We start from the raw sequence: 57671 nt of genomic DNA on the forward strand, positions 1-57671 counted from the left end.
AACCATAGACCAGCGTGCCCATCGCAAATACCGGGGAACGGCTGCCATCGGTCAGGTTGCCGCCGTGATATTGACCGGTCGTCAATTCATATTTAACGCCGCCGGGACGTTGCATCACCGGCAGGGACGACGAGGCGATTGTCGAGACGCGGGTACGGCCATTTTCCTCTTTGACGGTCACCGTCAGGTCGCCGGCACTCCCGGTGCTATAGAGGTCGGTGAAACGAAACGGCCCCGGCGGCGCCGTGGTTTGATATATGATGTTGCCATTCTGGGATACCGTCACCTGCGCATTGGCGTTCGCCACACCGGTTATCACCGGGGCAAAACCGCGCTGACTGTCGGGTAACATCGCCTCCTCAGAAGACAGTTTCATACCCCGAAACGGGATGCTGTCAAAAATGTCGCCGCCGGTATAGGTTTCACCCGCCGTGAACTCGCTGCGCAGTGAGGGGACATCACGTTGCAGGTAGGTATTGCTCACCTGCCATTGGGTCTGTGCCGGCGTGGAAAAGCTGGCGGTGGCCTCGTTGCGCTGACGATTGTAACTGTAAGTTTGCGTGCTGCGCAGACGCCACGGCCCCAGATTTAACCCGTCACGAAAAGAAGCAAACAGGTTACGGGAACGTGATCCTCCCCAGTTTCCCTGACGGTCATAACGGCCTTCCGACCCGTTGACCGTGTAGTTCATCAAAAAGGCCGGGATGCCGTTATCCCACAATGACGGATCAACCATCCCGGAATAGTGGGGCTGCATGGCGACCTGCGGGACACTGAGATCCAGACGCAAACGGGCGAAATCCAGTGTGGCGCGGGCGTGCGGGATCTGTTTCGTCAGATCGGTGATGAGGCTGTCGTCCGCTTTACCCTGAAAAGCCGGTAATCCGCGGGTATTGACCCCATACCCTTCCAGTTGTGCGACGGTTAATACCGGCTGGAGATGGCCGTTAACCTGCCTGAATTCAATCTCGCGGCTGTCCACCCGATTCTGGTTCATGTAGACATCCACCAGATAGCGCCCGGGGGCGACATAGCCCGCGTTTTCATACGCCGAAAGATCGACATGACTGCGTTCACCGTCAGCGCCCATCAGGAACGCCGGATTAAAGTATTCCCGCGCTGAGGCGGGTAGGGCCGTTGCCGTCAGTGAACACAGCAGGCATAGGTATACCGGCCGCGGCCGGAAACTGCCCGGTTGACCGGGCGCACGCTGGTTACCCGCCCGCGGTGCAGACGGAAATAAAGTGTTTATTGCCATAGCTCATCTCTGCTTCTAATTTAAGCCTGTGCTGTTGATATTGAGGTCGCTTTGCCGGTATACCGTCCGCCGATGCGGCGGGTTTATAACGGGACGTGGCGATCCTGATTGTCGCCGGGAAAACGCCAGATTAGTGGCCCTTGTCCCCCGGCGGTAAACGAATAGGTTTGTATGCCTTTCGGGGGCACCATCGTCTGGCGGGTGTGGTCATCCGCATGCTGTGTGCCCATTTTCAGGACCGAAAAGGCCAGAAAATAGGGCGTGGGATTTTCCACTCGCAACTGCGTCCCCTGAAGGGAAAATTTCACCTGTTTAGCCACCGTGGCGTTATCCCGGGCGGGGACGCCTTTAGGGCGATAAAACAACCGGATATTCATCTGTAAAGCGACCTGCACCCGCGAGTTCTTGCCGGTCTGGCGCTCAGGCACGCGCGTGTCCGGTACGGCGACGCCGGGGATAGCCCGCAACGAGACCACAAAGGCCGATTCCCGATCCGGCGGTAACTGCCCGCCAAGCTGGCGAATACGGAACGAGAATTTCCCGCCGGCCTCAATCCGCTTTAACGGCGGCAGGACAACAAAAGGGGGAACCAGCCCGGTTTGGGTGTCAAAGCGACCGGTATCGGGGTCCATCGGGCTGACAAATCCCTGTACCAGATAGCCCTGCGCCGTATGGTTGGTCATACTGAGGGTCACCCCGCCGGGGCTGTCTTTAGCGACATACGATAACTGCATCGGGGAGAACGATAACCCCGGATTCTCCGCCGCCTGCGCCTTTAACAGGCCGCCCAGCAGCAGGGCGAAACAGAAGGGGTAAATCATTGATCCCGCGTGTGCTCGCTTGTTCCCGTTACTGACTCTCTTCACTTTCCACCTCTGGATAAAACAAGGGCGAATTTAACCCGCCACGTTGGCGGTAAACAGGTTTGAAGCCCCGCCGTAATCATTAATCATCGACCAGCTCACCGCCTTTTTGCCTGCCTGTCCGGTATAGGTCACACAATCCTGCGGCGCTATCATCGAGGGATAGCGATTCAGATCGAGCGTCTGTCCGTCCAGCGTGAGGCTGTCCAGCGACAGGAAATACGGCGTGGGATTGCACGCCTTAATGCCATCGGGTTGCGACTGAAAGCGCAACTGCCCATACGCCTGTTCCGGCAACATCGGCAGGCCATGCGGTCGCCAGAAAAACTTAATCCGCATTCCCACGCTCATCGACGCCTGATCCCGAGCGTGCTCATTCGCCATCGGATGGGCGGCGGGGATAGCATTCATCTGGACATACCCGAGCGATTCCCGACCCGCCGGAAAGGGGGACCGATTAAACGTCGGCAAAATACGCAGACTGTTCTGACTGTTGGCCTCCAGCCTGAACAGCGGCGGCGTCACCACAAACGCCGGTGCGGTTTTCTCCTGATCGCCTGTGATCCTCACCTGCACCAGCCACGCCTGAGGTGTGGTGTTAACCACCGTCAGCGTCTGTGCCCGCGCCCCTTGGGTAAAAATCACCCGGGTTTTATTCAGGCTGATACCGGCTGCCTGACAGGGTTCTGTGCCGGCCATGCCTAACCCTAGACAGAATAGTAGTGGTGCCAGCCTGTACCGCGTTGTGCGCATCCGACCTGTTTCCACAACGCCTCCTGATACCTGTTACCTGAGCGGTACTCAGTGATAATCAAATTGAAATTGAATGTGCGCGGTCAGTTCGCCGGGGGTGGGGACTGCCGTGCCGGATTCATGTCGCATATCCATCTGGAAGGTGATTTGACCGTCTTTAACGGCGTTACCCGGTGATGCCAAATCCACATAATCGCCATTTTTCAGGTAGCTTCCCAGCCCGCCTTCCGGTGATTGATAGCGCAGGCCAAAACCCACATTTCCCGCCACAGTGGAAACCTTATCCCGAAATAACGTCGGGTGGTTCTCCGGCGTGGGGCCGGCTATTTTAATCGCCGGGGTCCGGCCCGCTCTGGCTGATCCCGCACAGCCTGACAACGCCAGCGTCACAGGCTTGTTGTCCGCTGCTTCGATATGTTCCGCGCTGCGCTGCACTTCGTTAAGCGGTATGGATGAAAACTCGACATAGGATGTTTGTACGTTGAGTTCACAGGTTGGCTGTTCCAGCGTTAATGCCAACGTCAGTTCTGCCGTGTTTGAACTGGCTCCCCCGGGCAGGGGGACGGTACAAAGCAGGCCGGCCAGCGTTGTCCATTTGATAAGAATCCACGGTTTGCACATTACGGTATCTCCCCTTGATAGGATGATGATCCTCCGAGGTCATTAATCACCGTCCAGCTTACTTTGGCCGGGTAATGTGCGCCTTTGAGCGGGAAAGCCAACGCCGAGAACGGGGAAACCATGTTCTCTTTCTGTTGTTTCGTCATCAGTTCCTGTCCGTCCACTTTCAGGGAGGTGAAGGTGATGTAATAGGGTGACGGATTCGTGACCGTTATCCCCTCGGATGTCGGTTTGAAGCGCAGTGAACCAAATCCTTGCTCCGGCGCAACTGGCAGCCCTGACGGGCGATACATCAGCTTGATCGTGTTAGCCAGAGCAACCTGTACGCCCCCGGTGATCTGCTTACCAGAGGGTGTATTGGATTCGGAGCTTAACGGGATGGCTTGCGCGGTAAACCAGAACAGGGATTCCCGGTCGGCGGGCAGTGCCTGGCCGGTTTTGATGATGCGTACTTGATTCTGGCTGCCGGGCTCCATACGAAACAGGGGCGGAGTCACTACAAACGGCGCGGTTTTGCCTCCCTGTGGAGCAGTGCTGACCGTCATTTGCATCAGATAGATGGTCTCCTTACTGCTGTTGCGCACTGAGGCGGTTGTCGCATGGCTATCGGCCGGGTAGACAATGCGGGTGGCATCAATACTCACTCCCTCCGCCTGTGCAGCGGTGACCGCGCCGCCTAACAGACCGGTCACTATCATTGCTGTCATCAATCTTTTCACTGAGTCACCTGAATGTGTCTGGTTTGGTGTTGCATCAGCAAGAATTGGACTTCCCTGTCCAATTCCGCTGCTATGATGCCCCTAGCACTTGATGTCGTATGATTATTTATAAACCACTTGGAATGTTACTGGAGCTATTACCTCTTGAGCAGCCGGTACGCCTGACTTGGAAACCAGAGCCACTTTAAATGCTGCCATGCCTTTGCCTTCGGTTAATGGTTGTGAGAAATCAATTTCTTTATCATCAGTGAGGTTAATCTTATCTCCGCTAGCAATGGCATTACTTTTGTGATACACAGCCACCCCTGCGGTAGCGCCAGGGTTGGCATTAAATATCTTCTTACCTGTATCAATGGTCTGTCCAAAAACATTCATCTCAATTGCAGCAGTAGGCTTGAATTTGTTGCCTGTTGTGGATCCATATTGAGGACCACACTTAACTAGTTTGACCTCTATATTTTTTGCTGATAGGGGGGCAGCAGGTTGCAGGGTTTGAACATCTGCTGCGCCGAATCTCCCCATATCTAATTGGTAGCTACCTTTAGTACCAGTAGCATCACCTTTAACATCGAGCTCACAAGTCGCCGCGCCTATGGTAGCCATCACGTTTACCGTAGCACCACCTGAAGCATGTGCCATCCCCATCCCCATGCTTAAGAGCACTGCGGCTAATACGCTGGTTTTCATCATTTGCTTTTTCATTTCATTAATTCCTTATCTACATCTCGTCGTTAATACATTTTGCCTAAAACAACACCATGACAGATTAAACAACCGGGCCGCTAGCGCGGTGCATTTACTGGTCATTTAGAGTTATTTTGTTTGGTTATTAACTATATGAAATATATGAATATTAATATTCACATTACGAAATCACTTCTGCCTTATGCCATTTTGTTTCAGGATGTCAGCCTGTTGCATAAGAAAAGGAATATCAAATCGCTCAAAAAACGACCTTCAAACAGGTCGTAATATCCGTAACGAAAGAAATAATTTCCTTTTGTAATCAAAAAATTAAGTAAGTTTTTACAAAATAATACAAAAAATCGCTTTTAAGTGATGAAATTTTCCGTATACTGCCCCGGCGGTTGACAATAACCGAACAAAATAACTCTAAATGTTCGGTTTTTTGTCCCATATCAGAAACTGATGTCATTGAAAGCCACACCACTATTTCGAGTAACATTTTCCCCACGTTTACACTTTCTTACCATTACGCAGAAACACGAATCTCCAGCATCGCAAAAGCGTTACATTAATTATTCTTATTGATTTTCAGCATTGAAGGGATTAATCGAGGATTCGTTTTGAGCCATGATCTTCAACTCGATTCCATAATGATGGCAGCTATTCAACATGGCGATGGCGGATTCAAACGACTATCTGAATTCTAATAACTTCGTCAAAAGGGGATATGAACAAGAGTGGTTTTTTTAATTTGTGGTAATAACATAGCTGACAGAAAAATCATAAAAGTGACCGTTCCGTCGGTCACGAAACTCAGCCATCAACGGGTTTATCGATCCCCCGATTGGCGTCGAGTTCAGTTAACATCCAAATTTACCCAATGTCGCTTCCGCAATAGGGATATATTGGTCTGTTAATTTATTGATGCTGTTATTGGTTGCAGGATAACTACAATCAAGGAAAAACCAGTTTATCGGTGTCTCCAATATTGAAGCGATCTGCACCAAATGGGATAAATTAATTCGGTTTATCCCTCTCTCATAACGTGAGAGTTGTTGCTGACTAATGCCTATTTTTTCCGCCAATTTTACCGCGGTCATGCCCAACTCTTTCCTTCTTTTTTGAATACGCTTCCCTACTAATAGATGATCTTGTTTCATTTTCATCCCAGCCTTTAAATTAAAAAAACACCTTTTTTATGGCATCGCCAAAATTATTGTCCCTGATCCTGAGAAAGGTCCTGCCTCTACTCTGCCATTTTTTTGTAAAATTGATTTCACTGTAACGGGTACATTTCCTCCAGCCGGTACAAACACAGCCACACCATCTTCACCTTTGCTATCATTTAATAGCAACTTAGCTTTCAAGCTACCATCGTTTCTCAACGGTACAAATTCCCCATTAAGGCCCGTTGCTATCACGATAATCTTTATGTCTACATTGCAGGTCACATTGATATTTCCCGTTTGGGTTGCACCGTCTAGTTTTGCCTCATCAATGCTGCCGTAATTAAGCTCAACTGAGCCTTCACTGACTTGACAAAAACCTATCGGCGGTGGTGCAACACCACATAAAGAGCCAGGCAATAATCTTCCATGAAAGCCATTTTGATCGGTTTCGTAAAATAGCCCGACACATTCCTGATGAGACCGAATCGCAGGGCCAAAATGTTTTGCCACTCCGGTGATCGGAAAACTGGTATATTTCAATATCTCCGCCTGCACTTGTTTCATTGTCTTAAATCTTTCCACCCGAGTATTAAATATCCTATAGGGCTGCCCTGAATAACCATCAGCAAAATGGCGATGGTTAACCGATATCCAACATGCAGAATAACCATAACAAGGATTTGGCGTAAAATCGTTTTCTTGGTCCCAACGCTCAATGACAAAAGTATAATAGGCATTCGTAGGAACACCTTCGGATTTAGTGATATATGAAAATATTGATGCAGCCGCACTTGATGAAAACAGTGATAAAAATACCAGGCAAACAGAGAATAATTTTTTCATTTAAGCTACCTAATAAAGCTGGGCAAATTAGTCATAATTCAGATTAAATGTCGCAATCGCATGAAATGCGCCTCGCGTAATCGTCTGGTTAGCTAGCGCTATGGGTTCTGCCTGCACATAGGCTTGTAGTGCAATCAAGTTTTCACCCTCTTTTAACGGATAGGCATCTCCCTCTTTATTCAACGGCAACCGTCTGCCTTCTGCCGTTTCTATACCAATGGCAATCCCAGCGGCTTGGCTTCCCGCACTTAATGCTAATAAGCCCGGCAATTGCGTATTTTCTATGCCGCTAAATGTCAGTTTGAACGATTTGCCCACACTCATGTCGCAACCAGATAATCTGAGCAGAAAAGGTTCGCTATGGGTCCTGCCATGCAGATACAAATATTTTTCAGAAATTGTTGCAAAATCGAGCTGGATATCTTCATCACCCGGTTTAATCGTGCAAGGTTCTTTAACCAATGCACCGTGAAAACGCATATTATCCGCAGCCTGTACCCCTTGATGGCCATAAACCGTGGCAGCAATAACCATAAGACCCACCCGCAACACGAATAATTTTAAATATTTCATTGAGTTTCCTTTCACTGGTATTCCGCCAGCAATGTCGCCATCACTTCAAACGCCCCTTCCGGCAACGTGCTTCCTGGTTTTTTCACCGGCACCGCTTGTATTACCGGCTGTTTCTGTGATGTCACCGGAATACGCTCATTAAGGGTGAATGCTTTACCATCCAACGTCAGACGAATGCCTAAATCGGTAATATTGGTTTGCAACGCGGCGGCATCAAATGAGGTTGACGGGCCAATCACTGTCAATCCTAAACTCCAACCTGAGATATTAGGCGCACAGACCAACTGATAATTCACGGGCTGGGTATAATTCACTCCATCCACCTGATGGATGCCAACATTGTGACCAAAATAGACATCAATCATATTGCCGTCATCAATAACGCAAGGAGGCGCTTCAAGCAGTGTGCCGTGAAACCACATATTATCGGCTGCCTGTCCCGGCATCACATTGATGAAACCTAAACAAACCGCCCAGAAAACACGATAGATCAGAGGATTCATTGCATGTCTCCCGTTCACTGGTATTCAACCATCATGGTCGCACCCGCGCCAAAGTCGCCGCCTTTCAATACCGTAGCCATATCTTTTACCGGCACCGCATATAATTCAGGAAAATCAGGATAGTTAAATTTCATCCAGTCATTGACGGGCAATTTTCGTCCGTTATGAATAACAGCGATACCAAGCCCAGTGTGATTGGTTTGCAACACCGCCGGATCAAAACTGGCGGTGTTGCCCGAGATCATCATTTTCATGGCATTAGCCGGCATTTTTTCACATTTCATGCTGTATTTGACCGGTTGCATATAATGAACCCCGTCAATCCGGGTAATCATCACATCGCCAAAATCTACATCGATAGTATTACCATTATTAATCACACAAGGCGGAGGTGCGATAACCACGCCGTAAATATTGACCGGTGTTTTACCCGAAAAATTACCGGCAGGTCTTGCGGCTATATTTCCCCTTGTTGTCAGTAAATCAGCCTGAGCACTCACACTCAATAAACAGCCAATCAGTAATACGCTCCATTTTCTTTGCCTGCGATACCGTTTCTTTATTCGCAGAGAACACCAAGAAAGAGAACACCGAGAATTAGTCATAATTCACCCTGAAATCCACCACCGCGCGATATTGCCCAATCCCTAGCGCTCTCGGCGTCCGTACTGGCGTCACGTAATATTCCAAGCTGTCCTGTCCCGCAGCCACAAAACGTGGGCGTCCCCGCTCTCCCAACCGGATATCATTGTTAGCGGTATCTGTTATCTGTAACCCCAATCCGCTGATACCGCTCACCCGCACCAGATGTGGATAATCGCGATCCGCCGGTGCCACAAAACTGACCGTCACCACCGGCTGTAAATGGTTCCACGTCAGATTGCTGGTCCGCATATCATGTACGGCTCCTTTGGTTCGCAGACAGTCACGAAACTTCAATGTGAACGGTATCGGTGTCCCTTTATCACCTGACCGACGTAAATCACTGTTTGGTGTTACCCCCAAATTCACCTCCTGCCATGCAGAGGTCATGTCCAGTCGACAAGCCGCCTCAGTCAGCCCACCAAACACATGCAGTTCGCCGTGCAAGCCTTCAATATCGGCAGCTCGCTTTTCCACCGCCTGACTCTCTATCACTGGTATCAGCCAGATCGCCAGTGTCAATCCGTAGCCTATCCGCTTGATGTTCATCGTCGTTCCTCCCGGCTTCGCCCGTCACGACGAACGTTGAGCTACCTGACAATGGTTGCCTGAACAACTAAAAATCAATTGCGGCCGGCCGCCATAATCATTGACATATGTCAGCACCGGCGCACTGCCTAATGCCCCGGCACTCCCACTCAGCACCACATTACTTTTGGGCGCGATCATCAATGGCTTAAAGTCCACCACCGTTTTACCCTTAAGCTGGCTTGCTGCATCCACCACGGTGATGTAATAGGGTGTCGGGTTGTTCACCTGATATCGGTCCCCCTGACGCGTCAAAGTCATCTTCTCTTGCCACGGATTATCCAAATCGGTACGGCTGGCAAAAATGGCTTTCGGACGATAGAACAGCTTGATCCGGGTTTGTAGCGCAATCTGCAAGGTATTCGGTTTCTTGCTGCGTGGTGGAATTTCACGCAAATTAAAATAGAACAAGCTTTCCCGATCTTGGGGTAACTGTGCAATTGTTGGCAGTGACTGAATTTTCACCTGGCTCTTAGCGCCCGGTTCCACCCGCTGCACCGGTGGTGTCACCACTAACGGACCATTGATTTTGTTACCCTGCTCATCTTCTATCCATCCCTGCGCCAGATACGGCAACTCTTTGTTCTGGTTGCTGATATCCATACTGGTGGATTTGTCCCCACCGTTAAACACAATCCGGGTACGATCCAGCGCAATCGCCGCCATTGCCTCACTGATCACCGACAGACTTAGGATAGCGATCGTGACTACATTGATTGTTTTCTTCAATTTCATATTCAATGACTCATTCTTAGAATAAAACTATTTATTACCGTCGATTGACTGGCAGAGCAGTAATAACGAAGCCATCTCTTCGACTTTTGGTAATTGATGTGGCAGCTCAATCACACACTGCAACTCCCCATCCCAACGCACATCCAGTTTCTCTGCCGGATTGATCCCGCTTAGATAGACATTCCCACCATCACTGACGATACCGATCTCCCGTTGATCCTTATTCAGCACCGTTGCCCCAAACGGCGGCGAGCTACCATCCGACAAGCGGATCATACCCATCGCTTTTTCACCGGATATCACTTGGAATTTACGATAACCAATCGCCCCTTCCGTCAGTGTTGCTTGTTGTACCGACCGGATTGCCTCCACATTGTCCGGCAGTTTGTTCAAATCAATACTCGCACTGTTGCGGTAATAGTTGTTTACATCAGAGATCACCGCCTTACCGAACATATTGGTATGGGTAATCGCGCCGAAGCCTTTCACCGGTACGCCACCGACACCATCGGTATCCACCATCAAACGGGTGGTCCCGGGCATATTAATGCGATGCAGTGCCGCGCCTTTCGGCGTCACGGTCATCCCCCCCTGAATAGAAAGCGCTCCCGTGGTATAACGTCCATCCTGATAACTCGCACTGGTCGTCAGTTGAGCGCGATCGCCGTAATGGGTTAAATAACCGTTAGCCGCGGCCTTGCCGTCAATACTGGAACCAACCGCTAAACGATAGTTACTGTTTTCATTAATCCGGTCGTAATAACCTACCGTGTGGGAATTACCTTCCCGGTTGGCCATTGCGTTATAACTGATCGTTCCTGAATTACCCCACGGCAGGGATAATGTCATATACATCCCGTCGTCATTTTTACCTTCATATTTATTACGGTAAGCAGACAGATTCAGGTTAATGTTCTTATAACTGCCAATATCAAAATAACGTGATATCGATAAGTTATAGCGATCGTTATTCGAACGGTTCCAATAAGTCTGGTGGCTGTAATTCAAGTAGATACTGGTACCAATATGTGTGAACTGCTTATTCAACATAATGGTGTAAAGTTCTTTATTACTCTCCGCATCACCATCGTGATAACGGCGATCCAGATACTGGCTCATACTCATAAAGTCACGTTCCGAGAAACGGTAACCGGCAAAAGTCACCTGGCTGTCATACTCCTCAAAACGCTTGGAATAACTGAGACGATAAGAGCCACCAGTCAATGTTTGGTCCTCATCCGGTAAATGGGCGCGGGATTCAGTGACATCAAAGGAAAGTGCGCCAAAGACCATCAGATCACGCCCAATCCCCAATGACAACGCGTTATAATTCCCGGCCCCCAATATCCCACCGTACAGCGACCAACCATTGTTTATTCCCCAAGAAAACTCACCAAGACCAAAGCCCGATCCCTCACTGTGATGTTTCCAGTTAGTCGGCTTACCCGCGGCCAGTTTGTACTGTACCCGGCCCGGACGGGTTAAATAGGGAATATTCGCGGTATCGATCTGAAACTCCTGTAAACCGCCATCCTGCTCCTCTACCCGCACATCCAGTTTGCCGCTCACTGCATCATTGATGTCCTGAATACGGAATGGACCTGGCGCAACTTGGGTCTCATACAACACCCGTCCCTGCTGACGAATCGTCACTCTGGCATTGGTTTTCGCTACCCCCGTCACCTCTGGCGCATAGCCTCGCAGGTTCGGCGGCAACATATTGTCATCTGTCACCAGACTCAAACCGGTAAAACGGAAGCTGTCAAAGATATCTGAATTAAGGTAATCCTCACCCAACGTTAGCTTAGCCTGCCAATGTGGTATTGCCCGGTACAAGTAATAACGGCTCCAATCCCAGTTTTTCTCTGTGCTCCCTGCCCGCCCCGTGACGTGGTTATACTGTGATTGCCAGTCTGCCCGTAGCCGCCACGCCCCCAAATTTATCCCGGTCGTACCATTAGCACTGACATTCTGATTTTCACTTCCCTTTGCCGGCTTAGCGATCTGAGCATTGACGTTATAATCAAACATCATTCCGAAAATCCCCTCATCCCAACGTGACGGCGGGTCCCAGTCTGGTGAGTTATATTCGAGATAAGCCTGAGGCATACTCAGGTATAGCGTGTCACTGCTCAGATCACCGCGCGCTGTCATGCCAGGCAGCGTTTTAATCTCCAGACACTGATTATTGTTCCACCAGGTCATCTTTGATTCCCATTCCGCCCGCAGCCCCAACTGCTTCACCAGCTCAGGCGACAAACACGCCACACTCCCCTTCGGATCATCCGGTGGTACCATAAAAGTCACCGGCATCTCCGGCAGCTCGCTGTTATTCAGACGTACCGCCATCTGATAATCCCCCGGCATGATATAACCGGCGCGGGAAAATTCTTTTAAATCAATCCGAGCCCGATCCTGAACATCCAACACATCCGTATTAAATTCAATTTCCTCTTCCGCATACACCGCATGAGTACCCATTAAAGCAAGCAATACCAAAACAATAAGAAGTTTCAGGACACACCGAACCGAGACCACCCTGTCATATTCAGTGGTCAAACCCAAAAACAAAGCCATAACATTCCCAGATCGATGATTAGTGATAATCCAGCCTGAACCGAACCGTGGTTCGATACTGCCCCGCTTGCAATAACTGGTGATTACTCACTAATCGCATTGCGTAATTAAGGGTCATCTGCCCTGCCTGTAACCCCTCCACCGGTAGAGGAGTTCCCGGATATGCCTGATTGCCGTACATGTCTGTAATTTGTAATGCCACTCCTTGAGCCACACCCGATAACCGGAAATTGTTCCCATCCGGTATGCCATCAAACATCACCTGAAAGTGACGCCAATCGGGTTTACCCAAAGTGGCAGAAGTCAGTACACAGTTAATCAAACGGATAGAAAAAGGACGCACGGGTCCCTGTCCATCATGTATCATCCGGCTTACCGGGATCATGGCTAACTCAATCGTCTGGTCACGACTACCTGCGTCAATCGCACAGGCCGTATCAATGATGGTGCCTTGCATGCTAACGCGACCATATCCTTGCGTTCCTTGTGGAACAGCCGTTTCAGCTTCAATAACACAGGAAAACATTAACAGGCAGGGCACTACAACAACGGCAGCATATCGGCTCATGACTTCTCTCCAGCTAAACTTATCCAAAACTTTTGATTAGGAAACGCCCGCCTCCTTGTCAGCGTTTCCGTGCATGAAAAGACTTATTGGTAAGTCAGCTGGAAGTTGGCAATGCCGGTGAAATTACCCGGAACAACGGCATCAGGTGAAGTATCACCTTGAAGATAGGCAGCAAAATGCAGATCATTATCACCATCATGCAGAGCGACAGCTGGTGAAGGGGTACCTAGTTTGATTTTGTTACCGCCCGCATCAGTGATCGCAATACCCGCACCTTTAGCAACGCCTTCGATACCTAGCAAACCATCACCGCCGACGATGCTAGATTTAGCCCCAACAAACGTCGTGGTGACTGTACTTATCGTTTCAGTCGTACAGTTATCTAAAGAAATTTTGAAGGGCGTGGAAGAAGAGCGGCCACCGTTTTGCAAAGATGCGCTAGAAATAGAGCCCAGTGGAACTACCTGATCAACCGTTTCTGGGGTGATAGAACAAGGTGCATCAGTAATAGACCCGGTAAAAGTCACCGTTCCGTGACCTTGGCTAGGATTCGCTGCATTTACCGAACCCGCAGCCAAAGCCACACCTAACCCCAGGGCCATAACCAATTTATTCAATCTCATGTGAACTAATTCCTTGAATTTAAGGATAAAATACCCATAACCATAAAAAAATAACCGTGCAGGATTCCAGCTCCATACACCTGATATTCAGCGCAAAATAGTTTAAAAATCTCGGATTAATATTTTCTAAACCAAACAAAATGCACCAAACTGTTTTTTTCAGTCAAAAACACTAAGAGTGCATAATATTTCGGAGTTAACATTCTAAAAAAGACATTAATTTGAATTTATAATCTAATTAATCAATTAGTATTTGATTGAATTCAGATGAACCCACTAATTTTTTACAATAATTTGATGGCAAAATATGAAAAATAGTAAAAAATAATGAAAAAAATCCATATATTATAAATAGTTAAATATTAGTAATTTGGCATTACACAAAATTTGACTTAGTCGGTCGTTTTATAGGAACATATTTACAGTTTGGTGCATTCTGTTTAGTTTCTTTTTATTGTTAAATAATTTTCAAATATATAATTACAAAGCTTACAAGCTGATATTTTCTATTAAAAAAGGGCTATTTATAACTATCTAAAAACGGTATTTATAAATTTTTGCCAAAATAAATAGCGTTATCAGCCAATAATTTTATAAAAGTTCTATTAATTGATATATTCCGGTAGATTAATATTATTTTTCTACCTATAACTATCCGCCCCAATTGCACAGGAATTATTTTCATGAAGAAACGTAAGTTTTTAACCCGATATGAAATTAATGCGATTTTAGAAAAAGCGCGTCAAGGATGTCATGCTGAGCGAGATTATTGCATGCTACTAATGTGTTTCATCCATGGATTTAGAGTGAGCGAGTTATGCAATCTCACGTTATCCGATCTTGATCTTAACTCAGAACTTATTCATGTCAGACGATTAAAAGGGGGATTATCAACAACACACCCACTAATACCAGAAGAAATTAAAGCTTTAAATCAATGGCTTAATATTAGAAAGAGTTGGCGAGAATCAGATTCAGAGTGGGTCTTTTTATCACAAAAATCAGGGGCTATTTCACGCCAGCAAGTTTATGGTTTATTAAAGCGTTATGGCAAACAAGCATTAGTCAATATTTCACCTCATCCACATATGCTAAGACATGCCTGCGGTTATGCTCTCGCTGATTTAGGAAGAGATACACGCCTTATTCAAGATTATCTTGGCCATCGAAATATATCCCATACTGTTATTTACACCGCAAGCAATGTAAAACGATTTTTCAAAATATGGGAGGCTCCTGCAAAAGGACTCGATTAATTTCAATATCTATTTTCTATGTAAGACATGTAGTATGAGAAACTATTTCTCTCGGAAACAAAAAAATCATCCAATCATCCAATCGTCCGATTATAAAAATCCTTATCCATATACTGATGAGGGTTTTTATACGAAAAAATAATTATTCACATCATAAGATACTACCTATTATTTCTTATAATTACTTTTAAATTAAATTCAATAGAAATAAATAGCTTGCATTTACAAATAAAAATATATTTTTAATGGATATTTTTGGAGCAATAACCCATCATAAGCAGCACAATAAGATGAACAATCCCATTGAAAATAAAAATGAAAATAACAAGGCACCGATAACACAAGACAAAACAGTACATATCATCGGTTTTTGCTAAAGTATGAGCGATTGCAAGAGGAATTTCCTCAAAGAATATACCCTATGGATTTCAAGATGCATCGCGACGGCAAGGGAACGAATCCCCGGGAGCATAGATAACGATGTGACCGGGGTGAGTGAGTGCAGCCAACAAAGAGGCAACTTGAAAGATGACGGGTATAATATATATTTATTAAAATTGAACAATAATATTGTAATTGAAAAATCGCTAAATATATAAATAAACTTTAGCTGATATCCAAGACTTAAATCGGCCTGCATAATAAAACCAAACAAGCATATAAAAGTAAAATTTTCTTGGATTTTTTTACCGCACTTATTTCCTTAATCCATGCGATAAAATACTAACAATTCATAATACTTTCTTATTAATCTGAATGGTTTTACAATAAAAACATCTGTATATCATCATGATATAACTTCAAGCAATATCATTCAGATGGCTACACTGAATCAATTGAACCAATGCATAAACAAACTCCTCACCAATTTTGGTTAAGGATTGCCTGAATTAGGACAGTGATTAATCTTCAATATTTGATTAACGGTATGTAAATAATATGCGTTTTTTATGTTAATAACAAAGGCTCTGAATATATCGATCCCCCTCACGATCTTAAACTATACTTATAGTAGATACAGTTCATGCACAAAGAGATTGCCTCCAAACAGAATTCAGTAGAGAGCAAGCTGGTTAGGCCAGATTATCTGTTGTAAAAGCTATTATGGATATTAGCCACTAGAATTGATGAGATGACCAAAGATTTTCGTATAGCAGCTAAACATATCTGGTATTCCGACAATACTAACCAGAAAAATTCAACAAAATATTGACAATAGATAGCACACATGGAAAGAATCATCTCGAAACCATTAGGAGATTAGTGATGAATGAAAAATTCTATCAATTAAAAATAACACTTACAGACTCAAAACCCGCTATTTGGCGACGATTTGTTGTTCCTGCTTCTATCTCATTCGACAGATTGCACGATGTGATACAGATCGTGATGGGATGGCAGGATAGTCATCTACATGAATTTCGTATTGGCAAACTACGACTAACGGAAATGCCAGAAAGCCCGTCTGATAGTAAGGAAGAAGATTTATATCGCCTAATTGATCTGATTAAACAAAAAGGGCGATCTTTTACTTATCTCTATGATTTTGGCGATGGTTGGGAACACGAAATTATTTTAGAAAACAGTCAATATCCTGCAAATGACCTCCCGCTTCCTTTTTATTGTCTGGATGGCGCCCGCGCTTGCCCCTTTGAGGATACCGGCGGGATTGATGGTTATGAAAATTTAATAGCAATACTGAATGATCCTGACCATGAGGAATATACAGAAATGCGACAATGGATAAGTGAATTACTTGAGTTAGATGAAGATGAAGATTTCGACTTCGAACAATTTCCCATTAGCAATATTAATGCTTTTCTAGCGCTCTATTATCGCTGGTCACGAGATCGTTATCATCTCTTGTGGGATTGGGAATGAATTTAACCATGGGATAAATCTATCATCATTGGGAAAAATTTCAGGTGAGTCATCTATGACGAACATCGAGGCTTGATTTGAATTAATTTTTCCCATGGAAATTAGAAGATACTTAACTCGGTATCGAGTGCAGTTTCTGCGGGTGTTTTCAGATTAGCCCTATTAAGCTACACTGGTATTTAATACCATTATCATCACTCATCTTATATTAAACAAAGTAACTATCACATTAGGTATTACTATTGCCGACCATTCTTATTAATTAACAGGAAATACAAACCGTATGTAAAACCGAGAAATTATTAAAACAACGATTAAATAGACAATGCCATTAATCATCATAAGAGATTGTAATAAAAATATTTTTTAATTAAAGATTAATACTGTGAATTCGAAATGGCTTGATATATCTTTGATTCCATATCGAGTTTATAACACTTTCTTACAAATTTATATTTTTGTAAATTTGAAAAAAAATCTTGCTATCTGATGAATGTTTAATTATTAATTAATCTCCATCATATGAACTGTATTTAAAAAATTTTACCCCCCTGTTCCCCTTATTCTTGGGGATTAACTGATTGGGATTGATTTCTGTCTTCCTATCATTCAACTCGCCATTATTCACGCGATAATCACTGCTTTTATCGGTGATGATGGAATTTTTACTACGTTATTCCTTTGACAAAAGAATTAATTATCTCAACGTCTGGACAAAATATGACGCTAAAAAATGTAATACGACAAGGTGACAGAACCTCTCACGGCGGCTCTGTCTTAGCCGGTGATGACAATTTTAAGGTTCTGGGTAAAGGCATGGCACGGATTAACGATCCCGTGTCGTGTCCAAAGTGTGGCGGGCATCAAACCATTGCTGAGGGAACGCCAACCGCAGTCGGAACCAATAAACAAAAACTGGCTCTGGCAGGTATGAAAACCTCCTGTGGCGCTACGCTGATCGCCTCACAAACGTCTTTCCAGATAAAAACCTTATAGGACAATGTGTTATGAATAAAAAAGAGTCTCTATTCCTACAAGAATTGCAATATATACGGCAATTGGCGCAGGAAGTCGCAAAAGAAAATCCGCACCTGGCAGATTTTTTATCCGAAGGTGCCGGTGATCCGGATATTGAGCGAGTGATGCAAGCCTTTGCGCTGTTAGCTGCCCGTCTTCGCGAAAAGATTGAGGATGAGTTTCCCGAACTCACATCAGGGATGCTGGCTCATATTTGGCCATATGCCATGTGCCCGCTCCCTCCCACGAGCATCGTTCAATTTTCACCCAAAGGGATTCATCACCTGAGCGCGATGACGCTACCAGAAGGGGCACCGGTTTTTGCCGGTGAAGGAGAAGAGGAAGTCAGTTTTGAAACCTGCTGCCCTCTGCATATCGAACCACTAGCGGTGATTGACCGGCAACTGAACGCAACCCCAGAGTACAGTGAGATAACACTAACACTGCAATGTTCGGAGAATACCTCAGAGTGGCGCAGCCAACCGCTAGATTTCTTTCTGGGCAGCGATCGTCTGCAAGCCGCTGAATTAGCCTTATGGCTTGACTTTCATCTGCGTGATGTCTTGTTGCGAACACAAGACGAAACCATCACGCTTGATAGCAGTTACCCAATCCCGGCATTGTGGGGAACCGCAAGGCAGGTTGCCATCCTGCCGGCGATGAAAACCACGCCATACTCTATCTTGCAACTGATGACTGAGTACTATTACCTGCCCCATGTACATGATTTTGTGACAATTGATATCAAGAAAGGTCGTCGATTGGTGGAGTTGAACGCAGATCGGACATTCGAGCTGATTTTTCGGTTTGATGGTCATCTGATGCTAAACGATATTTCCCAAACCTTTCTGTTGGACTGTGTGCCGGTAAGACATCTGGAGCCGATGAGTGCGAAGATCTCGGTAAACAGTGAAGCCAACCATTATCAAATCCCATTGGATTCGACTAAGCAACTGTTCAAGCTGAACCACCTTTACACATCAACTGAACCAGAGCAGGAACGTGGGCAACCATACCGCTATCTGCCGATTGAGCAATTCTCCCCAACCGCTCATTTTCTGCCGGATGCTGAGCTTCTTTATTATTATCAGCTTAGGACCGAACGCGATATGTCGCAGCGAACCCTGCAACATCTGCACTTCTTTGACTGTCATGGTAAACCCGCAGATAACCTGCCGCCACAATCCATTTTTTGTCAATTTACCGGTTATCAGACACGGGCCTCTAGCTTGGGTATCGGGGAGATTAATCTACCGGGAGAATATGCCTCGGGGCTGAAAGTGAGCAATATCACCCCAGTTTCTTCTGCTTGCCACTCAACAATGACGGAGGATCAGATAGGTCGATCGGCCTGGTCAATCATCTCTTTCTTTTCCGTATCACCCTGGATGGCTTTTCAAACCCACTCGTTAAAAGAGCTGATCAAACTATTCGATTTCTCCCCCGATCAGTCATTAAGCAAACGTATCCAGGAACATATCGACGGTATCGTTCAACTGGATAACATCCCAACAGACCGTCTGGATAAAGGAGTTCCAGTGCGGGGCCATCAACTGGTCCTGACATTGAACCCGGATTGTTACGCCAATCAGGGGGAGATGCATCAGTTCAGTCTGGTGGTGTCACGCCTGATGACGCTTTTCATCAGCATGCACACTTTTGTGATGATGAAGGTTATTGATGGTCAGACGGGAAAAGTCCTGTGGAATTTTCAACACATGATGTTCGGGTTACGTCCTGATATGTAATGTTAATCGTAAGGAAATAGTATCAATGAGCAAATTAAGCCCACTCGATTGTCTTGACTGTAAAAACATACTGAAAAACTGGATAGAATTTCAGTTGGTAGATGAACAGGGGAAACCCTTGGTCAATATGCCTTATCGTTTGAAAATCCGTGGAAATCCTCTGCTAGGACGTAAAGGGGTTACCGATGGCAATGGATTGCTAAGGGAAGAAGATATGCCGTCCCATCCGGTAACCTTGTATATCGGCGCCCAACCGCTGGCCGATGAGATGGAACAGCGCCCGTTGCGGGAAAAACGGGGAGAGGCATTTTCAGTGGTGAAGCCAAAAGCAGAAGCCGAAGGCTATCAATATCGCTATGTGACTATCGGGCAGATTAGTGATGGATTGCCGGTGATTCAAGGGTGGGACCCCAAAGATATCCCACCTCCCTATCATTTCCCAGACCCGGAACCAAAAGGCTATCAGGTCCATCCTGTGAATCAGAGGTATGTTCTGGAAGTATGCCCGTTTCGGGCCTGGGTTTTGCTGCTACATCATCAAAAAGAGTATTCCATTGTGAATGCTTATAACCAGTGTTTGATGAGTGTGCTGGCCTACTCAGATGAAGATGTTAATGTAGCAGGTTCTGTTAAACACTTTTTTAACCGGCAAATGGTGGATGTTTCAAAACTGCCCTATAAAGTGGAGACATTATCAGCAACGCCTGTAGTTTACGATGTACCGTTTAGTGAACGTTACATTCAGGTGGAATTTATTGACTCATCAAATATTGACTGGATAGGAGGTGATACCCAACTGTTTTATGTAGCAAGTAAAAACGATGTGATTGTCAGTTGGCGAGGGACAGCCAGCAAGGAGGATATCCTGACAGATGCTAAGTACCAACCTTTGGGGTTAGATTGCGATAAAAAAGCACTGTGCAATGAGTTTATTCACAATGGCAAAGTGCATAAAGGATTTTGGGAGGCATTTAATCTAGTTAGCAAGTTAAGAGTTCCCAGTGATACGGATCAAGAAGTATTCACCGATATTACTAAGTTGGTTAAGAATAAAAGATTATTTGTCTGTGGTCACAGTCTAGGAGGTGCACTAGCATTACTACACTGCGCACAACTAAAAGAACACAATCCATGTTTTTACAGCTATGGAATGCCTAGAGTGCTAACTGTCAGTGCGGTACGAGAACTAGCTGATATCACCCATTATCGCCATGTGAATGAAGATGACCCGATCCCTTCCTTACCGCCGGAAAAAAATCTGGATAACTGGCTATATGATTGTTGGGGGCCGCTCGGCTATTTATTTAGTCCTGTTGAATTGCTGGACTTTACCAAAAGTGGTGAGGTTTTCCTGCATCACGGAAAAATAGTGCATTTTTGTAAAATCAATCTGGTTATTGAATGGCTGGAAGAACGTAATCCAAGCAATCATATACGGCTCAGAACTACCTTACCCACCAAAACAAAATTGTATTTAATTCCGTCGTTAAACCGTGAAACGGAACATAATCTAAAGAATGCGAGTGAGATTCAGAAAGGATTTTTTAAGCAAATAAGTGATGCGGATAAAGCCAAATGGTTTCCGTTGAATGAGAATCCGACCGAAAAAGATGCCTTAGGTTTCCCTGATCACCGTTCAAGAAAATATGCCTGCTACATTGGTGCACGACTGGCAGAACTGGTTGCACCAGGTAAATACCATTTTTTCCGAGATCAGGAGCAGCTATTTGAAAAAACGCTGAATGAGAGGCCCGATATTGTTGCAGATATTCGGCAACGCGATGCTTTATTTTTACAGATGGACCATCACTTAAAGCAAGCATTGATTTGCACTCAACAGGATCAACAAGGACCGTTAGCCTTAACACGCTATATAGATAACGCTATAGGAATTGAGGAACAGTTACCATGATAAATCTCAAGCAATACTTATCTGTCTTATCAGTGATTTTAATATCGGGCTGTGCTAACCCTAATGAGCCGCTTTCTCCGCCCAAAGAGAATCAGTGGATCACCGTGGAAGGAGTAGCACCCAAATATACCGAACCACATGTGTCTGCTGTGTATATATCAAAAGATTGCCTTAAATATCGTCTGGATTCCAATATGTCGCCTTTTAAGGTACCGACTTATAACGGATTACGTTTGGAAGATGTAAAGGCTGATCCGCAAACCGGTTACTTTCAGGCGAAATTACCTTTTAATGGCGGCGGCCGATGTAAGTGGAAGATTGATCGGGCCTTTGTGTCGGTGAGTTATACCGATGTCCACCATCTGGTGAAAGATGCTATTCCATATTCGGCAACCGGCTTAATCGCATTTATCAATGATGCAGTCCAGACGAATATTAGCGAAATGCCCGCATCGAATACGATTGATTTTAGCCCGGTTATTTACCCTGTTTTAGAAATAGTTGAAGGATTTCCTAAAAGCGTATATTTACAAGGTGAAGTTTTAAAAATGCGCCCTTTTCGACTCAGGTTAACTCCAGGAGCTAAATGGAAAATTATCTTTAAGCCTAAACTGGATGAAACAAAAATGGCGAAGGTCACTGTGACTAACGGGAAAGGTGAATGGGTTGAATACTCTAACGGCAAGATTGATAAGGGTACTCAATTAGTCGATTTTCGGTTCATGTACATGAATATGAAATAACGCTGTAGGAATTGAGGAAAACTTACCATGATAAATATTAAAAAATACTTATCGATCTTATCAGTAATTTTAATATCGGGCTGTGCTGATCCAAATGAGCCGCTTTCTCCGCCCAAAGAGAATCAGTGGATCACAGTAGAAGGGGTAGTACCAAAATATACCGAACCATATGTGTCCGCTGTGTATATATCAAAAGACTGCCTTGAATATCAGCTACATGCTGACATGTCACCTTATAAGGTGCCAACCTATAATGGGCTTCGTCTGAAAGTAAAGGCCGATCCACAAACCGGTTATTTTCAGACGAAATTACCTTTTAATGGCGGCGGCCGGTGTAAGTGGAAGATTGATCGAGCTTTTGTGTCTGTGCGCTATACTGACGTCAGACACCTGATGAAAGATGTTGTTAATAAGGGAGGCAATGGAACAGGTTTAACCGCTTTTATCAACGATGCAACCCAAACAAGTCTCAGCAAAACTGCGGTATTGAATACCCTAGATTTTAGACCGGTTATTTACCCTATTCTGGAAATAGTGGAAGGGTTTCCGAAACGCTTATTTTTACGAGGTGAAGTAGGTACGCGTTTCTTCCAATTAAAATTGACTCCGGGAGCTGAATGGAAAATTATCTTTAAGCCTAAACTGGATGAAACCAAAATACCAAAAATCACCATTACTAATGGAAAAGGCGAGTGGGTTGAATATCCTGACGGGCGAATTGACCTTCATCGCCAAACGATAGACTACTGGAAAATAAAATAACACCACCAAGGCCATATTATTAATTTACCTAAACACCAACATCAGAAATAAGGAGTCCATTATGAACGATGGATTACACTTTCTTTGCCATATTATCGATTTGCCGGAGAAAACTTTTGCGGTCGCTGAATTTTCTCTACAGGAGGAATTATCCGAATTATTTACCCTATCTTTAACGCTGGTCAGTAAACGGGCCGATATTGATCTGGAGTCACTGTTATTACAGTCTGTGAAATTCCGGGTGGTTTTCAACGACGTTGAACAACGTCAGGTTAGCGGCATTATCTCACAAGCTATACGGGGGGATACGCATGCGCATCGCACCATTTATTACCTTACCGTCCAGCCCGCTCTCTGGCGGATGAATTTGAATCAGGACAGCCGGATTTATCATCGGCAAAGCGTGCCGGAAATTCTCACCAGTTTGCTGAAAAAACATTGCATCCTGTTCGATTGCCAACTGGATGAGTTTCATTACACACGGGAGTATGTGACGCAAAAACGGGAGTCCGATTATGCCTTTTTTACCCGGTTAGTTGCCGAAGAAGGACTGAATTTCTGGTTTGAAGACGACAAGCTGTTTTTCAGTGACAGCCATTTAGGGATGACAGCCAACTTACCGCTGATCTACAACCCGCAGAGAGAGACGGCCACTGAAATGAATGTGATGAATCAGGTGCGTCTGGGCGTCTCCATGACCCCGGCGCGGGTCATTTATAAGGACTACAATCCCCAAAATCCCGATTACCGCCTGACACACCGGGCCAATATCGATCCCCGTGTGGAAGGGCAGAAAACCCTGTTTGAGCTTTTTGAAAGCTACGGCCGTTTTCAGAAAGACGCGGAGGCGAAACCGTTTGTCCAGCGTCGTCATCAGGCCGTCGAGAATCAACGTCAGGCCGGTAGCGGGCAAAGTAACTGTTTTAAACTGATGCCGGGTAAAATCTTTGACCTCAGCGAACACCCGGTTGATGCCATGAATACCCGCTGGCAAATCGTCACTATCCATCATCACGGCAAGTGTCCGCAGGCACTGCAAGAAGAGAGTGGAGAGTCAGGATCTTATCTGCATAACGAATTCAGTTTTATGTCGGGCTATAACGACTGGCGAGCGCTATATCGCTACAAGCCGCTGGCGGATGGTGATGAAGTGGCAACCGTGGTCGGCCCGGAAGGGGAAGAGATTTATGTCAATGAAGAAGGGTGTATCCGCATTCATTTTCACTGGGATCGGTATGATAAAGCCAATGAAAATGCCGCCTGTTGGGTACGGTTCGCACAGGGTTGGAATGGCAGCGGTTACGGTTTTATGGCTATCCCCCGTATCGGTCAGGAGGTGATTGTTTCTTATCTGAACGGCGATATTGATCGTCCGATTGTCACCGGTTGCACCTACAACGGTTCAAACCGGCCGCCGTTAAATTTACCCGTTGAAAAGACCCGCACCACCTTTAAAACCCGGACTCACAAAGGAGAAGGCTTTAATGAATTGCGCTTTGAAGATGAGAAAGACCGGCAGGAGATTTACCTGCACGGGCAAAAAGATCTGACTGCTCATATTCAGCACGATGCTTACTGGCATATTAAACACGACCATAAACAGCGAATCGATAATAACCGCTATAGCGAAATTTCAGTGGATGATCATCAACATATCAAGGGATCGGGGAAATACAGCACCGATGGAGATGTTTCACACCGTATCTCAGGCAGTCAGTATTTACAGACCGGGGATGCATTGGTGGCTGAAAGCGGTCAGGAAACACACCTGAAAAGCAGCGGTAAGATAGTATTGGAAGCAGCGTCGGAAATTACTTTAAAAGTCGGCAGTCATTTTATACGGATAACCCCCGGCGGTATTCTAACTTCCCCGAATTTATCAGTCGGGCAAGGTTCTGCCGGTACTGGCCGTGGGTTGTCTCTGCAACTGCCGGAAGGAGTTGCGCCTCTGCCGGGGGTTAAATTCCCTGCCAAACCGCTTTGTGCTGTGCTGGCTCAACAGGAAGCAAATTGGGTTATTAATAATCCGGAGGATGAATGAACAAGTCAATAAATTGGCAACAGTGGCTGAGTATCCCTATGAGTATCCCTAACAAACCATCGGTTTTCTTTATGCTCAATTCACTCGCGGAACCTAACCCGGCGGCGCTCTTTTATACCAACGATTGGGTAGAACAGGCTTTCCCGCTATACAGCAATACACCGTTGGATCACATGCTGGCGCAAAGTCCCTGGCTAGTTCAGCCCAAGTCAGGCTGTCTGTCAACGATAGCTCATCTGCTTGATAGTCATACTCTGAGTGATAACAGTTGGGGTTGGGCTTACCGCAGTGATCAATCATGGATACAGCAGCTTAATCATTGGCGTTCACGCCAGCAAGTGATTTTACAAGAAAAACCGGTGATTTTTCGCAGTATGGACCCGCGTATCCTCAGTCAGTTATTACCGGCAATGATCGTCAGCGATTGGTCAGCATTTTTGACACCGGTAAGTGAGCTGATGATCGATATGCCCGAACCACAGATTTATTATCGGCCTGAAAATTGTGGTCAAGGAGGCAGTGAATTGCCCTTTACCTTGGGCAGTCATTTATTGCATGCCTGGCACCATTCCGATTACGCACTGCAAGGGATGGCATTTGCGATCAATGATAATTGCTGGGAAAACCACGGTAAATTGGCTGAAAAACTAGATAAGCCAGAGGGACAATTAGTGGAACAAATTATCAATTGGTTAAAATACCGTTTAGCAAACGGGGATAATATAAGCAAGCTTACCTATGTAGATTATTTACAAACATTGACTGACGACTCCCCATCCCAAAAGTTTATTGAAAGCTGAGAAAGAAACAGCAATACAATCAATAACACAATCATCATATCCCCGTAAAAACGGGGAGCAAATTGTAACAACTGGTGATAGTTCTGTTATTTAGCGGTTTATCCCCGTCAGTATAGGGAACACCAATCGCATCGCGTAATTAAGCGATCAGCCCTGCCTGTAAGTCCCCACCGGATCAAAATCAAGCCAGATTAAATCACCGCAATCCGGAACAAAACGAGAAACCATCAGAGCAATTCTTTACCAACTGGCGAGCCAAAATTTACCTTTTCGTGAACGTTTTCTGGTGTGATACCGGTTAACAGTGCATCAAGAGAGTATTCTTTCGCTTTTACCGGAATAATGACAATGCGACCATCTTCGACTGCAATATCAACTGTATCATCAACGTTCAGGGATGCCGCTTTCATGATAGCTACAGGGAGTCGTACAGACGGGCTATTACCCCCTTTTTTTATTACTGAATAAGCCATTAATGCACCTCGATGATAATGTATACCCGTTATCTTTCAAGTTGCCTCTTTGTTGGCTGCACTCACTCACCCCGGTCACATAGTTACCTATGCTCCCGGGGATTCGTTCCCTTGCCGTCGCGAAGCATCTTGAAATCCATAGGGTATATACCCATTTGTATATACGCTAATGAGAAAACAGTTGCGTATCAACTTTGTTGATACAATTATTTTTGTGTTCAAATTTTTTTATGAAATCTTAACCAAATGCCATTGCTCGGTTTAGAACCTCTTGATGATGCTCACTATCTACATAGACTTATGCGCATGTTTTATGGCATAGATGAGGTGTCTGATGAAAATACAAAGGGAGTTAGCTTTAATCTGTTTTTTTAGGCATTAACCCAAATAAAGGGTTATCAATAACAGGGATAACAGCAATATCAAATTTGTCTGGCTCCGGCAAAGAATCAATATCCATTAATGCGACAAATCGTGACATTGCTAAATAAGCTTCTTCAATATCATCGGCGTAAGCCACCCTCCCAAATTCATATTCATCCAGTATCACAAATCGGCGATTACGTGTGTTAAACAGTACATAACCGACCACATCTGGATCTTTTTCAATTAACCCCAACGTCTCAAGTTTTTTCTGAAATTTTTTTAGTCGCTTTTTCTTCATTACAAATTTCCGTTAGTTATCCTGAGCCATTTTCTTACGTGCAAAAATTCAATAAGCCGTTGACCTTAATACCGAAAAAAGCGCTGTCAAATCACTGAACGAATACTGCCCGGTATCGATATGCCCGAACCACAGATTTATCATCGGCCTGAAAATTGTGTCCAAGGTGGCAGTGAATTGCTCTTTCCCCGTAAAAACGGGGAGCATTTCTACTTCAACTATCATCATGAAACCTGAATCTGGTTTATCCCCATAAATTCAAGGAACACTGACCCCCTATGTCAATTACCCTTCCGGATGACGGTTGATCCCCGTAGATTACGGGGATCAAATGACAACAAATGGAGATAGTTCTGTATTTAGCGGTTTACCCCCGTAAAAACGGGGAACAAGTCCATCTCTGCCAGCTAAAACGCTAACTGTTCGGTTTATCCCCGTTAATACAGGGAACACGCTTCCAAACCCAAAACACAACAGTATCAGTTCGGTTCACCCCGTGGGCACAAGGAACACACCAATTACTACCGACTACATCACTGTTACTGTCCGGTTTATCCCCGTAGAGGTAGGGAACACCAAGGAAGCCAATGATCAGTGTCATTTTCGTACGGTTTATCCCCATGAGTACAATACAGGGAACACATCCTTAGCTTTATAACTATTTGGCGCACTGCTAGGTCCATCCCCGTAAGTACAGGGAACATTTAGCGAACATAGTAAAGCATCACTCATGCCGTGGTTTATCCCCGCAAATACAGGGAACACTTAAATTCTCTCTTTGACAAGATTTATCGAGTTTGGTTTACCCCGGTAATGACCAGGAACACTCAGTGACTGCTCCCCGCCGTAAAAAACGGCGAGGTTTCCCACTTCTCAGGCCGCCACCGTCTTTATGACGGATTGACGCTGGCCTCCATGGGCAAAAACGACGAGTCCCGCCCGCCTGTAATTCTATTATGCCCTTGCGCTGTATGTTGATCGCCGCATCGATATCGCGGTCATGTTCGACTCGACAGAAAGGGCATTGCCAGATCCGCTTACGCAGCGGCATTTCCGGCATTTTGTGACCACAGCAATGACAGGTTTTCGAACTGGCAAACCACTGATCCAGTTTGACCAGATGGACGCCCGCCGCTGCCGCTTTGTATTCCAGTTTCTTGATGAAGCCATGCTAGACCGCACTGGGCAAGGGTTTACAGCGGTTTTTGCTAACACCGATATCCTACCATTAATTATAGCGGTTTATCCCATTAAACACAGGAAACATATTCTTCCCTGTACAAATGTGTACCAAAATTCAGGGCCATCCCCACAGAGGTGAGGAACACGGTAATTATTTTATCAATATTTCCAAGAGTAACAACTACGCCTTACTCTACAGGATGATATTAGTTAGCAATATCACTTTTTACCATGCTTTTGAAGCATAACACGAACGCCTAACAACAGCGAATTTGCTACCTTTAACATCAATATCCTCATACAACAAAGAATATTGCATTACGATCTTCAACAAAAATAAATTTAAATGACATCCATGCCATTATACTGTTCTGATTAACATCAATCCGCATCCCATCGCTTTAGCACGACCAAAGCCTTTTGCATACTGTTCCAAATATAGCTCACCATTGGTAATCGTCAGAAGCCCTTGAAAATCTACACTGGAAAATTGTATTTTTTGCCCCTGCTTTTTTACACTTCGATGCTGAGTATAACCTTCAATATCCAGTAAATTGTCAAACTGAATACCCCACTGCTGCATACGACGATGGTTTAACAGCCAATTACGGGCAGCATTCTCCATCATAGCTTTTATTTTTCCCTGTTCCGTTTCACCTTGCTGTTTTGCCTGAAACTTAGCATGCATCAAGACATCATGACGCTGACGTTTTCCAGAAGGATCAGTAATACAGATCGTTGGATTAACGCGTAATTTGAAAGCTAAACGCTGCCCCTCCTTCAATTGAGGATAAAATGCTTTCGTTTCCACCTCAAACAATGGTGACTCAGTTTGAGGTGAGGTTTTAGATAAAACATAGAATACAGGTAATCCCATTATTCCGATCTCTTCCCGAAATAGAAATTGCCGTTTTTCGTCTGTTGAAAACAATTTCCATAACAATTGATGAGAAGTATAAACGCCATTTGCACTCAATTTTGCTAATATATTTGCTGTTTGACTCGATTGCCGAAGCACAATTTTAGACAAATACATCAACACCCTCCTCGATAGAAAGTTGATACATAGTACGTTGCCGGAATTGCCAACGCCCCCGGTTAATCGGCTCATCCCAAGGATGGCTGATTAAAATATTTGAAGAGATAATTTCATCTTTATTTCCCTCCCAAAAATAAGTCACAATACCGTTTGCACCTAGCCATAACTTATCTTCGCTATCAGAATGAATCAGCGGTGGAAAAGAGATATCCAATGCCATTTTTAATGCCGATGACGTAATGAGTTTAGGGCTGAGAGGCAAAGCAAGCGGGCAAGATTTACGTCCAAGATGCAAGATAAATACGGGCTTAAGTAAAGCATCCCGGAATCGTTCAAGCGTAAAACAAGCGTGTTCAGTTAATGTAATAGCAACGATCCAAATACCATCACAACGATAATCACGATTAGACAGTATGGTATTAAGTTTATCTGACCTTAATTCACTTTTACGGTTCTGATGAACCACATTATTATTGTGCGTCGGCACCTGCGTCGTATGATAATCACGCATTAAAGAGCCAGGAACGGTCTGCTTAATGGCAATTAACACACTTTTTTGTAATTTTGCTAATTCAGACTCATTATCTCGTTGAATACCTAGCGCTGCGCCTAATAACCCCAAAATCGCCGAGCGACCAGGATACAATTCCGTTGGCCTTTCTCCCCCAACCGCAGGTTGTCCCCAACTTGCCATCGGGCCATATAATCGGAAGACTAAATATGCTTTCATTTTGCCCCCATTACTGTGCAGCAAATTCAAGCAGTTCGGCCAAAGTTCCTTCCCCAGTGAATGTGTTGAATTTATAGCGGGCATCGGCACAAGTACCGTAAACCAGATCAATATTGCGCATTTGGCTTTCTAATGCATTAATTGCCGATGAGCCCTGGTCGCTGTCATTAATAGGCTTTAAAAATGCAACAGATAAAGAACGAGGTTGTTGTTCGCCTTTCTCAATGAGAGCAAAACTGGCATAAGCACGAGAAGCAAAACTATTTTGTTTACCCGCAGGCGATACTTTCACAGCGGCTTCTGTTAATGCTTTAATCGCTTTATTAGCCAGGGCTTCATCACCATCCAAATTTTTTATTAATTGCGTTTTATTAATGCAGATATAACTGTAAAACAGCGCGGCGGCAAAACCCAATTCCCCTATATGGGCCGATCCCGTATCTTCCTTACCATCATTTAAATCATCCACCGCTGTAAAATAATCATCTTCAATAACCACACTATGTACACTAATAGCATGAGCGACCTGACAGGCAGCCTCGACGTTAAATGCCGGACTTGAAGCTAACATCCGACCAAATAAAGCAATATCCACCGCGGTTTGCTTAGTTTTTAATAAATTAAGCTCTTCAGGCGTTGGTGCCCGGTTTTCTTCCGCCAGCACCGCAATCAACGACATAACAGATTGTTGCTCTTCCGGGCTGATATGCGCCAATTGTTCAATTTCTAAAGCATCTTTTTTCGTTTTGCCAAAAACACCAGCAATAGTCATAGCCAATGCTCTAGCCGATTTTTCTTTCACTCCAGCCTTGATCAACGCTTCAAATACCTTGATACCCAGTCGCTTGGTGCGAATACCAATATTCTCTGATAGCACCTGTTCAAACAATTCAGAAGTCCGCCAGTGACGTTTTAAACTTTGAGAACTCACACGTAAACGTTCAAAACCGCCCATTTTCGCTGTCTTAGGCCGGCCTAAATCATCACGATTCAGATTAGATGGCGCATAGGAAGTTAATAGGTGTAATTGAATAAACTGACTCATAATAATCATCCTAAACTCAATTAATGAAAATCCGATAAATCAACCGATTTACCACTAGCAGCACGGTAATAATCCATACCCCACCTCACTTTGATACGCCTATCCGCCTTGCATGGTCGTAATTGCTCATATTCAGCAAACCACTCCTCAATATCCCGCGCTAAAGCCAAAACAGAAATATTGCCTTTGATTTGCTGTAAAACCCGACATAATCGACGTAATAATTCATTCGGTGTTTTAGCATTTTGTAATTGTGAAAATCTTAATTCACTGACCACCGGTTTATTTCCTCCTCCTTTCTTACCCGCCGCTACCGCCAATTTGATATCACTGTTGTTTTTAACATGAACTAATGCCACCGCCATCGTGGCCCAATATTCCAATTTTATCGGATTATCCGACAAACTAATTTCATCAGGTAAGCTGAGCCATAAAGCCCGAAAGCCTTCAGTTAACATAGCCATCTCAACACTGTCACAGCGCTTTAACTGAGCTCTATAAGTAGAAGGGGCTGGAATAATACCTTTCTCTTTTAGCTGTTTTGGTGACATAAACATACTTTGCCACCAATGCAATAATATGATTTCACTCTTACTGTCCATTACACCTCCTCTTTCCCGGAGTGAATATGATGATTAGTGATAAATGTTTTGATCTCTTTTAACGCTTTTTGTCCATATAACCCGATAATTAACTGCTGACGCGCTTTCATACGTTTCGCTATTGAACGCTCATTTCCTAATTCAGATAAAGCAACATATTCATCAAATAAATCTCTACAGAGATAACGCAAGGTATTGAGCCAATGTTTGGCCTGTTCTGGTGTCAGAAACGGCGCATCGGAATTTGCATTATCGATAAGTTGATGCACCACAGAAAAAAATAGCGATTCACTTTGTTGCCAAAAAGTCAGGTCAATAAAGGAAGTGTCTCCTTTCACATCAACGGGCTTTTCAAACCAAGCCGCTTTTATTTGATTCCGGCATAGCCAAATCATATTGATTGCCAGCTTTTGTAGCTCTTTGACTTGATATAGAATCTTTTCCTGTTGTTCAAATAAGACAAAAAACAACGGCACAGTGACAGAATACCAACAACGTGCTTTCATATTATCCATATCGTAGCCAAACACCCACAGACGAGGCATTACCCTTCGGAGTTCAGCAAAATGACAACATAAAGAGTAAAAATGGCTTACAACCGGCGCACAACGCTGTCCACTCTCATGGCTGGTAAAGACTAAAGCATCCCAAATTTTATATGTCACCCCTCCCGGTTGGCCTTTAATCGATAAGGGTGGTGTTAGTTTTTTAGGATCCCATTTATAGGGCGTTAACGGATGGCTCCAATTACCGGTATAATTGCCGCCATAGTTTTGTGCCCGATATTCAGAGACAGTGAACTCAGAATATTTACCTGAAATTTTGCAAATATTCTCACCCTTTTCCACTATAAGACGTATACGTCTCGGCATTGCCCAATACATATGTAAGGGATGCACATCCGTAGCATGAATTTCTGTCCCTTCATTAACACTCACTTTTGTTGGCGCTAACCAGGGAAAAACCTGAGCACTGGTTAAATCAGGTTCTGAATAATGCCATTCACTTCGACTAATAACGTTTAACCACAGTTTTTGCCATAATGTGGCATCGGTTTGTTGCGGCACCACTAACGTGGTTAATGGTCCCCCACCTCGTAATCCGACTCGATGTCCCACCCCTCCTGACGGTGCATTAATTTGTAAGGTAAACAGTGCCAAAGTCGCCATTTCAAGAGACATCACATCTCCGATGCCACGTTTAATGAAATGATCCGTATTCAGTCTTAAACCATTCGCTCCCGGTGCTTCAATTAACAATCCAGCTACAGTGGTTGATTTTACTGTTTGCAGCGGATCAAAATCCTGCATAAAAAGAGGCCCTATACCGGTAACATTAAAAGCATGTATCACTTTATTAAAATTTTGTTGTAATACCTTCTTATCAGGTGATGTTTCATAGAGAGCATGCCATTGATATTTATCTTCCGGCGCAAAAACGGTTTGTAATAAACCAATGGCAAATTGGCAAGCTGCTCCTTGAAAATCAGCTCGCGGTAAAGCAAAGTCCATAACATCATGATCACATATCGCATTAATGGGCAGTACTTTTTCACTGCCATCACGCAACCGAAAGGGCAACCACGGGTCCTGAACTAAGTTCATAACACCTCCTGCTTTTATCTTTCACAAAAGCCTATTGTTGAAGAATAAGTAAAATTCGGATCTTGATCTGGCAACCAAGGTTGCAAATATCTAACTTGGTAATATCTCTGTTGCAATGCATTGAGAGCAGGTATTAATTTTGTTGGAATTGGGGCTAATTTATCCGCATACTTATTTCTGGATAATTTAATCGTACTCAGTGACACTGAAAATTCGGCTGAATTTACCCAAGGTACAAGTTGTCCTGAATCCCCTTTTTTCAATAATAATACCTCAACAGTTTCAATATCACTGTAGCGAGCATTAATATCTGAATCATCCTCATACCAATGATCAGCACTTCGATCACAATAACCATATAATTGCCACTGTAACCAATAAGACTTAGCTTTAGCTGCCTGACTTCGCTCCTCATCAATTAATTCATTCTCTTGATACTTTAACACTTCCGGTGCTTGCTCATAAGCATGACCATAAACCGCATCAATTAATTGGCGTGTTTCCGCAGGCATACGTATAGCACCCAGTTTTCTCAATATGCGCATGGTTAACCACAAACGTACAGGCGAGCGATAAACATATTGTGTGTTACGAAAATTATGGCTTAGCCAATCTGATCCAGGTTGCTCCCGCCATTCAGGCGCATGGATAAACAATATGGGTGTAGGACGTGAATCTTTAATACCCCATCGATAAATACCATCGCTATCGCGAGTATGGCGATGCAAGCGCCCGGCTCGCTGAATGAGATCATCAATAGGGCAAAGATCTGAAATCATGACATCGGCATCAGTATCTAAACTCGCTTGGAATATCTGTGTGGTAATTAATGCTTTGCCCCGCCGCAATTCACCATGACTATTTTTATCAAAAATAGTCAATACATGATCTTCAATCTCTTTTCGGTGTTGCAATATAAACTGGCTATGAAATAACAGACAACGCTCAGGTTCAGTAAGTAAACTTCGCAGTGTCTGATAAGCCTCAATAGCATCATCTACTGTATTTCGTATCCAAACGACACATTGCCCTTGTACAATGGCGGCTAATACCTTTTCAACACAACTGCCAAAGCTATTTAAGAAATCAACTTTGATTTCCCGGCTAACATCTTTTCGGCTTGATAACGGTTGTTCAATAACGGGCAATATGGCATTTAAACTTATTTTGGTTGCTAAAGGAAAATCATTTTTTTGCAATAATTGAGAACTCAACCCGCCAACATTTAGCCAAATATCCGTTAAACGTTGACGCTGTTTAAAGGTCAATGTTGCTGTCAATAAAACAGCTGAACCGCCCTGATAAAGATGCAGCGCTAATAAATTTTCCAGTAAATTAAACATAAATTCATCAGCCGCATGAACCTCATCAACGATTAATACTTTACGATTAAGCCCAAATAATCTTAATGATTGATAGCGCCTTGGTAATACAGCCAATAAAGCCTGATCAATCGCTCCGATTCCGGCAGGCGCTAACAGTGCCTGCTTACGTGGGTCAGCTAACCATTGATTACACTGCGCTGAAGCAGCGATATCTGTTTTACCATCGTTTCTATCTGGATGACCTAACGCTAAAACGGGTTCATGAAATTGATTATTCATCCCCCACGTACCATGAGCTAAAACGATATTTGGTTTACTGTCATCCTCTGTCAAGAGCATTTGCTGGTAATGTTGAGCAATCCGGCTAAATATTGCATTAGAAGACGCTATTGTAGGCAAACCGAAATAAAAACCATCAGCGGCTTTTGCCTGCATCAAACGATGTGTAAGAGCAAGCGCCGCTTCTGTTTTACCCGCTCCAGTAACATCTTCTAAAATAAATAGCTGAGGAGAATCATCTACAGGTATTGATTCGGCCCACTGTTGCAATGGTGTTGCAGCAAAACCGTAATATTCCTGAATAGAAATAAACGGCTTGACTACCGGCGGTCTCCCTAAATTTATCGCCATAACCGCTTTTTTTGCCATTGCTTGAGCATGTTTCCAATAATCTGTTAACGGCATAGGTTTAGATTGATACGTAAAATAATGGCTATCAGAACCAATCCAATCCGCCAATATTGCAATACCAGCAAACTGCCAGCTCACTTGTTCCAGTCGCCTTCGCCACTCTTTGGATTGTAATTTTTCAATGGGAAACTCAGGTTGAAATAATTCAACCAAATGATGTGCAAAGAGGGCGGCAGCATTAAAATTATGAGGTTCAGTAAAATGTTTAATCGCTCTATAGCCTGTTTTATCAATTGGCCGGCCGTGATGCCCTAATACACAATCAATGAATACCATTAAGGTATCAAACATCTCTCGCTGTTCTCTGTGCTCAGCACCTTCAATATTAACGAGTCTATTAAGTAACTCTGCTTTGATATTTTCCCAGAAATACAACCCTATACGATCATGACAAAAATAACGGCCATCATACTCTTTGGGGCAATCTGGTCGATGCAGACCGACTGCCAAACCGGGAAGTAATTTTTGAAAAGCAGAGGCAAATTTACCAATATCGTGCAAAGCCAATATAAAAGAGACCATGCTTCGTAACTGCTGCGTAGATAACGCTAAAAAGCTAGCAAGATCTCTAGTTAACGATCTTTCTAAAGAGAGTAACTGCATTCCTACCGCAGCAACATCTAAACAATGGTAAGGAAGTAGATGATAATCGGCACTATCAATCTCTAAGACTCGCTTCGCCTTACCCCAGTATTGAAAATAAATTGGCATTTCCATCTAAAATCCTTACTTGAACATCTCTTTTACCTATTTTTAGAACATAATGCGAAAATTTAGATCATAAAAATACTAGTTTCTGTTTTTTTAGGATAATTCTGTATAAAAACTCACTATCTAAACAGACGAATTTTTGGCCTACCTCTGAGCATTAAGCCAGAATTAAAGTAACATCGTAGTGCCAAGGAACCGTTTGACCGGGTAGCCAACCTATACTCATCTATATGATAAATAAAGATAATTACATGTAAGGTCCGTACCCGTTTTACCAAAGGTTCATTTACACTGATAATCCTGCGTATATGATGTCAGGCCAAGGTAAGATGAAAGTACTGATGGGTGTTTAGCGATGTCAATTACAATTATTCCACAAATCGCTTTTAATTCTTATCTGCATAGGTTTAATCCCTAATGCGGCGGCATAACAAAAGAGCTAATTAATCGCTTATCTAAGATAATGACGTAATTAATCCGGAAATTTTTTATGACCATGCAGCCATTCAATAGCGTCAATACAAAGACTATCGGTGTTTTCGCTTCCATTTTTCAAATTGCAAAGGTCGGAGACCATACCTTGCCAACACACCTTCATGTAATCGCCGTAATTCCTCAATAACTAATGCCTTTAACGTGTCACGTTCAGATTGACTTAATTCATCAGAAATTAATTTATCTATCACGTCAATTGAATCCATCTCTGGCGTGGCAACTACCCGATAAACGATCTGCTTAATCACATTTCGATATTGTAATCTTAACGGATCTGGTGTGGTTATTCCCTGCGTGACAGCCAAATATTCTCGGGCAGAACGCTCATAAGCCCATAGATAAAGATCTCGTAGTAATTCAACTCGGGTCATTTCATAAATACCAAGCATTGCACGGCTATATGCCTCTTCCGGTACATCGACAAAAGTTAACGGACATAGATTTGAACGAATCAACGGCAAATTAGCTGCCAGGCGGGAAGTTCGTTTATTGACATCAGCAAAAGGCTGTAAATACGGCAAATGGATCATCATAAAAAAGGATTGCTCAAATGGATCTGATATAGCTCGTGCTTTCCCGAGCAACGAATCCAAAATTTCACTGATATGGGCCTCACCCGATAAAGGTCTGAAAACACTTTTTCCTATTTCAACTTGATGTTGACGGATACGTCCTTCATAGACAGGATTAGATAATAAATTTTCAGATAATGTACTGTGTAAATTGAGAACGGTATATCGATTAAAATCAAGTTCCTCAATACCATCGACAAGTAATTCAATAGCGGCTTTATGGTTTAGGATCATTTGAGTTTCAATCGCGTTTTTTCCTACCGCAATTTTTCCATATTCAATCAACTTCACCGTATCCAATCGACTGTAAGTGTTTCCTTCCAAATAACTTGAAGCCCACGATAAATCAATGAGCAAACGATCCAAGATAGCTCTACCATAGGTTCCCGCTGGCTGTGAGATTTGTTTCGTATCTCCAATTCGCCAAAGCTGATTACGAATTGGAACCGACAGATAATAAGTGACATTCGGCTCATATGATTCCAGAAACTCTCGCTGATAACCGACAGGCGTCCTCGCTTTGATGGGTTGATCAATATAACGAAGAATATCCTGACTATCTTCAGACAGTGGAATATAGCTCGGGAAATTATCCGATCTATCCGCTACTGAATCTGATGTTTCCTCCGTAGCGATAACATAGCGGCGATTTCGACCTTCACCCAATATCTGTACTTTCTTATTTTCAACAAGTCGCCCCAGCCAACGTTGAACAGTCCTTCTAGGAACGGAGGGATGCTCCACCAATAAATCCGAAACAGACATAGGTTGTGATGCAATACACAAAGTTTCATAAATATCAGTCATTAAACTCATGGCGAACAACAGCTCCCAGTAAGAACATGGCGCGATTATGGCGCAATTCAGATAATCGCGCCACTTTTGTGCCACCAATATGGCGCGATTATGGCGCAATTAATGTGGGCAATCCATTTGACTGTAGTGTTGAACCTGTTTAGCTAAAAACAGGACAGATGAACATGACAGCAGCAATCTTATTTACGGGGTAGGGGTAGGAGCATCAACATCCAGCAAACTTTCAATAGCGCCGCTACGTAAAAAACGTTGCGTCTTAGGTATGACATGGACTTTTTCACTCACAGGAAAAACCTCAATGCCCGCACCTAAAAATACCGGAATCGTGGTTAAGAATATTTGTTGTAATTCACCAGCCTCAGCAAAATACGCAGCGGTTTTACCTCCCCCAACTAACCAGACATCTTTACCATTAGCCATTTTCTTTGCCTTGGCAGCAATAACTCTTACTGTTTCATTGGTTATGATGATATTCAACCCTTCAGGCGTTGACAGCGCCCTATGAGAAAGAACGAAGGCCGGAACATTTTTGTATGGCCAATCATCCGGTGAATTTGTCATTATCCATTCGTATGTTTGTGCTCCCATAATCACAGCACCAATACCTCGATAAAAATCATCATAAGGTGTTGCATCATCCCCAAGCACAAATTCATATAACCAATCCAGCCCATTGTTTTTATTAGCAATATAACCATCTATTGTCGTAGCGACGTAATAAATTAATTTCGGCATTATTACCTTCCTATTAAACACGATGTTAAAACGCTATATACCCGTTATCCTTCAAGTTGCCTCTTTGTTGGCTGTACTCTCTCACCCCGGTCACATCGTTATCTATGCTCCCGGGGATTCGCTCCCTTGCCGTCGCGATGCATCTTGAAATCCATAGGGTATACACCCAGATTGATGACAGTTAAAATATTTTCAAACCTCCGTCAAAAGGTAACGCGTATTTTCTAAGAAATTATACTTTATAAGATATATATCACCACACATATTTACTTCCATTACTTCATATTTTCGCCAACACAATACATGAAAAAGTAAAATACTAAAGCATCGTTTCCATCCCCTAAAACGTAAATTTCATCATTCAATGCCACTTGGTCACAGATATGAAAAACCCAAGAAATTAAAATAAAAAGTAAAATAAACAACTTAACCAACAAAATATAATATCTATTGGCACTTTAATACTTGATGATGAAAAATAGCTCATCCATAAAAGCTAACTTTCATCATCTATAATATTGTTATAGAATCGATATTCAGGAACTTTAGCCTCATTAATCGTACCAATTCTTACTGGCAAATGACCATACGAATGACATAATAATTTTATATAATTCCAATACTCCCTCTCTGTTTCTATATGTTCTATTAGCGGATCAAAAGCACCATCATAAAACTCAACATTTAATTCTCTGTCATTATTACCTCCATTAATATTCCCACTATTATTTTCTTGTTGAAGAATACATTCTTTATTATCCTTTTCGTGATTCATATTTCCGCGATCTATAATTTCCAACATCTCTTTTATCATTTCTAAGCTATGACAAGCTGTTTGCGGTGAATTGTAGAATAAGCCATCATTAAAAATAGCTTCCATCAATTCATAAAACGCAAACGAGGTTGTTCCCTGTATATATTTGATATTTCTATTATCATATATACCAAAACATTTATCATTCAAAATATCCGTATTATTATCATCATAACCAATTAATATTTGCCTGTCACTGGCAATGACTGGAATATTTTTAATTTCATGGATATATTCACTGATACTGTAATGCTCTTTATCGCCTTTCCTATAACCCGATGCCATACAAACTGATTCAATATTAAAATATTTTGTCGGCGTATGTTCACGATTAAAATATTCAGACAGTTTTTCATTATCTTTCATATCTTTTCGCTGATATACCCGATGAACCGACGTGATTCTCTGAATGCTGATCCAATCAAATATCGGTTCTTCTTGCGAAGGCTTTCTAATCTCTGCAATGTAAGCAGAAATATCAATTTCCAACCAAGTGCTTAGCATAGCCTGCCACGGTTCTATCGCGAGAAATATATTTGATATTGTTACTCCTTTTTCTATTAAGACCTTATTTCTGAAATATTTCAAGAAAAAGAACGGATCATTTTTACCTAACTGTTCCTGAACTGATAACATCGGCACAGCGATTGTCGTATCGTAATCTGAACGAAATCTCAGAATCGAATCAACACAAATAATTAAAGTACCTTCCATTTTATCCCTCGTTCACTTAAGCTTTTAATATATTAACCACTGTAATTATCGTATATATAACCATCTATTATAGCTATATATCTGAATTTTGCTATTTTTGAATGTCAAATTTATTATTCCAACTGCCTACATTACATCAATATTAAAAGATAATTGCATGATATATTAGGCACTCATCAATAAACCCAACATTATAATTACTTTATATCCGTCATCTTTCAAGTTGCCCCTTTGTTGGCTGCACTCTCTCACCCCGGTCACATAGTTATCTATGCTCTCGGGGATTCGCTCCCTTTCCGTCGCGATGCATCTTGAAATCTATTGGGTATACCCCTAAATCTAAAATGATTTAAAATTTTCCCTTGTGAAAATATTTTTAATATTAAATTCAACTTGAAACTATTAAAAAAAATAACTATTCAGATATTCTCAACACCTTAAATACTCGGCTAACAGTAAAACTCAATAGAGGATGAACAAGAGATCAAATCAATTATACCCGTTATCTTTCAAGTTGCTTCTTTGTTGGTTGCACTCGCTCACCCCGGTCACATAGTTACCTATGCTCCCGGGAATTCACTCCTTTGCCGTCGCGATGCATCTTGAAATCCATAGGGTATAGGCCATAAATAATAATCAGTTTCTCCATTGATTTAACCTTAAAATATACGTCATTAACTCCTTAATCGTCATTTTAATTTCCTTGAAGTACTACTCATATTCTATAGCACTATAAAGGAATGTTTAGTTTAAATTCTCGATCTCTGTTTAAAATCCTTATAATTTAGCCCTGTCAATCATGATCAAAACGACAAATTAATTCATTAATTTTATTTATAGTAAATAAAAATGCATTTGATCAGCGGGTTCGTATCCATTATTTATTGGTAACGGAAAGCAATTACCTGTAACATACCAAAAGTGATAATGATTTGCATTTACATTGATAGCATAGCATGAAAATGACCGTTAATGTTTTAGACACTCAACAGATCCAGTGGATGTACGTCCACAATCATGATTGGCTATTTCGTTGGCTTAAGCATCGCCTTAACTGCGATGAAACTGCCGCAGACCTGACTCAAGATACTTTTGTTAAATTACTTCGTTCACCTTTACCACAGCAACTTAATGAACCCCGTGCCTACATTGTCACCATTGCTAAGGGGTTGATGGTTAACTGGTATCGTCGCCGCTCACTTGAACAGTCTTATCTGGATTTACTCGTCAGTCTGCCTGAACCGCTTATTCCCGCACCAGAGCAAAAACTTATCATCCTCGAAACACTTCAGGAAATTGATATTATGCTCAGCCAACTCCCCACGCCAGTGCAAACGGTCTTTTTACTTTCCCAGATAGAAGGCATGAAATACGAAGATATTGCAAATCAGATGAATATTTCGCTGTCCACAGTAAAACGTTATATGAAACAAGGCTTTTATCAATGCCTGATAGCGATGGCATAAGAGGGCTTGGTATGGCTTCCTCTGATACATCGTCTTTATCAAGTACACCTTCTGAAAAGATACTTGCCGAAGCCGCAGAATGGTTGACCATTTTACATGATAGCCATGCCAGCGAAGCTGATCGGAATGCCTGCGCTGCCTGGTGTGCACAAAGTCCAGAACATGCTCAAGCCTGGGAACACGCACAGTGTCTGTTAGCACGGTTACACCATTTACCACCGCATATCGCCTCACCTCTGTTAAATAACAAACAGCCCCTTTCCCGTCGAGAAGCCATCAGAAAGCTTACACTTATGTTGTTAATACCGGCTGGCGCATCATCACTCTTTTGGCGATCTGATCAATTTCAGCTTCTCACTGGCGATTATCACACCCAAACGGGGCAAATCCAGCACTGGTCATTACCGGATAACAGCCAACTCACTTTAAATACACAAAGCTCAACAGATGTTCATTATGATGATACCCAACGGCTTATTAGTCTAAAGCTAGGGGAAATCTATATTGAAACCCATAAAGATAACCGCCATCCAGCTCGCCCATTTAAAGTACAAACCAAACAAGGCGTTATTGTGGCATTGGGCACAAAATTCAGCGTCCGCCAACAAGCCTCACACGCTCAGGTGGAAATAGTAGAAGGAGCGGTTCGCATTACGCCAGATAACGGTTTACCACACATACTGCATGCTGGAGAAGCAACCCATTTCACTCAATTTACCGTTGCCCCACAACATACCCGTTCAATAACATCTCTAAGCTGGTTACAAGGCATGATGGTAGCCGATAACTTGCCGCTGGCAACGGTGGTTACTGAACTGAATCGCTATCGTTCCGGCATCATCCGTTGCGATGATGCAGTAGCTCATCTGCGGGTTTCTGGTGCTTTTCCCCTACGGGATACGGATCTGGCACTGCATATGCTATTACAAACCTATCCGCTCTCAATACGCCGCCTGACCCGCTATTGGATTACACTCACCTCACCCAGTTAATAAAAATAATCATTTTTACTGACACTTTTTTCAATCTCATACGGCATAGAAATAAAAGAAGCTGAAAAAGTTATGGAGAACTTACTATGCTATATCAAAAACTTACTATGCTATATCAAAAACTTACTATGCCATATCCTGTTGACTGCCAAGATTCACAACCACGTTGGCAGAAAAAGTCTTTAGTCGCACTGTTATTACCATTAATACTGCTACCGACTCGTTCCCTTTACGCCACCACACCAGCAGATACACTCTATTCCGTTCATATTCCACCAGGTTCATTAGGCAATTCGTTGTCCCACTTTGCGGCTCAAACCGGGACAGCGCTCTCCTTCGATCCGAATTTAACCAACGGACTCACAGCACCTTCATTAAACGGTAGTTTCAGCGCTCATCAAGGTTTAGTACAACTGCTCACAGGCAGTCATTTACAACTGTCCCAACGTACCGATGGCAGCTACACGCTAGTAAAAATGACAAAGAAGATGACCAACAAAGGTGTAATCGTACTAAATCCTCTTACGGTAGCTGGCAATCGCGGGTATTCAGGTAATGAACCATTGCGGTTCGGCAGTACCACCATCAAAGGCAAAGATATCGAAAAATTCGGCGTGATCCACCCCGTTGATATTTTCAAAATCACACCGGGGGTATTATCCGGCGAAGCGCGTAGTTCAGGCAGCCTGGATGTGAATATCCGAGGCTTGCAAGGACAAGGCCGAGTCCTAACCACTGTTGATGGCGCATCTAACCAGACCGCGCTTTACCGCGGCTATCAGGGTGTCTCCAACCGTTCCTTTATCGATCCCGATTTCATTGGCCGGGTAGATATCAGTAAAGGCCCGACAGGAAAAGGCGGTATGGGAGCTATTGGGGGAACGGTGGAGATAAAAACCATTGAAGCCAGTGATATCCTCCTCGATGGACAAAAGGCAGGAGTGCGCCTGAAAGGAAGTCTGTTGAACAACCATTCTAATCCTGACGATTATCAACGCAATGACTGGCCTTCCCCATCAAAAACCTCTCTTTTCGATGCTAAAAATCGCACCGGGAGTATTGTTTTCGCGATTGCCGAACCTTCCTATGAATTGCTGTTTGGTGTTTCTCAGCGCAAGCGGGGTAATTACCACTCTGGCAAACACGGACCGGGCGCTAAGGAGCGTGGCATGCCAGGCTATTTGTGTGAGAGTGATCCACAAGATTGCCGCATTCCACAATTCAGTGAACAGATGGCCGGTTATTCGCTGTACGCAATGGGAGATGCCGTACCTAACACTTCCGAAGATAGCCAGTCATTACTGGGTAAAGGAAAAGTTCGTTTTGGCGATGGTCATGAAATCTCGGCTATCATTAGCCATTACCAAAATCTCTACGGGGAATCCTATGTCGCGGATATGGCAAACCTGAGCCAAACATTTATGATCTTGGAACAGGGGCCACTGACACGGCTCAACATGAACAGGCACAGCCTCAACTATAAATGGGAACCTGCGTCAAATCCCTGGATTAATTTGGATATCGGAGTATGGCAAACACGGGTTAACGATCGCCCTCGAACCGCAAATAATACCCTCGGTGATAAAAAATTCATGCGCACAGTCGGGGTGAATTTGAGCAACACCTCATTATTTGATCTTTCAATGCAAGATATTGAGTTGAACTACGGTGCCAGCTTTATTCGTGAACGCACTGGCCCAAGCGCAGGTAAATGGAAATATGCCGTTAATCGGGAAGGAGAACGTAAAGAAGGCCATTTTTTCCTGAGCGGGAACTATATGCTTGCCGACCGCCTGACCCTAATGGGCGGATGGGATTACAAATCCTATCAGATCGAAGATGACAGTCCAGCTCGTCCGGGTAGCTCTTGGTTACCACAACTCACCTCTGGGAAAGTCAACAATAAGCGAGACCATGCTCATGGCTATTGGGTAGGCACTAAGCTTGAACTTAATCATGAAACAGCACTGCATGCCAAATATGCCTACGCCCCACGTTTTCCATCAATGGTTGAAGGTATTCGTGGCTACATGATGAATGTAGACGATCATATAAAACCTGAAATTTCAAAAAATATCGAAGTCGGGCTGACATCACGCTTCCCGGATATCATTGCTCAAAATGATAGCTTCGATATTGCAATATCCTACTTTGATAACCGGGTGAAGGACTATATCAGCCGGTCATGGATGGATGATTACTGGAGTATGTACATCAGTAATATTAAAGAGGCTAAATTTGCCGGATTGGAATTGGCAAGTGTTTACCATAGCGATCACTTTGATGCGCGTTTATCGATGAATTACTACACAAAAGTCAAATTCTGTACGGAAAATGACGGGTGCATCGCACGTAGTCTCCCTTCGGATTATGCAACTAATCATATTCCGCCTAAATATGCGGTATCACTCGATCTGACACAGCGATTTTTAAATGACAATGTATCTGTCAACGCCAGAGTTTCCCATTATGGACAAAGATCTGTACCAGCAGGAAAACCAGGACGCGGTTCTGCTCCTCTGTTGGCACCCATTATTTGGCGGCCTGCAACTGTAGCCGATATCTCTCTGACTGCCCGTATAAATAAGCATGTCGAATTTGAGCTCGGTGTGGATAATGTGTTCGACAAATATTATATCCAACCTCTTAGCCTCGGCTATATCCCTTCACCGGGCAGAACGTTTCGTGCCGGTATCACAACTTATTTTTAAATTCATTCGTTAAGCTGGTGGCATATCCATGATATGCCACTTTCTGGTAAAAGGGCGAGGGTGAAAGCGATATAAATTATTTTCCCTTATTTTTCTGGAATTAATGCAACTTTCAAAATATATTTAAAATAGAAATTAAATGAAACTTTAAAATAATGAAATAGTTTACATGTAATTAATTGTTTTTAAATGATTGTATGTAAAAATATATATCAGCCTATAGAGATTTATAATATACAATCATACCTTATCGATAACTTAATTTCATAAATTAATTTCATAACTTAATTTCAAATAAAATATTAGCCATTATTTTTTAAGAAAAATAAGAACATAAATGAAAAGATTAATTTTAAAGAATTAAGACATTAATTATTAAATGACTTTTTGGTTAATCTAAAAAATTATTTTTAACGAGGATATATATATGAAAAAAGAACCGATTAAAACATCAAATCCAGATAATACCGAATCATCTGATGCAAATGAGGTTGAAATCGAAAACGCTGCCATCGCGGCGTCTGGCATTGTCTCAGTGGCGAACACCTCTGATGGTCGGATCGAGGTTTTCGGTGTAGGTGGCGATAATGCAGTGTGGCGCAATGGGCAAACGACACATACAGGCGCTTCCTGGACCGGTTGGAGCTCACTCGGTGGAAGTGTGACCAGCAAACCCGCCGCTTATCTCAATTCAGACGGTCGATTAGAAGTATTCGTACGCGGCTCCGATAACGCGTTATGGCATAACTGGCAAACCACACCCAACGCTAGTTGGTCAGGCTGGCAATCTTTAGGTGGAACGATTACCAGTAACCCTGCGGTATATATCAACGCCGATGGTCGGCTTGAGGTCTTCGCCCGCGGCCTCGATAATACACTCTGGCACATTTGGCAAACCGCTCCCCACTCTAATCCGTGGTCAAGCTGGTATTCTCTGGGCCACGTGATCACCAGTAACCCAGCCGTCCATATCAATGCCGATGGTCGGCTTGAAGTCTTTGCCCGCGGGGCCGATAACGCACTTTGGCACATCTGGCAAACCGCTCCCCATTCCGGTTATTGGTCAGGCTGGCACTCTTTGGGTGGCGTTCTCTCCAGTGACCCAGTGGTAGCCCGCACTGTCGATGGCCGACTAGAGGTTTTTGTACGCGGTACCGATAACGCACTCCACCACATCTGGCAAACCGCCCCACATTCTAATCAGTGGTCTAACTGGGCTTCATTAGGTGGCGTGATCACCAGCGCTCCTGCGGTGGTAAAGAATTCCGATGGTCGGCTTGAAGTCTTTGTACGCGGTGCCAACAAAGAGCTCTCCCTCTACCACATCTGGCAAAATGATACCCATTCCGGTTCATGGTCAGGCTGGGCCTTATTGAATGGCGGACTCACCAGCGGCCCAGATGTCACGACGAACGCTGATGGCCGACTTGATGTCTTTGTGCGCGGTGGTGGTAACGCACTCTACCACATCTGGCAAACCGCTCCTCATTCCAATCAATGGTCCGATTGGGCTTCCCTAGGCGGCACCTTAATCGACGCCTCAGCGATAAAATAATCTGAAAGGAGCCAGATTCGCACAATACACACGTAATTTTCTGGCCCGATGCATTAGAGAAAACATTCACTACTCTGCATCAGGCCAGTAATACTTCAATTTTCTGGTGTTATCCCAATATTCGATATGCAAACCTGACATTCTCGTATTTTATTAACGATAAACATATAGTTTTATCCATCTGAAATAGACTTTTAATTGAATTATCTAGAAAGTAATCTCTAACAAAGTAACCGCTTGGTTATCAGATAATTATAATAAAACTAGAACAATTATGATAAAAATACATTTTAAAATAGGAAAACATTTCATCTATAATTTATTATTTTTGAATAAATACATGTGAATATATAAACACAGGTAGTTTTATAATGTAATATCATATTTATTTGACACTTTCCTGTTCATAAACCAGTATCAAATAGAACATTCATTATTTCTCTAAAAATAAAAGTGAGAATATTAATTCACAGAATTAAATATCTTGTTTATTAAATAACTATTTAGTGAATCTGAAAGATTATTACTAAAGAGGATATATATATGCAAGAACAATCTATTCATACATTAAATCTAAGTAATACCAGGCTATCTGTTATAGATCAGGTAGCAATCGAAAACGCTGCCATCGCAGCGTCTGGTATTATCTCAGTGACTAACACCGCCAACGGTCGGCTTAAGGTTTTCGGTGTGGGTACTGACAATGTAATGTTGTACAATGAGCAAACATCACATACAGGCTCTTCCTGGACCGGTTGGTCCTCACTTGGCTTACAAGTGACTAGCAAACCCGCCGTTCACATCAATTCAGACGGTCGATTAGAAATATTTGCACGTGGCACCGATAATGCGCTATGGCATAACTGTCAAATTGCGCCCAACGCCGGTCTGTCAGGCTGGCAATCTTTAGGTGGCATGATTACTAGTAACCCTGCGGTATACGTCAACGCCAATAGTCGACTTGAGGTTTTTGCGCGCGGTGCCGATAACACACTCTGGCACATCTGGCAAACCACTCCCCATTCCGGTCCGTGGTCAAACTGGTGTTCTCTAGGTCACATAATCACCAGTAACCCAGCAGTCCATATCAACGCCGATGGCCGACTGGAGGTCTTTGCCCGGAGTACCGATAACGCACTCTGGCACATCTGGCAAATTGCTCCCCATGCGGGATGGTCTAGCTGGCAATCATTAGGCGGCACCATCACTAGTGATCCAGTAGTCACCTGCACCGTCGATGGTCGGCTGGAAGTCTTTGCGCGTAGTGTCGATAATGCACTTTGGCACATCTGGCAAACCTTCCCCTATTCCAGTCAGTGGTCTAACTGGGACTCGCTGGGTGGCATTATCACCAGCGCCCCTGTGGTAGCAAAGAATTATGACGGCCGACTTGAAGTCTTTGTACGTGGTGCCAACAAAGGGCTCTCACTCTTCCACATCTGGCAAAATGATACCCATTCAGGCTCATGGTCCAACTGGGCTTCATTAGGTGGCGGACTCTCCAGCGGCCCAGAAGTTGTGAAAAATTCTGATGGCCAATTTGATGTCTTTGTGCGCAATACCGGTAACGGACTTCACCACATCTGGCAAACTGTTCCCTATTCCAATCAGTGGTCTGATTGGACCTACCTCGGTGGTGTTTTTATCGACGCTTCCGCGATCAAATAATCTGAAAGGAGCCAAATTCGAACAACATATGCGTAATTTTCTGGCCCGATGCATTAGAGAAAACATTCACGACTCTGCATCAGGCCAGTATTACCTAATGTGCTGGAATTAATCCAATAGCCAGATGACGAATTTTGTACTTTAATAACGATCATCAGATATTTTGAATAAAAAAACAAATATAACCGTAAAAAAACAGACTTAAAATAGAAAACAAAGAAAACTTTAAAATAAGAAAACAGTTTATATATAATTAATGTTTTTTAGATGTTCGTATTTGAAAATACATATCCAAAACATAGACATCCATAATATAAAATTAAACCCAATAAATTAATAATTAAAGTTTAACACAAAATAAAATATCATTTATTCATTTTATGAATAAAAATACACAGAATGCAATCGGAAGTATTAATGTGAAATTAAATACACTGTTTATTAAATGACTATTTAGTGAGTCTAAAAAATGATACCTAAAGAGGATATATATTATGAAAAAAGAATCTATTAATACATCAGGGCCAGATAATACCAAATCATCTATTTCAGACGAAATAGAAATATCCAATGAAATCTCTTGGACCGCGTTACCCAGAGTTATCTCGGCGGCAAATAACGCCGATGGTCGGCTTGAGGTTTTCGGTGTAGGCACCAACAATGCTGTGTGGCACAACTGGCAAACGGTACCTAATACCGGATCTTCCTGGTCTGGCTGGCACTCACTGAATGAAGGAGCGACCAGCAAACCCGCCGTTCACATTAACTCAGACGGCAGATTGGAAGTATTCGTACGTGGCACAGATAATGCGTTATGGCATAACTGGCAGACCGCCCCCGGTACTGGTTGGTCAGGCTGGCAATCTTTAGGTGGTCAGATCACCAGCAATCCAGTGGTATATATCAACTCCGATGGCCGACTTGAGGTCTTTGCACGCGGTGCCGATAATGCCCTCTGGCACATCTGGCAAACCGCTCCTCATGCCGGTCCGTGGTCTAATTGGCAGTCACTAAATGGCGTGCTCACCAGTGATCCAACAGTATATGTTAACGCCAGTGGTCGGCCTGAGGTCTTTGCACGCAGCAACGATTACTCTCTCTGGTACATCAAGCAAACGGCTTCTCATACCTATCCTTGGACAAACTGGCAGTCACTGAGTGGTGTGATAACGAGCAATCCAGTGGTGATCAGCAACTCTGATGGTCGACTTGAGGTCTTTGCACGCGGCTCCGATAATGCTCTCTGGCACATCTGGCAGGTCGCTCCTAATGCAGGTTGGACAAACTGGCGGTCACTGTCTGGTATCATCACCAGCGACCCGGCGGTGCATATCAACGCCGACGGTCGGCTTGAGGTCTTTGCGCGCGGCCCCGATAACGCTCTCTGGCATATCTGGCAGACGGCAACATCGGATGCATGGTCTGAATGGACCTCTTTGTCTGGTGTGATTACCAGCGCTCCCACAGTGGCGAAGAATTCTGATGGCCGGCTTGAAGTTTTTGCACGCGGTGCGGATAACGCACTCTGTCATATTCAGCAAACTACATCATCGTGGTCCACTTGGACCTCCCTTGGCGGTAACTTAATCGACGCCTCAGCGATAAAATAATCTGGAGGAAACCAGATTCTGCGTCATTTTCTGGCCTGATGCATTAGAGAAAACATTCACTACCCCGCATCAGGCCAGTATTACCTAATTTGCTGATGTTATCCCAATATTCGACACACAAGCCGGGTATTCACTCAAGTTCATTCCCGTTATTTATGATAAAAATATATTTTTCAAATATAAGTAAAAGGAAACCTTAAAGCAGGAAAATAATTTATTTATAATTTATTATTTTTGAATGGCTGTATGTAAAAATATATATAAACACACGAGATTTTATAATGTAGCATCACATCCACTTAATACTTCACGGACCATTAATCAGCATCAAATAAAACATTGATTATTTCTTCAAAAAATAAAGAGAAAAAGTGAGAATATTAATTCAAAGAATTAAACATATCGCTTATTAAATGACTATTTAGTGAATCTGCAAAATTATTTCTAACGAGGATATATATATGCAAGAAGAACCTATTAATATACCAAGGCCAGATAATGCCGAGCTACTTGTTGCAAGTGAAGTAGCAATCGAAAACGCGGCAATCGCCTTGTCTGAAATTGTTTCAGTGGTAAAAAACACCTCCGATGGTCGGATCGAAGTTTTCGGTGTGGGCACTGACAATGCCTTGTGGCACAACAAGCAAATAACAGCACACTCAGGCTCTGCATGGTCCGGCTGGATCTCGCTCAACGGAAAGGTAACCAGCAAACCTGTCGTTTATATCAATACAGATGGTCGATTGGAAGTATTCGCACGTGGCACAGATAATGCGCTCTGGCATATCTGGCAAACCGCCGCTAATGCCGGTTGGTCAAACTGGCAATCTTTAGGGGGTACAATTACTAGTAACCCTGCGGTATATGTCAACACTGATGGTCGGATCGACGTCTTTGCACGTGGCACCGATAATGCACTTTGGCACATCTCACAAACTGCCGCTCATTCCGGTCCGTGGTCAAGCTGGCAATCTTTGAACGGTGTGATCACCAGCAACCCGGCGGTTCATATCAACTCCGACGGCCGGCTTGAGGTCTTTGCGCGTGGTACGGATAATGCACTTTGGCACATCTGGCAAACCGCTCCTGATTCCAATCAGTGGTCAGGTTGGGATTCACTCGGTGGTATAATCACTAGCGATCCTGTCGTCATCGGCACCGCTGACGGTCGGCTTGAAGTTTTTGCACGCGGCAACAATAACGCGCTCTACCACATCTGGCAAACCGTTCCCCATGGCGGCCCGTGGTCCAATTGGGCTTCGTTGAATGGCGTGATCACCTGTGCTCCTGCGGTGGCGAAGAATTCCGATGGCCGGCTTGAAGTTTTTGCACGCGGCACCAATAACGCGCTCTACCACATCTGGCAAACGGTTTCCCATTCCGGTCCGTGGTCTAACTGGACCACGTTAAATGGAACGATCACCAGCGCGCCAACGGCAGTGGAAGACGCCGATGGTCGGCTCGAAGTTTTTGCGCGTGGCACCGATAACGCACTCTGGAACATCTGGCAAGCCACACCATCGTGGTCCGCTTGGGTATCCCTCAAAGGCAGCTTGATCGACGCTTCAGCAATCAAATAATCTGGAATGAATCCAGCTTTGCACAAGACGAACGTCACCTTCTGGCCCGATACGCTAAAGAAAATATTCACTTTGCTTCATCGGGCCAGTGGTACCTATATCCGTTATTTAATAAGGGTGATACAGACACACGGGCAAAAAATTTCTTACCAATGTCTATGAACTCAGAACCATATACAATTTGAACGCGTAACCAATTGAACACTCATTTATGAGTTTGGAAACTTATTCATTGTAATAGCGTCGGGTTGAATAATGGTTTTAGAAACTCTCTCAGGTTCATCCAAAAAATTAGTAATCAAAGCACCGAAAAAATAAAGCGTAGCAACGATGCAAGTGACGCCACTTGATCCCAGGCTATTTATAAATAAACCAACAATGGCAGGGCCAATCACCACAGATAAACCCGTCCCTAAATTCAGTACTGACATGACAGCCCCTTTGTCTTTTTCTACCATATTAGCGGACATCGCATCCAATGGGATATAACCTGCGACACCCGCTCCCCAGCAAATCCCACATATGAGTACTATGGCATAATTTGCTCCAACAAATTGTGGTGCAAAAAACAGAAGCAATGAAGCAACGCCAGTCAGGACCCCGCCACACCAAATAATCGTCCTTTTATAACCTATTTTGTCTCCTGCTATACCCCAGACCAAATTAAATAGAATATTACTCGTAAAAGCAGTTCCCCAAATGCTTAGCCACTGAGTTGTAGTAAACCCCTGAGAAATCATATATACCGGTAAATAAACAGGAAACGCGTATTGAGAAAGTGAATTTATGATTCGAAGGATACAAGAAATAAATAGTTTTGGATATTCCTTAAGAATAGTTATTCCCTTCAAAACCTCCTTTATATTTCCAAGAGTATTATTGTTACTTTGAGGTTTAATGTTATCGCGATTGAGAACCAGAGCAAAAAAAGCTCCAACAATAATAAATATCAGTGTTGTCCATAACGTATTAATATGACCTAATTCTTCTACTGCCCAACTCGCATAAAAAGTAGCTAATACTTGCATTCCACCTGAAAAAACAAAGTAAAACCATCCATATGCTGTACTGAGTTTAACAACAGAACTTCTATAGGCAATCCACACTGAAAATGAGTAGGCAAATAGCGGATATCCAAAACCTTTAATGGCTTGCGCTATCAACAAAAGTGGATATGATATTTCTTTTAAGCCTAGGCTGACGAAACCTGTGGTGCCAACAACACAAAAAATTGTGCCTAATAGCATGGTTCGTTTAGCCCCAAATGCCTCAAAAAATACGCCAGCAAACCAAGAAGATATAGCTACACTTATACCATAAATACTAAATAGTGTGGAAATGTCCTGGATACTTAATCCATTATCTACCAGATAAGGGCTTAGCCAGCCTATTTCTATTCCATTACCAATCATAAATGCCAAAATACCCAAATATCCCCATGATAATGTGCTGGGTATACCCATTCTCTCTAAAAAACCACTCGTATTCTGTTTCATTTCAAACCCTACAATTAAATATTTTTTCAGAATTCAAAATTTTTAAATATTTAGCTTAGTTTTACTTCACTATCAGACAGACGTTATATTGCAAGCATCTTTTCAATTTTTATAATCTATTGTGTATTATGGGAAACAGTTTAAGGTTATTTTCTCGATCTATTAAGATCTGGAGAAAATAGTTTTTTATATTCTTCATTTTTATTCTGTATCATTCAGCGTCATATCTGTCGCTATATACCTGTCGTCTTTCAAGTTGCTTCTTTGTTGGCTGCACTCTCTCACCCCGGTCACATAGTTATCTATGCTCCCGGGGATTCGCTCCCTTGCCGCCGCAATGCATCTTGAAATCCATAGGGTATAGTCTCGTATTGTGTGATTACATATTATTATATGTTGTTTTACACGAAATTATTTAAGTGGGATCAATTTGAAATAAACTATTTTTCATTTTAAAACCCCCGCTGTTTTCTATTTTAAATACATTTTTTCATGTTTTTTAATTTTGTTTAAAATATTTGATTGAGTCATTGTTAAAGCACACAATTCATAATCTGGCTATTGAGAAAAGTAGATCCTGATTTAATCATGTACCTAAAAGAAGTTATTCTGTTTGAAGTTATTTTCCAGGCATATTCAACTAAAAGTCTGTTTCAGATAGACAAAAATATCTCCTTGTCATCAACGATAATATGCTAATTCGAATCGATGCCAGGTTTGTATATCGAATATGAGATTTTTACCGGCAAACGGGGAAAATCACGTACAAACAAATTAATCGCCGTCCCACCTTTCAATGCACAACAGCTCTCTGTCGCCACTACAGGCAGTACACTCATTAACAACACTACTTGTCGGTAATATGGAGAATATTTATCCATGAAATAATCCATTATTCAAATACTTTTCCGGAACCGTAATCTGATACTGTTTATCCAACTTTCCCCCTAACACGACTTGACGCTTCCCTGCTCCTAAAGCAATTTTAGTTTTATCAATGCGCTTAGCCCATTCGTGGGAATAATAGTCGGTCAAAAAAAGATATAAACGATTAGTTTGGATCGCATGACTGGAATGAAGGAGTATTTCTACTTTGCGCGGGCTAAGGTTAACCAAACCTTGGAAAAGTTCCGCAGCATGTTCAAAACAAAACGATACGGGCACAGTATCTAAAACTTCATAAGCCGCTAATTCAGGTATACTGGCTTTTAGCTGGTTTCCTTACAATTTAACCAGACCAAAATTACAACTAAATTTGCGAATTGCTTCCAGATTTTACTTGTGTAAGTTTAAAGCTTGGTGCGATACCATAACGAAAGAATTGATTCACAAACTTAACTAAGACTACTGCATGATTAATACAGAAACCTTCGACACCCACACGCCCATGATGCAGCAATATCTCCGTCTTAAAGCACAGCATCCTGATATCCTGCTGTTTTACAGAATGGGGGATTTCTATGAGCTATTTTATGACGATGCCAAAAAGGCTGCAAAATTGCTGGATATTTCCCTGACCAAACGAGGTCAATCAGCCGGCAATCCTATCCCTATGGCAGGCGTGCCACATCATGCAGTAGAAAACTATTTAGCTAAGCTGGTTCAATTAGGTGAATCAGTCGCTATCTGTGAGCAAATTGGCGATCCTGCCACCAGCAAAGGCCCGGTTGAACGTAAAGTCGTTCGCATCGTTACTCCCGGTACCGTGACAGATGAAGCGCTATTACAGGAACGGCAAGATAATCTGCTGGCGGCTATTTGGCACGATAATCAAGGCTTTGGTTATGCCACACTGGATGTGACATCTGGCCGCTTCCAAATATCTGAAATGATAGAGCTGGAAACGATAGCCGCTGAATTGCAACGTAGCCGTCCTGTTGAATTACTCTATCCTGAAAGTTTTGAGCATATGGCGCTAATTGAAAATTTTCATGGCCTGCGCCGTCGCCCTTTATGGGAATTTGAGCTAGATACCGCAAAACAGCAATTGAACCTGCAATTTGGTACCCGTGATCTCGTCGGTTTTGGTGTGGATAAAGCAACTCTCGCTCTGCGTGCCGCGGGTTGCCTGTTGCAATACGTCAAAGATACTCAACGCACGGCGCTGCCACATATCCGTGGTATTACGATGGAGCGTCAGCAAGATACAGTTATTATGGATGCCGCAACCCGTCGTAATCTGGAACTGACACAAAACCTGTCTGGCAGTACAGATAATACTCTCGCCTCTGTTCTTGATCTGTGTGTTACCCCAATGGGTAGCCGAATGTTGAAACGTTGGTTGCATGCGCCTGTCAGGGACCGCCAGATATTAGAAAATCGTCAACAAGCTATTGCTACCTTGCAGGAAATTGGGCTGGAGTTGCAGCCATTTTTGCTACAGATAGGTGATCTTGAACGTGTGCTAGCACGCTTGGCTCTACGTTCTGCTCGTCCAAGGGATCTGGCAAGAATGCGCCATGCATTCCAGCAATTACCGGATATCCATCAAGTTATGGACTCCTCCGATTCCCCTTATATCAAGCAATTGCAGAAAAATATCGGCAGGTTTGATGAATTACAGGAATTGCTTGAAAAAGCGATTGTAGAAACACCTCCGGTATTAATTCGGGATGGTGGCGTAATCGCACCGGGTTATAACAGTGAGCTGGATGAGTGGCGCACACTGGCTGATGGTGCCAGTAACTATCTGGAACAACTGGAAATCCGCGAACGAGAAAAGCTGGGGCTTGATACTCTGAAAGTCGGCTTTAATGGTGTTCATGGCTACTATATTCAAGTCAGCCGAGGGCAGAGCCATCTGGTGCCAATTCACTATGTCCGCCGCCAGACACTGAAAAATGCTGAACGTTATATTATCCCCGAGTTAAAAGAATATGAAGATAAGGTTCTGACCTCTAAAGGGAAATCTCTGGCAATAGAGAAAGCGCTTTACGAAGAATTATTCGATCTACTGCTGCCTCATTTGGCCGAATTACAAACCAGTGCCGAAGCACTGGCTGAACTTGATGTATTGGCAAATCTGGCAGAACGCGCTGAAACCCTGAATTATATTTGCCCAACATTGAGTGATAAACCGGGAATTCAAATCACTGGTGGTCGTCATCCGGTTGTTGAGCAAGTTCTGCGTGAACCATTTATCTCAAACCCACTCTCTTTATCTTCACAGCGGCGTCTGCTAATTATTACCGGTCCAAACATGGGCGGTAAAAGTACCTATATGCGTCAGGCGGCACTTATTACACTTTTGGCCTATATCGGTAGCTTTGTACCGGCTGAAAAAGCAGTCATCGGCCCAGTTGATCGTATATTTACCCGTGTAGGTGCCTCCGATGATCTGGCATCCGGCCGTTCAACCTTCATGGTCGAAATGACCGAAACCGCCAATATCTTGCACAATGCGACAGAACAAAGTTTGGTATTGATGGATGAGATTGGCCGAGGCACATCAACCTACGATGGCCTTTCTCTGGCATGGGCATGTGCAGAAAATCTGGCAAACCGCATTAAAGCAATGACCTTGTTTGCCACTCACTATTTTGAACTGACCACGTTGCCGGAAAAACTTGAAGGCGTGGTCAATATTCATCTGGATGCGGTAGAGCATGGAGATACCATCGCATTTATGCACAGCGTACAAGAGGGTGCAGCCAGTAAGAGTTACGGGTTGGCAGTTGCTTCCCTCGCCGGCGTTCCACGTGAAGTGATTAAACGGGCGCGCCAGAAACTTAAAGAGCTGGAATCGCTATCCAACCATGCAACGGCAAGTCATGTCGATACACCGCAGCTTGCGCTATTAACAGAGGAAACATCACCGGCGGTTGAAGCATTAGAAAATCTTAATCCAGATTCACTGACTCCGCGTCAAGCATTAGAATGGATTTATCGACTAAAAGATATGGTGTAAGAACGTGTTTGACAAAAACCTTTTACAACCGATATACCATTTTTTGCAATGTGAAACCCCGGATTTGTGGGTAGATAAAGCAAAGCAGCCTGAAAATTTACCTGTGCTTCTACGGGATCATCTATTATGCGAACTGAAAGCAGCACAGAGCGCTATGTTTTTGATCCGAAAGTATGCAGTAGATCAGCGAAGTGAGGATACACTTCTGGCATGGTTTAAACCTTATGAAGATTTTGCTTACAAGAAAATTGGCGATCTCAATTCACTAAGAGGTCAAAACCAAGCGACCAAACAGATCACCGCCAAAGCTAATTCACTCTATAGCCAGGATCTGATTGATAAAATGGTATTGCTGATTAAAGAAGAGTTACATCACTTCTATCAAGTGCTAGAAATCATGGACGCACGCGATATCAACTATGAAAGCATTACTGCCAGCCGTTATGCTAAAGGCATGCTTAACCATATCATCAACCATGAACCTTATACATTGGTCGATAAACTGATTATCGGCGCTTATATTGAGGCGCGTTCTTGTGAACGCTTCGCCAAATTGGCCCCTCATTTGGATGAAGATCTGAGTAAATTTTATA

General features: G+C 43.4%; 50 protein-coding genes and 3 pseudogenes (1 of these 53 running past the window's edge). 20 read left to right on the forward strand and 33 right to left on the reverse strand.

The window, feature by feature from the left end; translation table 11 throughout:
- The 16 genes from AACQ38_RS15520 to AACQ38_RS15595 all read right to left on the reverse strand — a co-directional run.
- The coding region (locus AACQ38_RS15520; protein ID WP_165578535.1) for a fimbria/pilus outer membrane usher protein at window positions 1-1258 on the reverse strand (1258 nt) is incomplete at its 3' end.
- 83 nt (window positions 1259-1341) lie between these two features.
- Window positions 1342-2079 (reverse strand): fimbrial biogenesis chaperone, encoded by a 738-nt coding sequence (locus AACQ38_RS15525; protein WP_207631889.1) that lies wholly within the window; start codon window positions 2077-2079, stop codon window positions 1342-1344.
- A 75-nt stretch (window positions 2080-2154) separates the two neighbouring features.
- Entirely contained in the window at window positions 2155-2820 is a 666-nt protein-coding gene (locus AACQ38_RS15530; RefSeq protein ID WP_228985133.1) for a fimbrial biogenesis chaperone, read from the reverse strand.
- A 102-nt stretch (window positions 2821-2922) separates the two neighbouring features.
- Window positions 2923-3495 carry a fimbrial protein gene (locus AACQ38_RS15535; RefSeq protein ID WP_165578538.1) on the reverse strand — a complete coding sequence of 191 codons (573 nt, stop codon included), beginning with the start codon at window positions 3493-3495 and terminating at the stop codon, window positions 2923-2925.
- Window positions 3495-4214 (reverse strand): fimbria/pilus periplasmic chaperone, encoded by a 720-nt coding sequence (locus AACQ38_RS15540; protein WP_165578539.1) that lies wholly within the window; start codon window positions 4212-4214, stop codon window positions 3495-3497. The genes AACQ38_RS15535 and AACQ38_RS15540 overlap by 1 nt, the downstream gene beginning before the upstream one ends.
- Window positions 4215-4316: 102 nt before the next feature.
- Window positions 4317-4916 (reverse strand): fimbrial protein, encoded by a 600-nt coding sequence (locus tag AACQ38_RS15545; RefSeq protein WP_165578540.1) that lies wholly within the window; start codon window positions 4914-4916, stop codon window positions 4317-4319.
- Window positions 4917-5761: 845 nt separating this feature from the next.
- The gene (locus AACQ38_RS15550) at window positions 5762-6067 is read right to left on the reverse strand and encodes a helix-turn-helix domain-containing protein (protein ID WP_058589287.1); all 306 of its coding nucleotides are present in this window, start codon (window positions 6065-6067) and stop codon (window positions 5762-5764) included.
- 30 nt (window positions 6068-6097) lie between these two features.
- The gene (locus AACQ38_RS15555) at window positions 6098-6913 is read right to left on the reverse strand and encodes an MrpH family fimbial adhesin (protein WP_011145151.1); all 816 of its coding nucleotides are present in this window, start codon (window positions 6911-6913) and stop codon (window positions 6098-6100) included.
- 27 nt (window positions 6914-6940) lie between these two features.
- Window positions 6941-7486, reverse strand: coding sequence for a fimbrial protein (locus AACQ38_RS15560; RefSeq protein WP_165578541.1), 546 nt, complete (start codon window positions 7484-7486; stop codon window positions 6941-6943).
- 11 nt (window positions 7487-7497) lie between these two features.
- A complete protein-coding gene (locus AACQ38_RS15565; RefSeq protein ID WP_165578542.1) occupies window positions 7498-7989 on the reverse strand; it encodes a fimbrial protein in 492 nt (163 codons plus the stop codon).
- A 14-nt stretch (window positions 7990-8003) separates the two neighbouring features.
- Entirely contained in the window at window positions 8004-8594 is a 591-nt protein-coding gene (locus tag AACQ38_RS15570) for a fimbrial protein (RefSeq protein ID WP_165578543.1), read from the reverse strand.
- Window positions 8587-9180 (reverse strand): fimbrial protein, encoded by a 594-nt coding sequence (locus AACQ38_RS15575; RefSeq protein WP_165578544.1) that lies wholly within the window; start codon window positions 9178-9180, stop codon window positions 8587-8589. Before AACQ38_RS15575 ends, AACQ38_RS15570 begins: the two co-directional genes overlap by 8 nt.
- A 24-nt stretch (window positions 9181-9204) precedes the next feature.
- The gene (locus AACQ38_RS15580) at window positions 9205-9954 is read right to left on the reverse strand and encodes a fimbria/pilus periplasmic chaperone (RefSeq protein ID WP_165578545.1); all 750 of its coding nucleotides are present in this window, start codon (window positions 9952-9954) and stop codon (window positions 9205-9207) included.
- Between the two features lie 27 nt (window positions 9955-9981).
- Window positions 9982-12531, reverse strand: a complete 2550-nt coding sequence (locus AACQ38_RS15585; RefSeq protein ID WP_165578546.1) for an outer membrane usher protein — start codon at window positions 12529-12531, stop codon at window positions 9982-9984.
- A gap of 19 nt (window positions 12532-12550) precedes the next feature.
- Window positions 12551-13099, reverse strand: a complete 549-nt coding sequence (locus AACQ38_RS15590) for a fimbrial protein (protein WP_165578547.1) — start codon at window positions 13097-13099, stop codon at window positions 12551-12553.
- A gap of 83 nt (window positions 13100-13182) precedes the next feature.
- Window positions 13183-13722 carry a fimbrial protein gene (locus tag AACQ38_RS15595; RefSeq protein ID WP_011145143.1) on the reverse strand — a complete coding sequence of 180 codons (540 nt, stop codon included), beginning with the start codon at window positions 13720-13722 and terminating at the stop codon, window positions 13183-13185.
- 683 nt (window positions 13723-14405) lie between these two features.
- Between AACQ38_RS15595 and AACQ38_RS15600 the strand changes: the two genes are divergently transcribed.
- The 10 genes from AACQ38_RS15600 (at window position 14406) to AACQ38_RS15645 (ending at window position 25882) form a co-directional block, all read left to right on the forward strand.
- Entirely contained in the window at window positions 14406-14978 is a 573-nt protein-coding gene (locus AACQ38_RS15600) for a tyrosine-type DNA invertase (protein WP_011145142.1), read from the forward strand.
- Between the two features lie 380 nt (window positions 14979-15358).
- Window positions 15359-15577, forward strand: a complete 219-nt coding sequence (locus AACQ38_RS15605; protein WP_165578548.1) for a hypothetical protein — start codon at window positions 15359-15361, stop codon at window positions 15575-15577.
- A gap of 667 nt (window positions 15578-16244) precedes the next feature.
- Window positions 16245-16859, forward strand: coding sequence for a plasmid pRiA4b ORF-3 family protein (locus AACQ38_RS15610; protein ID WP_165578549.1), 615 nt, complete (start codon window positions 16245-16247; stop codon window positions 16857-16859).
- 720 nt (window positions 16860-17579) lie between these two features.
- Window positions 17580-17855, forward strand: coding sequence for a PAAR domain-containing protein (locus AACQ38_RS15615; RefSeq protein WP_165578550.1), 276 nt, complete (start codon window positions 17580-17582; stop codon window positions 17853-17855).
- Window positions 17856-17866: 11 nt separating this feature from the next.
- On the forward strand, window positions 17867-19624 hold the full coding sequence (locus AACQ38_RS15620) for a type VI secretion system baseplate subunit TssF (protein WP_165578551.1): 1758 nt from the start codon (window positions 17867-17869) through the stop codon (window positions 19622-19624).
- 25 nt (window positions 19625-19649) lie between these two features.
- Complete coding sequence (locus AACQ38_RS15625; protein WP_165578552.1) at window positions 19650-21536, forward strand: lipase family protein; 1887 nt, start codon at window positions 19650-19652, stop codon at window positions 21534-21536.
- Complete coding sequence (locus AACQ38_RS15630; RefSeq protein WP_165578553.1) at window positions 21533-22279, forward strand: hypothetical protein; 747 nt, start codon at window positions 21533-21535, stop codon at window positions 22277-22279. The genes AACQ38_RS15625 and AACQ38_RS15630 overlap by 4 nt, the downstream gene beginning before the upstream one ends.
- Before the next feature lie 27 nt (window positions 22280-22306).
- Complete coding sequence (locus AACQ38_RS15635) at window positions 22307-23041, forward strand: hypothetical protein (protein ID WP_165578554.1); 735 nt, start codon at window positions 22307-22309, stop codon at window positions 23039-23041.
- Between the two features lie 61 nt (window positions 23042-23102).
- Window positions 23103-25082 (forward strand): type VI secretion system Vgr family protein, encoded by a 1980-nt coding sequence (locus AACQ38_RS15640; protein ID WP_165578555.1) that lies wholly within the window; start codon window positions 23103-23105, stop codon window positions 25080-25082.
- The gene (locus AACQ38_RS15645; RefSeq protein WP_165578556.1) at window positions 25079-25882 is read left to right on the forward strand and encodes a DUF4123 domain-containing protein; all 804 of its coding nucleotides are present in this window, start codon (window positions 25079-25081) and stop codon (window positions 25880-25882) included. Before AACQ38_RS15640 ends, AACQ38_RS15645 begins: the two co-directional genes overlap by 4 nt.
- Window positions 25883-26109: 227 nt before the next feature.
- Here AACQ38_RS15645 and AACQ38_RS15650 read toward each other — a convergent pair whose 3' ends face one another.
- From AACQ38_RS15650 to AACQ38_RS15665, 4 genes and pseudogenes are all read right to left on the reverse strand, one after another.
- Complete coding sequence (locus tag AACQ38_RS15650; RefSeq protein WP_165578557.1) at window positions 26110-26355, reverse strand: AbrB/MazE/SpoVT family DNA-binding domain-containing protein; 246 nt, start codon at window positions 26353-26355, stop codon at window positions 26110-26112.
- Between the two features lie 358 nt (window positions 26356-26713).
- Window positions 26714-27019, reverse strand: coding sequence for a hypothetical protein (locus tag AACQ38_RS15655; RefSeq protein ID WP_165578558.1), 306 nt, complete (start codon window positions 27017-27019; stop codon window positions 26714-26716).
- Window positions 27020-27434: 415 nt separating this feature from the next.
- Window positions 27435-27620 carry a hypothetical protein gene (locus AACQ38_RS15660; protein WP_109791333.1) on the reverse strand — a complete coding sequence of 62 codons (186 nt, stop codon included), beginning with the start codon at window positions 27618-27620 and terminating at the stop codon, window positions 27435-27437.
- A gap of 272 nt (window positions 27621-27892) precedes the next feature.
- Window positions 27893-28187, reverse strand: a pseudogene (locus AACQ38_RS15665) (zinc ribbon domain-containing protein); the annotation flags it as partial.
- Here AACQ38_RS15665 and AACQ38_RS15670 point away from each other — a divergent pair.
- Window positions 28095-28340 (forward strand): hypothetical protein, encoded by a 246-nt coding sequence (locus AACQ38_RS15670; protein ID WP_207631894.1) that lies wholly within the window; start codon window positions 28095-28097, stop codon window positions 28338-28340. The pseudogene AACQ38_RS15665 and the gene AACQ38_RS15670 sit on opposite strands and share 93 nt — an antisense overlap.
- Before the next feature lie 222 nt (window positions 28341-28562).
- Here the strand turns inward: AACQ38_RS15670 and cas6e are convergent, their stop codons facing one another.
- The 10 genes from cas6e to AACQ38_RS15720 form a co-directional block, all read right to left on the reverse strand.
- Window positions 28563-29237, reverse strand: coding sequence for a type I-E CRISPR-associated protein Cas6/Cse3/CasE (cas6e, locus tag AACQ38_RS15675; protein WP_011145124.1), 675 nt, complete (start codon window positions 29235-29237; stop codon window positions 28563-28565).
- On the reverse strand, window positions 29224-29970 hold the full coding sequence (cas5e, locus tag AACQ38_RS15680; protein ID WP_011145123.1) for a type I-E CRISPR-associated protein Cas5/CasD: 747 nt from the start codon (window positions 29968-29970) through the stop codon (window positions 29224-29226). The genes cas6e and cas5e overlap by 14 nt, the downstream gene beginning before the upstream one ends.
- A gap of 10 nt (window positions 29971-29980) precedes the next feature.
- Window positions 29981-31015 carry a type I-E CRISPR-associated protein Cas7/Cse4/CasC gene (gene cas7e / locus AACQ38_RS15685; RefSeq protein ID WP_113026056.1) on the reverse strand — a complete coding sequence of 345 codons (1035 nt, stop codon included), beginning with the start codon at window positions 31013-31015 and terminating at the stop codon, window positions 29981-29983.
- Between the two features lie 20 nt (window positions 31016-31035).
- Complete coding sequence (gene casB / locus AACQ38_RS15690; protein ID WP_011145121.1) at window positions 31036-31617, reverse strand: type I-E CRISPR-associated protein Cse2/CasB; 582 nt, start codon at window positions 31615-31617, stop codon at window positions 31036-31038.
- Window positions 31617-33221 carry a type I-E CRISPR-associated protein Cse1/CasA gene (gene casA, locus AACQ38_RS15695; RefSeq protein WP_011145120.1) on the reverse strand — a complete coding sequence of 535 codons (1605 nt, stop codon included), beginning with the start codon at window positions 33219-33221 and terminating at the stop codon, window positions 31617-31619. The genes casB and casA overlap by 1 nt, the downstream gene beginning before the upstream one ends.
- A 14-nt stretch (window positions 33222-33235) precedes the next feature.
- Window positions 33236-35953: a CRISPR-associated helicase Cas3' gene (cas3, locus tag AACQ38_RS15700; RefSeq protein ID WP_165578560.1), complete on the reverse strand. Its 2718-nt coding sequence runs from the start codon at window positions 35951-35953 to the stop codon at window positions 33236-33238.
- A gap of 521 nt (window positions 35954-36474) precedes the next feature.
- Window positions 36475-37830, reverse strand: a complete 1356-nt coding sequence (locus tag AACQ38_RS15705) for a Fic family protein (RefSeq protein ID WP_041380586.1) — start codon at window positions 37828-37830, stop codon at window positions 36475-36477.
- A 183-nt stretch (window positions 37831-38013) separates the two neighbouring features.
- Entirely contained in the window at window positions 38014-38565 is a 552-nt protein-coding gene (locus AACQ38_RS15710; protein ID WP_011145117.1) for a dihydrofolate reductase family protein, read from the reverse strand.
- Window positions 38566-38590: 25 nt separating this feature from the next.
- Window positions 38591-38731, reverse strand: coding sequence for a hypothetical protein (locus tag AACQ38_RS15715; protein WP_165578561.1), 141 nt, complete (start codon window positions 38729-38731; stop codon window positions 38591-38593).
- 330 nt (window positions 38732-39061) lie between these two features.
- Window positions 39062-40093: a hypothetical protein gene (locus AACQ38_RS15720; protein WP_011145116.1), complete on the reverse strand. Its 1032-nt coding sequence runs from the start codon at window positions 40091-40093 to the stop codon at window positions 39062-39064.
- Window positions 40094-41055: 962 nt separating this feature from the next.
- Here AACQ38_RS15720 and AACQ38_RS15725 point away from each other — a divergent pair.
- From AACQ38_RS15725 to AACQ38_RS15755, 7 genes are all read left to right on the forward strand, one after another.
- Window positions 41056-41559 carry a sigma-70 family RNA polymerase sigma factor gene (locus tag AACQ38_RS15725; RefSeq protein WP_041380584.1) on the forward strand — a complete coding sequence of 168 codons (504 nt, stop codon included), beginning with the start codon at window positions 41056-41058 and terminating at the stop codon, window positions 41557-41559.
- Window positions 41538-42551, forward strand: a complete 1014-nt coding sequence (locus AACQ38_RS15730; RefSeq protein WP_011145114.1) for a FecR domain-containing protein — start codon at window positions 41538-41540, stop codon at window positions 42549-42551. Before AACQ38_RS15725 ends, AACQ38_RS15730 begins: the two co-directional genes overlap by 22 nt.
- Before the next feature lie 86 nt (window positions 42552-42637).
- Window positions 42638-45262, forward strand: coding sequence for a TonB-dependent receptor (locus AACQ38_RS15735; RefSeq protein WP_207631890.1), 2625 nt, complete (start codon window positions 42638-42640; stop codon window positions 45260-45262).
- A gap of 427 nt (window positions 45263-45689) precedes the next feature.
- Window positions 45690-46817 carry a hypothetical protein gene (locus AACQ38_RS15740; RefSeq protein WP_165578562.1) on the forward strand — a complete coding sequence of 376 codons (1128 nt, stop codon included), beginning with the start codon at window positions 45690-45692 and terminating at the stop codon, window positions 46815-46817.
- Window positions 46818-47360: 543 nt separating this feature from the next.
- Window positions 47361-48485 (forward strand): hypothetical protein, encoded by a 1125-nt coding sequence (locus AACQ38_RS15745; RefSeq protein ID WP_113026063.1) that lies wholly within the window; start codon window positions 47361-47363, stop codon window positions 48483-48485.
- A gap of 494 nt (window positions 48486-48979) precedes the next feature.
- Window positions 48980-50095 (forward strand): hypothetical protein, encoded by a 1116-nt coding sequence (locus AACQ38_RS15750; protein ID WP_165578563.1) that lies wholly within the window; start codon window positions 48980-48982, stop codon window positions 50093-50095.
- A 461-nt stretch (window positions 50096-50556) separates the two neighbouring features.
- Window positions 50557-51675: a hypothetical protein gene (locus AACQ38_RS15755; protein WP_165578564.1), complete on the forward strand. Its 1119-nt coding sequence runs from the start codon at window positions 50557-50559 to the stop codon at window positions 51673-51675.
- Window positions 51676-51884: 209 nt separating this feature from the next.
- Here AACQ38_RS15755 and AACQ38_RS15760 read toward each other — a convergent pair whose 3' ends face one another.
- The 3 genes and pseudogenes from AACQ38_RS15760 to AACQ38_RS15770 form a co-directional block, all read right to left on the reverse strand.
- The gene (locus AACQ38_RS15760; protein ID WP_165578565.1) at window positions 51885-53171 is read right to left on the reverse strand and encodes an MFS transporter; all 1287 of its coding nucleotides are present in this window, start codon (window positions 53169-53171) and stop codon (window positions 51885-51887) included.
- A gap of 734 nt (window positions 53172-53905) precedes the next feature.
- Window positions 53906-54052 (reverse strand): annotated as a pseudogene (locus AACQ38_RS15765) (nucleotidyl transferase AbiEii/AbiGii toxin family protein); the annotation flags it as partial.
- Window positions 54045-54392 (reverse strand): annotated as a pseudogene (locus tag AACQ38_RS15770) (type IV toxin-antitoxin system AbiEi family antitoxin domain-containing protein); the annotation flags it as partial. The pseudogenes AACQ38_RS15770 and AACQ38_RS15765, both read right to left, overlap by 8 nt.
- Before the next feature lie 130 nt (window positions 54393-54522).
- On the opposite strand from AACQ38_RS15770, the gene mutS reads away from it, so the two are divergent.
- Complete coding sequence (gene mutS, locus AACQ38_RS15775) at window positions 54523-57078, forward strand: DNA mismatch repair protein MutS (RefSeq protein WP_011145097.1); 2556 nt, start codon at window positions 54523-54525, stop codon at window positions 57076-57078.
- 4 nt (window positions 57079-57082) lie between these two features.
- A protein-coding gene (gene miaE, locus AACQ38_RS15780; protein WP_109791330.1) for a tRNA isopentenyl-2-thiomethyl-A-37 hydroxylase MiaE crosses the window boundary here: on the forward strand, window positions 57083-57671 show its 5' portion. Its footprint extends 173 nt past the window's final position; the window shows 589 of its 762 coding nt (coding positions 1-589); the start codon lies at window positions 57083-57085; the stop codon falls past the right edge of the window.

This window comes from Photorhabdus sp. RW14-46, assembly GCF_963887965.1.
Taxonomy (GTDB): Bacteria; Pseudomonadota; Gammaproteobacteria; order Enterobacterales; family Enterobacteriaceae; genus Photorhabdus; species Photorhabdus laumondii.

What these genes read in the sequence shown, in the direction of transcription:
- AACQ38_RS15740 (WP_165578562.1), top strand. Translation starts at nt 45,690, where the DNA reads ATGAAAAAAGAACCGATTAAAACATCAAATCCAGATAATACCGAATCA.
- AACQ38_RS15720 (WP_011145116.1), bottom strand. Translation starts at nt 40,093, where the DNA reads ATGGAAGGTACTTTAATTATTTGTGTTGATTCGATTCTGAGATTTCGT.
- AACQ38_RS15660 (WP_109791333.1), bottom strand. Translation starts at nt 27,620, where the DNA reads ATGACACTGATCATTGGCTTCCTTGGTGTTCCCTACCTCTACGGGGAT.
- cas7e (WP_113026056.1), bottom strand. Translation starts at nt 31,015, where the DNA reads ATGAGTCAGTTTATTCAATTACACCTATTAACTTCCTATGCGCCATCT.
- AACQ38_RS15565 (WP_165578542.1), bottom strand. Translation starts at nt 7,989, where the DNA reads ATGAATCCTCTGATCTATCGTGTTTTCTGGGCGGTTTGTTTAGGTTTC.
- AACQ38_RS15745 (WP_113026063.1), top strand. Translation starts at nt 47,361, where the DNA reads ATGCAAGAACAATCTATTCATACATTAAATCTAAGTAATACCAGGCTA.
- cas6e (WP_011145124.1), bottom strand. Translation starts at nt 29,237, where the DNA reads ATGTATTTGTCTAAAATTGTGCTTCGGCAATCGAGTCAAACAGCAAAT.
- casB (WP_011145121.1), bottom strand. Translation starts at nt 31,617, where the DNA reads ATGGACAGTAAGAGTGAAATCATATTATTGCATTGGTGGCAAAGTATG.
- AACQ38_RS15640 (WP_165578555.1), top strand. Translation starts at nt 23,103, where the DNA reads ATGAACGATGGATTACACTTTCTTTGCCATATTATCGATTTGCCGGAG.
- AACQ38_RS15630 (WP_165578553.1), top strand. Translation starts at nt 21,533, where the DNA reads ATGATAAATCTCAAGCAATACTTATCTGTCTTATCAGTGATTTTAATA.
- AACQ38_RS15750 (WP_165578563.1), top strand. Translation starts at nt 48,980, where the DNA reads ATGAAAAAAGAATCTATTAATACATCAGGGCCAGATAATACCAAATCA.
- AACQ38_RS15530 (WP_228985133.1), bottom strand. Translation starts at nt 2,820, where the DNA reads ATGGCCGGCACAGAACCCTGTCAGGCAGCCGGTATCAGCCTGAATAAA.
- AACQ38_RS15730 (WP_011145114.1), top strand. Translation starts at nt 41,538, where the DNA reads ATGCCTGATAGCGATGGCATAAGAGGGCTTGGTATGGCTTCCTCTGAT.
- AACQ38_RS15555 (WP_011145151.1), bottom strand. Translation starts at nt 6,913, where the DNA reads ATGAAAAAATTATTCTCTGTTTGCCTGGTATTTTTATCACTGTTTTCA.
- AACQ38_RS15585 (WP_165578546.1), bottom strand. Translation starts at nt 12,531, where the DNA reads ATGGCTTTGTTTTTGGGTTTGACCACTGAATATGACAGGGTGGTCTCG.
- AACQ38_RS15610 (WP_165578549.1), top strand. Translation starts at nt 16,245, where the DNA reads ATGAATGAAAAATTCTATCAATTAAAAATAACACTTACAGACTCAAAA.
- AACQ38_RS15755 (WP_165578564.1), top strand. Translation starts at nt 50,557, where the DNA reads ATGCAAGAAGAACCTATTAATATACCAAGGCCAGATAATGCCGAGCTA.
- AACQ38_RS15725 (WP_041380584.1), top strand. Translation starts at nt 41,056, where the DNA reads ATGACCGTTAATGTTTTAGACACTCAACAGATCCAGTGGATGTACGTC.
- AACQ38_RS15760 (WP_165578565.1), bottom strand. Translation starts at nt 53,171, where the DNA reads ATGAAACAGAATACGAGTGGTTTTTTAGAGAGAATGGGTATACCCAGC.
- AACQ38_RS15550 (WP_058589287.1), bottom strand. Translation starts at nt 6,067, where the DNA reads ATGAAAATGAAACAAGATCATCTATTAGTAGGGAAGCGTATTCAAAAA.
- AACQ38_RS15620 (WP_165578551.1), top strand. Translation starts at nt 17,867, where the DNA reads ATGAATAAAAAAGAGTCTCTATTCCTACAAGAATTGCAATATATACGG.
- AACQ38_RS15670 (WP_207631894.1), top strand. Translation starts at nt 28,095, where the DNA reads ATGACAGGTTTTCGAACTGGCAAACCACTGATCCAGTTTGACCAGATG.
- AACQ38_RS15600 (WP_011145142.1), top strand. Translation starts at nt 14,406, where the DNA reads ATGAAGAAACGTAAGTTTTTAACCCGATATGAAATTAATGCGATTTTA.
- AACQ38_RS15575 (WP_165578544.1), bottom strand. Translation starts at nt 9,180, where the DNA reads ATGAACATCAAGCGGATAGGCTACGGATTGACACTGGCGATCTGGCTG.
- AACQ38_RS15605 (WP_165578548.1), top strand. Translation starts at nt 15,359, where the DNA reads ATGAGCGATTGCAAGAGGAATTTCCTCAAAGAATATACCCTATGGATT.
- AACQ38_RS15615 (WP_165578550.1), top strand. Translation starts at nt 17,580, where the DNA reads ATGACGCTAAAAAATGTAATACGACAAGGTGACAGAACCTCTCACGGC.
- mutS (WP_011145097.1), top strand. Translation starts at nt 54,523, where the DNA reads ATGATTAATACAGAAACCTTCGACACCCACACGCCCATGATGCAGCAA.
- AACQ38_RS15525 (WP_207631889.1), bottom strand. Translation starts at nt 2,079, where the DNA reads ATGATTTACCCCTTCTGTTTCGCCCTGCTGCTGGGCGGCCTGTTAAAG.
- casA (WP_011145120.1), bottom strand. Translation starts at nt 33,221, where the DNA reads ATGAACTTAGTTCAGGACCCGTGGTTGCCCTTTCGGTTGCGTGATGGC.
- AACQ38_RS15635 (WP_165578554.1), top strand. Translation starts at nt 22,307, where the DNA reads ATGATAAATATTAAAAAATACTTATCGATCTTATCAGTAATTTTAATA.
- AACQ38_RS15710 (WP_011145117.1), bottom strand. Translation starts at nt 38,565, where the DNA reads ATGCCGAAATTAATTTATTACGTCGCTACGACAATAGATGGTTATATT.
- AACQ38_RS15645 (WP_165578556.1), top strand. Translation starts at nt 25,079, where the DNA reads ATGAACAAGTCAATAAATTGGCAACAGTGGCTGAGTATCCCTATGAGT.
- cas3 (WP_165578560.1), bottom strand. Translation starts at nt 35,953, where the DNA reads ATGGAAATGCCAATTTATTTTCAATACTGGGGTAAGGCGAAGCGAGTC.
- AACQ38_RS15650 (WP_165578557.1), bottom strand. Translation starts at nt 26,355, where the DNA reads ATGGCTTATTCAGTAATAAAAAAAGGGGGTAATAGCCCGTCTGTACGA.
- AACQ38_RS15735 (WP_207631890.1), top strand. Translation starts at nt 42,638, where the DNA reads ATGCTATATCAAAAACTTACTATGCTATATCAAAAACTTACTATGCCA.
- cas5e (WP_011145123.1), bottom strand. Translation starts at nt 29,970, where the DNA reads ATGAAAGCATATTTAGTCTTCCGATTATATGGCCCGATGGCAAGTTGG.
- AACQ38_RS15535 (WP_165578538.1), bottom strand. Translation starts at nt 3,495, where the DNA reads ATGTGCAAACCGTGGATTCTTATCAAATGGACAACGCTGGCCGGCCTG.
- AACQ38_RS15545 (WP_165578540.1), bottom strand. Translation starts at nt 4,916, where the DNA reads ATGAAAAAGCAAATGATGAAAACCAGCGTATTAGCCGCAGTGCTCTTA.
- AACQ38_RS15590 (WP_165578547.1), bottom strand. Translation starts at nt 13,099, where the DNA reads ATGAGCCGATATGCTGCCGTTGTTGTAGTGCCCTGCCTGTTAATGTTT.
- AACQ38_RS15560 (WP_165578541.1), bottom strand. Translation starts at nt 7,486, where the DNA reads ATGAAATATTTAAAATTATTCGTGTTGCGGGTGGGTCTTATGGTTATT.
- AACQ38_RS15625 (WP_165578552.1), top strand. Translation starts at nt 19,650, where the DNA reads ATGAGCAAATTAAGCCCACTCGATTGTCTTGACTGTAAAAACATACTG.
- AACQ38_RS15580 (WP_165578545.1), bottom strand. Translation starts at nt 9,954, where the DNA reads ATGAAATTGAAGAAAACAATCAATGTAGTCACGATCGCTATCCTAAGT.
- AACQ38_RS15705 (WP_041380586.1), bottom strand. Translation starts at nt 37,830, where the DNA reads ATGAGTTTAATGACTGATATTTATGAAACTTTGTGTATTGCATCACAA.
- AACQ38_RS15570 (WP_165578543.1), bottom strand. Translation starts at nt 8,594, where the DNA reads ATGACTAATTCTCGGTGTTCTCTTTCTTGGTGTTCTCTGCGAATAAAG.
- AACQ38_RS15655 (WP_165578558.1), bottom strand. Translation starts at nt 27,019, where the DNA reads ATGAAGAAAAAGCGACTAAAAAAATTTCAGAAAAAACTTGAGACGTTG.
- AACQ38_RS15595 (WP_011145143.1), bottom strand. Translation starts at nt 13,722, where the DNA reads ATGAGATTGAATAAATTGGTTATGGCCCTGGGGTTAGGTGTGGCTTTG.